The 50,920-nt window shown below is 63.5% G+C and carries 48 protein-coding genes; 28 read left to right on the forward strand and 20 right to left on the reverse strand.

Annotated elements, in window-relative coordinates:
* Both ACH2CW_RS13535 and ACH2CW_RS13540 read left to right on the forward strand, forming a co-directional pair.
* On the forward strand, positions 1-231 hold a 231-nt coding region (locus ACH2CW_RS13535; RefSeq protein ID WP_395058987.1), incomplete at its 5' end, for a hypothetical protein.
* A gap of 56 nt (positions 232-287) precedes the next feature.
* Positions 288-653 carry a hypothetical protein gene (locus tag ACH2CW_RS13540; protein ID WP_395058989.1) on the forward strand — a complete coding sequence of 122 codons (366 nt, stop codon included), beginning with the start codon at positions 288-290 and terminating at the stop codon, positions 651-653.
* A gap of 24 nt (positions 654-677) precedes the next feature.
* Here ACH2CW_RS13540 and ACH2CW_RS13545 read toward each other — a convergent pair whose 3' ends face one another.
* A complete protein-coding gene (locus ACH2CW_RS13545) occupies positions 678-1,823 on the reverse strand; it encodes an ABC transporter substrate-binding protein (RefSeq protein ID WP_395058991.1) in 1,146 nt (381 codons plus the stop codon).
* Positions 1,824-2,002: 179 nt separating this feature from the next.
* Between ACH2CW_RS13545 and ACH2CW_RS13550 the strand changes: the two genes are divergently transcribed.
* On the forward strand, positions 2,003-2,842 hold the full coding sequence (locus ACH2CW_RS13550; RefSeq protein WP_395058993.1) for an IclR family transcriptional regulator: 840 nt from the start codon (positions 2,003-2,005) through the stop codon (positions 2,840-2,842).
* A gap of 11 nt (positions 2,843-2,853) precedes the next feature.
* On the opposite strand, the gene ACH2CW_RS13555 is transcribed toward ACH2CW_RS13550, so the two are convergent.
* From ACH2CW_RS13555 to ACH2CW_RS13570, 4 genes are all read right to left on the reverse strand, one after another.
* On the reverse strand, positions 2,854-3,576 hold the full coding sequence (locus tag ACH2CW_RS13555) for an iron dicitrate transport regulator FecR (RefSeq protein ID WP_395058995.1): 723 nt from the start codon (positions 3,574-3,576) through the stop codon (positions 2,854-2,856).
* Positions 3,573-4,343, reverse strand: a complete 771-nt coding sequence (locus tag ACH2CW_RS13560; protein ID WP_395058997.1) for a BPSS1780 family membrane protein — start codon at positions 4,341-4,343, stop codon at positions 3,573-3,575. Before ACH2CW_RS13560 ends, ACH2CW_RS13555 begins: the two co-directional genes overlap by 4 nt.
* A 154-nt stretch (positions 4,344-4,497) precedes the next feature.
* Positions 4,498-5,484 carry a homoserine kinase gene (locus ACH2CW_RS13565; RefSeq protein ID WP_395058999.1) on the reverse strand — a complete coding sequence of 329 codons (987 nt, stop codon included), beginning with the start codon at positions 5,482-5,484 and terminating at the stop codon, positions 4,498-4,500.
* 36 nt (positions 5,485-5,520) lie between these two features.
* Positions 5,521-5,871 carry a hypothetical protein gene (locus ACH2CW_RS13570; protein ID WP_395059000.1) on the reverse strand — a complete coding sequence of 117 codons (351 nt, stop codon included), beginning with the start codon at positions 5,869-5,871 and terminating at the stop codon, positions 5,521-5,523.
* A gap of 53 nt (positions 5,872-5,924) precedes the next feature.
* Between ACH2CW_RS13570 and polA the strand changes: the two genes are divergently transcribed.
* The 6 genes from polA to ACH2CW_RS13600 all read left to right on the forward strand — a co-directional run bounded on the left by polA (position 5,925) and on the right by ACH2CW_RS13600 (position 13,075).
* The gene (gene polA / locus ACH2CW_RS13575) at positions 5,925-8,753 is read left to right on the forward strand and encodes a DNA polymerase I (protein WP_395059001.1); all 2,829 of its coding nucleotides are present in this window, start codon (positions 5,925-5,927) and stop codon (positions 8,751-8,753) included.
* Between the two features lie 22 nt (positions 8,754-8,775).
* A complete protein-coding gene (locus tag ACH2CW_RS13580) occupies positions 8,776-10,476 on the forward strand; it encodes a tetratricopeptide repeat protein (RefSeq protein ID WP_395059003.1) in 1,701 nt (566 codons plus the stop codon).
* 101 nt (positions 10,477-10,577) lie between these two features.
* Positions 10,578-11,477, forward strand: coding sequence for a dienelactone hydrolase family protein (locus ACH2CW_RS13585; protein WP_395059005.1), 900 nt, complete (start codon positions 10,578-10,580; stop codon positions 11,475-11,477).
* A 124-nt stretch (positions 11,478-11,601) separates the two neighbouring features.
* On the forward strand, positions 11,602-12,483 hold the full coding sequence (locus ACH2CW_RS13590; RefSeq protein ID WP_395059007.1) for a ZIP family metal transporter: 882 nt from the start codon (positions 11,602-11,604) through the stop codon (positions 12,481-12,483).
* 125 nt (positions 12,484-12,608) lie between these two features.
* Positions 12,609-12,770 carry a hypothetical protein gene (locus ACH2CW_RS13595; RefSeq protein ID WP_395059009.1) on the forward strand — a complete coding sequence of 54 codons (162 nt, stop codon included), beginning with the start codon at positions 12,609-12,611 and terminating at the stop codon, positions 12,768-12,770.
* A gap of 2 nt (positions 12,771-12,772) precedes the next feature.
* Positions 12,773-13,075: a hypothetical protein gene (locus tag ACH2CW_RS13600; RefSeq protein ID WP_395059011.1), complete on the forward strand. Its 303-nt coding sequence runs from the start codon at positions 12,773-12,775 to the stop codon at positions 13,073-13,075.
* A 200-nt stretch (positions 13,076-13,275) separates the two neighbouring features.
* Here ACH2CW_RS13600 and ACH2CW_RS13605 read toward each other — a convergent pair whose 3' ends face one another.
* Positions 13,276-14,220, reverse strand: a complete 945-nt coding sequence (locus ACH2CW_RS13605) for a sugar kinase (protein WP_395059013.1) — start codon at positions 14,218-14,220, stop codon at positions 13,276-13,278.
* Between the two features lie 334 nt (positions 14,221-14,554).
* On the opposite strand from ACH2CW_RS13605, the gene ACH2CW_RS13610 reads away from it, so the two are divergent.
* The gene (locus ACH2CW_RS13610; protein WP_395059015.1) at positions 14,555-15,037 is read left to right on the forward strand and encodes a hemerythrin domain-containing protein; all 483 of its coding nucleotides are present in this window, start codon (positions 14,555-14,557) and stop codon (positions 15,035-15,037) included.
* Between the two features lie 107 nt (positions 15,038-15,144).
* Complete coding sequence (locus tag ACH2CW_RS13615; RefSeq protein ID WP_395059017.1) at positions 15,145-15,636, forward strand: DUF1003 domain-containing protein; 492 nt, start codon at positions 15,145-15,147, stop codon at positions 15,634-15,636.
* Positions 15,637-15,672: 36 nt separating this feature from the next.
* On the opposite strand, the gene ACH2CW_RS13620 is transcribed toward ACH2CW_RS13615, so the two are convergent.
* The 5 genes from ACH2CW_RS13620 to ACH2CW_RS13640 all read right to left on the reverse strand — a co-directional run bounded on the left by ACH2CW_RS13620 (position 15,673) and on the right by ACH2CW_RS13640 (position 21,474).
* The gene (locus ACH2CW_RS13620; protein ID WP_395059074.1) at positions 15,673-15,855 is read right to left on the reverse strand and encodes an ATP-binding protein; all 183 of its coding nucleotides are present in this window, start codon (positions 15,853-15,855) and stop codon (positions 15,673-15,675) included.
* Positions 15,856-15,864: 9 nt separating this feature from the next.
* The gene (locus ACH2CW_RS13625; protein WP_395059019.1) at positions 15,865-18,246 is read right to left on the reverse strand and encodes a PAS domain S-box protein; all 2,382 of its coding nucleotides are present in this window, start codon (positions 18,244-18,246) and stop codon (positions 15,865-15,867) included.
* 75 nt (positions 18,247-18,321) lie between these two features.
* Positions 18,322-19,218 carry a sulfurtransferase gene (locus ACH2CW_RS13630; protein WP_395059021.1) on the reverse strand — a complete coding sequence of 299 codons (897 nt, stop codon included), beginning with the start codon at positions 19,216-19,218 and terminating at the stop codon, positions 18,322-18,324.
* Positions 19,219-19,319: 101 nt separating this feature from the next.
* Positions 19,320-20,243: a DMT family transporter gene (locus tag ACH2CW_RS13635; RefSeq protein ID WP_395059023.1), complete on the reverse strand. Its 924-nt coding sequence runs from the start codon at positions 20,241-20,243 to the stop codon at positions 19,320-19,322.
* Between the two features lie 100 nt (positions 20,244-20,343).
* Positions 20,344-21,474 (reverse strand): aromatic ring-hydroxylating dioxygenase subunit alpha, encoded by a 1,131-nt coding sequence (locus ACH2CW_RS13640; RefSeq protein ID WP_395059025.1) that lies wholly within the window; start codon positions 21,472-21,474, stop codon positions 20,344-20,346.
* A gap of 210 nt (positions 21,475-21,684) precedes the next feature.
* On the opposite strand from ACH2CW_RS13640, the gene ACH2CW_RS13645 reads away from it, so the two are divergent.
* The 5 genes from ACH2CW_RS13645 (at position 21,685) to ACH2CW_RS13665 (ending at position 27,290) form a co-directional block, all read left to right on the forward strand.
* The gene (locus ACH2CW_RS13645) at positions 21,685-21,924 is read left to right on the forward strand and encodes an exodeoxyribonuclease VII small subunit (RefSeq protein WP_395059027.1); all 240 of its coding nucleotides are present in this window, start codon (positions 21,685-21,687) and stop codon (positions 21,922-21,924) included.
* A gap of 7 nt (positions 21,925-21,931) precedes the next feature.
* Entirely contained in the window at positions 21,932-22,846 is a 915-nt protein-coding gene (locus ACH2CW_RS13650; protein WP_395059029.1) for a polyprenyl synthetase family protein, read from the forward strand.
* A gap of 58 nt (positions 22,847-22,904) precedes the next feature.
* A complete protein-coding gene (gene dxs, locus ACH2CW_RS13655; protein ID WP_395059031.1) occupies positions 22,905-24,800 on the forward strand; it encodes a 1-deoxy-D-xylulose-5-phosphate synthase in 1,896 nt (631 codons plus the stop codon).
* Between the two features lie 160 nt (positions 24,801-24,960).
* Entirely contained in the window at positions 24,961-26,040 is a 1,080-nt protein-coding gene (locus tag ACH2CW_RS13660; RefSeq protein ID WP_395059033.1) for a TRAP transporter substrate-binding protein, read from the forward strand.
* 167 nt (positions 26,041-26,207) lie between these two features.
* Positions 26,208-27,290: a TRAP transporter substrate-binding protein gene (locus tag ACH2CW_RS13665; protein ID WP_395059035.1), complete on the forward strand. Its 1,083-nt coding sequence runs from the start codon at positions 26,208-26,210 to the stop codon at positions 27,288-27,290.
* 221 nt (positions 27,291-27,511) lie between these two features.
* Here ACH2CW_RS13665 and ACH2CW_RS13670 read toward each other — a convergent pair whose 3' ends face one another.
* The 3 genes from ACH2CW_RS13670 to ACH2CW_RS13680 all read right to left on the reverse strand — a co-directional run bounded on the left by ACH2CW_RS13670 (position 27,512) and on the right by ACH2CW_RS13680 (position 31,942).
* A complete protein-coding gene (locus ACH2CW_RS13670) occupies positions 27,512-29,320 on the reverse strand; it encodes a TRAP transporter large permease subunit (RefSeq protein WP_395059037.1) in 1,809 nt (602 codons plus the stop codon).
* Between the two features lies 1 nt (position 29,321).
* Positions 29,322-29,924, reverse strand: coding sequence for a TRAP transporter small permease subunit (locus ACH2CW_RS13675; RefSeq protein WP_395059039.1), 603 nt, complete (start codon positions 29,922-29,924; stop codon positions 29,322-29,324).
* A 236-nt stretch (positions 29,925-30,160) separates the two neighbouring features.
* Positions 30,161-31,942: a hypothetical protein gene (locus ACH2CW_RS13680; protein ID WP_395059041.1), complete on the reverse strand. Its 1,782-nt coding sequence runs from the start codon at positions 31,940-31,942 to the stop codon at positions 30,161-30,163.
* 380 nt (positions 31,943-32,322) lie between these two features.
* Between ACH2CW_RS13680 and senA the strand changes: the two genes are divergently transcribed.
* Positions 32,323-33,552, forward strand: coding sequence for a selenoneine synthase SenA (senA, locus tag ACH2CW_RS13685; RefSeq protein WP_395059076.1), 1,230 nt, complete (start codon positions 32,323-32,325; stop codon positions 33,550-33,552).
* Positions 33,553-33,824: 272 nt separating this feature from the next.
* Positions 33,825-34,715 (forward strand): ion transporter, encoded by an 891-nt coding sequence (locus ACH2CW_RS13690; protein ID WP_395059043.1) that lies wholly within the window; start codon positions 33,825-33,827, stop codon positions 34,713-34,715.
* On the opposite strand, the gene ACH2CW_RS13695 is transcribed toward ACH2CW_RS13690, so the two are convergent.
* Positions 34,712-35,269 (reverse strand): YaeQ family protein, encoded by a 558-nt coding sequence (locus tag ACH2CW_RS13695; protein ID WP_395059045.1) that lies wholly within the window; start codon positions 35,267-35,269, stop codon positions 34,712-34,714. The two genes, ACH2CW_RS13690 and ACH2CW_RS13695, sit on opposite strands and share 4 nt — an antisense overlap.
* An 85-nt stretch (positions 35,270-35,354) precedes the next feature.
* Here ACH2CW_RS13695 and ACH2CW_RS13700 point away from each other — a divergent pair, with 85 nt between their 5' ends.
* The 7 genes from ACH2CW_RS13700 to ACH2CW_RS13730 all read left to right on the forward strand — a co-directional run bounded on the left by ACH2CW_RS13700 (position 35,355) and on the right by ACH2CW_RS13730 (position 40,930).
* Positions 35,355-36,380, forward strand: a complete 1,026-nt coding sequence (locus tag ACH2CW_RS13700; RefSeq protein WP_395059078.1) for an LLM class flavin-dependent oxidoreductase — start codon at positions 35,355-35,357, stop codon at positions 36,378-36,380.
* 23 nt (positions 36,381-36,403) lie between these two features.
* Positions 36,404-37,438: a methionine synthase gene (locus ACH2CW_RS13705; protein WP_395059046.1), complete on the forward strand. Its 1,035-nt coding sequence runs from the start codon at positions 36,404-36,406 to the stop codon at positions 37,436-37,438.
* Positions 37,439-37,446: 8 nt separating this feature from the next.
* Positions 37,447-38,628: a serine hydrolase domain-containing protein gene (locus ACH2CW_RS13710; RefSeq protein ID WP_395059048.1), complete on the forward strand. Its 1,182-nt coding sequence runs from the start codon at positions 37,447-37,449 to the stop codon at positions 38,626-38,628.
* Between the two features lie 19 nt (positions 38,629-38,647).
* Positions 38,648-39,169: a cupin domain-containing protein gene (locus ACH2CW_RS13715; RefSeq protein WP_395059050.1), complete on the forward strand. Its 522-nt coding sequence runs from the start codon at positions 38,648-38,650 to the stop codon at positions 39,167-39,169.
* A gap of 167 nt (positions 39,170-39,336) precedes the next feature.
* A complete protein-coding gene (locus ACH2CW_RS13720) occupies positions 39,337-40,005 on the forward strand; it encodes a glycine zipper 2TM domain-containing protein (protein ID WP_395059052.1) in 669 nt (222 codons plus the stop codon).
* A gap of 184 nt (positions 40,006-40,189) precedes the next feature.
* The gene (locus ACH2CW_RS13725) at positions 40,190-40,471 is read left to right on the forward strand and encodes a DUF427 domain-containing protein (protein ID WP_395059054.1); all 282 of its coding nucleotides are present in this window, start codon (positions 40,190-40,192) and stop codon (positions 40,469-40,471) included.
* Between the two features lie 21 nt (positions 40,472-40,492).
* Positions 40,493-40,930, forward strand: coding sequence for a universal stress protein (locus tag ACH2CW_RS13730; RefSeq protein WP_395059056.1), 438 nt, complete (start codon positions 40,493-40,495; stop codon positions 40,928-40,930).
* Positions 40,931-41,031: 101 nt separating this feature from the next.
* Here ACH2CW_RS13730 and ACH2CW_RS13735 read toward each other — a convergent pair whose 3' ends face one another.
* Both ACH2CW_RS13735 and ACH2CW_RS13740 read right to left on the reverse strand, forming a co-directional pair.
* On the reverse strand, positions 41,032-41,514 hold the full coding sequence (locus ACH2CW_RS13735; protein ID WP_395059058.1) for a DUF1854 domain-containing protein: 483 nt from the start codon (positions 41,512-41,514) through the stop codon (positions 41,032-41,034).
* Positions 41,507-43,855 carry an ABC transporter ATP-binding protein gene (locus ACH2CW_RS13740; protein ID WP_395059060.1) on the reverse strand — a complete coding sequence of 783 codons (2,349 nt, stop codon included), beginning with the start codon at positions 43,853-43,855 and terminating at the stop codon, positions 41,507-41,509. Before ACH2CW_RS13740 ends, ACH2CW_RS13735 begins: the two co-directional genes overlap by 8 nt.
* Position 43,856: 1 nt before the next feature.
* Between ACH2CW_RS13740 and ACH2CW_RS13745 the strand changes: the two genes are divergently transcribed.
* Genes ACH2CW_RS13745 through cphA (ACH2CW_RS13755) form a run of 3 tightly spaced genes read left to right on the forward strand, consistent with a single transcriptional unit; the run spans position 43,857 to position 48,887 of the window.
* On the forward strand, positions 43,857-44,045 hold the full coding sequence (locus ACH2CW_RS13745) for a hypothetical protein (RefSeq protein WP_395059062.1): 189 nt from the start codon (positions 43,857-43,859) through the stop codon (positions 44,043-44,045).
* A gap of 16 nt (positions 44,046-44,061) precedes the next feature.
* Complete coding sequence (gene cphA / locus ACH2CW_RS13750) at positions 44,062-46,287, forward strand: cyanophycin synthetase (protein WP_395059064.1); 2,226 nt, start codon at positions 44,062-44,064, stop codon at positions 46,285-46,287.
* Positions 46,284-48,887, forward strand: a complete 2,604-nt coding sequence (gene cphA / locus ACH2CW_RS13755) for a cyanophycin synthetase (RefSeq protein ID WP_395059066.1) — start codon at positions 46,284-46,286, stop codon at positions 48,885-48,887. The genes cphA (ACH2CW_RS13750) and cphA (ACH2CW_RS13755) overlap by 4 nt, the downstream gene beginning before the upstream one ends.
* Before the next feature lie 121 nt (positions 48,888-49,008).
* Here cphA (ACH2CW_RS13755) and ACH2CW_RS13760 read toward each other — a convergent pair whose 3' ends face one another.
* From ACH2CW_RS13760 to ACH2CW_RS13770, 3 genes are all read right to left on the reverse strand, one after another.
* The gene (locus ACH2CW_RS13760; RefSeq protein WP_395059068.1) at positions 49,009-49,764 is read right to left on the reverse strand and encodes an SDR family NAD(P)-dependent oxidoreductase; all 756 of its coding nucleotides are present in this window, start codon (positions 49,762-49,764) and stop codon (positions 49,009-49,011) included.
* A 50-nt stretch (positions 49,765-49,814) separates the two neighbouring features.
* Positions 49,815-50,447: an intradiol ring-cleavage dioxygenase gene (locus tag ACH2CW_RS13765; protein WP_395059070.1), complete on the reverse strand. Its 633-nt coding sequence runs from the start codon at positions 50,445-50,447 to the stop codon at positions 49,815-49,817.
* Between the two features lie 68 nt (positions 50,448-50,515).
* The coding region (locus tag ACH2CW_RS13770; RefSeq protein ID WP_395059072.1) for a pseudouridine synthase at positions 50,516-50,920 on the reverse strand (405 nt) is incomplete at its 5' end.

A 50,920-nucleotide genomic window follows, 5' to 3' on the forward strand; every position in this document is an offset into this window, starting at 1 on the left:
GCCTCAAGAAAATCGGGTGGCGAGACGTTTGCCAACCCGGTGGTGCCGCCGCAGCGCAATGCGCCGGCGCACGGCCTGAAGACCGGTATGGAGGTGTTCCATGCCAAGTTCGGCGAAGGCCGGGTGATGATGCTCGAAGGCAGCGGCGATGACGCGCGGGCCCAGATCAACTTCACGCGCCATGGCGTCAAATGGCTGGCACTGAGCGTGGCCAAACTCACCGTGGTGTAACCCGGATTCGCCTTGGGTAAGATGGCGCAGACCGATCAACCGTCCCCGGAACAACAATGAACGAGACAGAGACAAGCCCATCGGCCGACGACAACACTGTCGAGGTGAGCCACCAGGAATTCAAGACCGGACTGCCCATGGGGCGCTTCCGCCTGATCGTCAACCCCGAGCGTGCACAAAAATATGTCAAGCACCGCCTGTTTGTTATCGGCATCTCGCTGCCGCTGCTGGGCATAGGCGCCGCGCTGGCGCTGTCTGGCTATTTCTGGTGGGGGCTGCCGATGGTGTTGGTCGGCGCCCTGTTGGGCCGCGTCGTCAAGGCCCATGCGGCCAGGATATTGCTGCATCTGGCCTTGAGCGACCCCAAGGTTTACCGCGAAGCCATCGACTTTGAAATCCTCGAGGTCCGGCGCGCCGCCTGAGCGGGCGGCATCGGACGGCCCGGCTTAGCGCAGCAGTTTGCCGTCGCGGCCTATCACCGTCACTTCGACAAACTTCGAGCCCACATGGTTGTCGGGTGAAAAACTCACCTTGAAACCGCCCACGTCGTAGCTGTTCATCTTGTCGAGTTGCGTGATGATTTTCTGGCGCGTCGGGTCGGCGCCCGAGCGCTGGATCGCTTCAACCAGAATCTTGGCGGCGATAAAGGACTCCATGCTCGCGTAGGACACCACTTTTTCAGGCTGGTACTTCTTCATCAGCGTCTGAAACTCGCGCGCGACCGGCACCAGTGTCGAGTAGGGGTAGGGCATGACCTGGGAAATGCCGATGCCGCGTGCGTTTTCCTCGCCTGCGTTTTTCAGCAACTCCTTGAAGTTGACCACCGAGATGCTGAACAGGCGCGCCTTGCTGCCCTGGGCCCGCATCTTTTTGATGAAGGCGGCCGAGGCGCGGTTGACCGCGACCATGATGATGGCGTCCGGATTGGCCGGGGCGATGGCCGCCACTGCGGCGTCAATGTCCTCGGGTTTGGTCCGGTCGTAGCCGCCTCGGGCGACTGGCTGCAGGCCGAGCTTCTGCATGGCGGACTCGGCGCCGGCCAGCCCGCTCTTGCCGAAGGGGTCGTCCTGGTACATCACCGCGAAGCGGCGCAGACCGATGGTGTGCAGATGCTCCACCATGCGCGCGGTTTCGTCGGTGTAGCTGGCGCGAATGTGGAAGATGTTCGGGTTCATCGGTTCGCGCAAATCCTGGGCGCCGGTGTAAGGCGCGAGCAGCGCGATGCCGGCATCCGACAGCACCTTGTTTTTGTTCAGGGCCAGCACGTTGCCGGTGCCCACAAAACCGAACAGCGCCAGCGGTTTGTCCTCGGCCAGCAATTGCCGTGTCTGCGCCAGGGTCTGGTCGGGCTTGTAGCTGTCGTCCTTGAGCACGACGCGAATCTTGCGGCCGTAGATGCCGCCATTGGCGTTGACATGCGCAAAGTAGGCCGCGCCACCGGCCACGTATTCGTCGCCGGTGCCGGCGATGACGCCGGTCAGCGGAGCCACCTGGCCGATCACGATGTCCTCGCGCCCAGGTGCTGCTTGCGCCAGCCCAGCCGTCATGGCCATGGCGATCATCGCCAACCAGTGCTTGTTCTTCAATCGCATGTCATCTCCTCGTTATATTTATAAATTCTGCATTGCAGAATACGAAGCCACAAATGTAGCCTGCGCATTCTGTAAGAGTATTTCATTGATATAGCTAAGGAATTCCCGGAGTCCGAGGCGCGTAGGTGACAGTGATTTCCGCTTACTGTAGAATTTTGATTCCGCAATGCAGAATCATTATGGCCGCCCAGCAACCACTTTCCCCCTCTGTCCCCAAACCGCCGGCCCGGCCGGTCCAGGCCAAGCCAGACCGGCATTTCGTGACCGCCCTTGCGCGCGGGCTCGATGTGCTCAGTGCGTTTCGCTCGCGCGACCGCATGCTCGGCAACCAGGAACTGGCTCGCCGCTGCGGCTTGCCCAAGTCCACGATTTCCAGGCTGACCTACACGTTGACGCGCCAGGGCTACCTGGTCCCGGCGACCGATGGCAAAGGTGCGACCGGTTACCGCCTGGGCAGCGCGGTGCTGGCTTTGGGCGGTGCCATGCTGGCCCGCATGGACATGCGCCAGATGGCCCGGCCCTTGATGCAGGATCTGGCCGACAGTTCGCAGGCCATGGTGTCGTTGGGTGTGCGCGACCGGTTCAGCATGATTTATGTCGAAAACTGCCGCAGCGAGTCGGCGTTGACCCTGAGCCTGGATGTCGGCTCACGCATCCCGCTGGCGCAGACCGCCATGGGGCGTGCTTACCTGGCTGGCTGCAGCGACAGCGAACGCAGCGACCTGATGGAGCGGATTCGTACGCATGACGAGAAAGCCTGGCCGGTCACGCGCGCCGGCATTGAACTGGCGCTGGCCCATTACCGCGAGCACGGCTGCTGCGCGTCTTTCGGTGACTGGCAGAAAGATGTCAACGCCATCGCCGCAGCTTTTCGCCCCGAGGGGGGGCGCGCGGTGATGGTGGTCAGTTGCGGCGGGCCAGGCTTCAAGCTGTCGCCGCAATTTTTGATGACCGAGGTGCGCCCGCAACTGGTCGGGCTGGTCAGGAAACTGCAAAACGCCTCGGGGGAGGCGTACTGACAGTCAAGGCCCTAGTAGGTCATTGACCCGCTGCCGTCCCGGCTGCCTTTTCGGCCGGCCACTTGCCATGTGGTTCGCTGCCCAAGCAGGCCAGCCAGGAATTCCATCTCTTCATCGCTGTGGTTCAGCGCCCCGGCAGGAGTCAGAAATTTGCCTTCAGGGTTGGGGGTGGCATCTGCCCAGAAGGCCTGGTGGTAGTCGGCTTGCGAGATCCGTTTTTCAGTGCCCGCGCCCACGTCGACGGTGCCGTAACAATTACAGAAGTAGTTGCGGTCTCCCCGGTCGGCAAAGATTTCCGCGTAGACACCGGTGCCGCGTATGCCGGCGGTCAGCGTGGGCAGCACGATGCTGCGGTCCACGCCCTTACCCCAGACGCTGGCGACCGCACCGGTCAGCAATCGCAGCAGGCTGACCGCGTTGAGTGTGGCGCCGCGTTCGACCGACAGCCGGGAGTTCTGCCGGACCTGGAACGAGGCATTGCCAATCACAAAGATCAGGTTGGAGCCCGGCCCGGTCTGGATCGCGTCACCGGTCTGAATCGATTGTTGCGGGCTCAGGGGGGCGCCGTTGATCGTCGCGTCTCCCGTCAGTTGCACGATGTTGCTGCGCTGCTGCGCCATCGCCGCCGGCAGTCCGCCCAGGGCCACCCAGGCGGCTGCCGCCTTGATCACATCGCGCCGCTGGTACCACAGGATTTCGTTGTCTTGCCGGCCTTGCAGCAGGTGCTGGGTCATGGTGTGTCTCCAGGAGCGATGGGTTCGTCGGTGGGCGTGGCTTCAAAGCTACCCTCGAAAGTGAAATAAATCGAGGTCGAAAACATGGCTGCCATCAGCAAGGCCACCGGCATGATCAGGGCGGCAGCGGCCTCGGGGCTGGCCAGCAGGCCGACCAGCAAGGTGACGACAAGGCCGATCAGCATCAGCACCACCATCCAGGCGATACCGAACACGGTGTAGGCGCCGGCATTCCTGAAACACACCACAGCGCTGAAAAACAGGCTCTTGACCGGTGTCACACCATGCCAATGGACCAAGGCCGGCGCGTGCCAGAACAGCACAGACACCGGCAGGTACAGCACCATCACCAGCAGCATCACGCCCTGCATCTCGGGTGAAAGCGCGCTTTCGCGGCTGACCGGCGCATCCACAAAAAGCGGCACGATGGAGACAATCAGCAGGCAGGCGGCTGCATACAGAAAGCCCAGAACCATCATGGCGCGCGCACGTTGCTGGCCGGCCCGAAAGGCGCTGATCAGGATGGCCGGCATCGGAAATCGGCCCTTGGTGGCCTCCCGCGTGGCGGCCATCAGACCCAGTGTGGCGGCCGGCACGATGGCCAGTGCCAGCACCACCCCCACCAGGGGAATCAGCGATGCCAGCGTGGCCGCCGCCATGTACATGAAAAACAGCCCAGCCAGCGCCAGCGGCTGTTTGAAGAACGTGCGGATGCCGAGCTTGACCCATGTGATACCGGTGCGTGCAGGAACGATGTTGAGTTTCATTGCGAGGATGGCTTATTGAGAGATTCAGGGCAAAAGGGTTTCACTTGTGCCGTGAAAAAAGGCGATAGGGTGAACAATTTAACGCCAGCGTTGAAGTTTGCTTGAAAAGATGGCGAGCCGGCAACATTTCTCAAGCGCCGCAAACAAGGCGGCGTCAGTCAGATACGCCGTGGGGATGGTGCACCCGTTCGCGCAGCACGCGCTCGAAATGGCCGGGGTCATGGGCCTGCAGCAGCGCGGCTTCGCGCGGCAAGTGAAAGTCCCACAGCCGCGAGATCCAGAAGCGCAACGCGCCAGCGCGTTGCATCGCCGGCAGCAGCGTACGCTCCTGCGGGGTCAGGCGGCGGACCGTCTGGTAGGCCGCCAGGAAGGCATCGGCCCGCGCCGCATCATGCGCGCCGCTGTCCAGATGGATACACCAGTCGTTCAGGCTGACGCCGATGTCAAACAGAAAGCTGTCGCAGCCCGCGAAATAAAAATCGAAAAACCCGGTCAGCTCGGGCGCGCCACCTTCGCTGTCAAACATCACGTTGTCCCTGAACAGGTCGGCATGGATGGGCCCGCGCGGCAAGGCCTGCCAGCCGGACGAGGCCGCGATGTGGTTCTGGTAAGCCAGTTCAGAGCGGATCAAGCGGCTTTGCGACGCGTCCAGGTGCGGCAGCACCACCGGCACGGTCTCGTTCCACCAGGCCAGGCCGCGCAGGTTGGGCTGGCTGCGCGCAAAGTCGCGGCCGGCCAGGTGCATGCGCGCCAGGGTTTCGCCGACTGCGGCGCAATGCGCGGGCGTGGGCGCCAGTTCGCTTCGGCCGCGCAAGCGGTTCACCACGGCGGCGGGCTTGTCCTTCAGACGCAGCAGGATCTCGCCCGGTGGTCCATCGCCGCCGGCTACGATGGCCTGCGGCTCAGGCACCGGAATGCCGTGCTGCGCCAGGTGTTTCATCAGGTGCAGATAGAACGGCAACTGCTCGAAGCTCAGGCGCTCGAACAGGGTCAGCACATAGCGGCCCTGGTCGGTGTCCACGAAATAGTTGGTGTTTTCGATGCCGCCGGCGCAGGCGGTGATGGTTTGCAACTGCCCCAGTCCGAGCGACTCAAAAAGGGGGGCTGCCTCGTCAAGCGAGACTTCGGTGTAGACGGCCATGCCTGGAACTGGAAACCGGAAGCGGGGAACGAAAGGCTAGAACTTCAGCACGTTCCAGACACGGCTGCCGGTGGCACCGGGACCCGATTTGGACGGGCCTGTGCCGCCGCCCTTGGTGGCTTCGGAAGGCAGAACTTCATAAGCCGGCATGTCGGCCTTGGGTTGCACCGTGATGCTCTGGGTTTCGCCGCCGACACGCAGTTCGTCGATGCGCGAACCGGCGTCTTCGGTACGAATGCGCTGGATCGCCGGCTCCGGCCGGGTGCTGCTTGGGTTGGTGCCAGGTTGCAGGGCAGGGGCGGGTGCCACCGTCTGGGCCAGGGCCGGGGCGCCGGCCAACGTGGCAGCGGCGCCAGCGAGCAGAAGGGAGCAAATTGGGTGGTGCATGGATGCATTGTAGGGTGGCGGCGCGCCCATGGATATAGCTGACAATCAGGTTCATGAGCACCGATAAAAAAACCTTGCTGCTGGTGGACGGCTCCAGCTACCTGTACCGCGCTTTTCATGCCATGCCCGACCTGCGCGCCGACCCCGCTGATCCGGCCAGCCCGGCCACCGGCGCGATACGCGGCATGGTCAACATGATGCAGAAACTGCGCAAGGACGTGCGGGCTGACTACGCGGTCTGTGTGTTCGACGCCAAGGGCCCGACCTTCCGCGACGCGCTTTATCCCGACTACAAGGCCCAGCGTTCGCCCATGCCCGACGACCTGCGCAGCCAGGTCGCGCCCATCCATGAGGTGGTTCGGCTGCTTGGCTGGAAGGTGCTGGACGTGCCGGGCGTCGAGGCCGACGACGTGATCGGCACGCTGGCCTGCATGGCCTCGAAGCAGGCCATTGAAGTCATCATCTCCAGTGGCGACAAGGATTTGAGTCAGCTCGTCGATGAACACATCACGGTGATCGACACCATGAACGACAGACGCCGTGACCTGGCCGGCGTCGAAGCCGAGTTCGGCGTGCCGCCGCGCCTGATGGTCGATTACCAGACCCTGGTCGGCGACGCGGTGGACAACGTGCCGGGTGTGCCCAAGGTCGGTCCGAAGACCGCCGTCAAGTGGCTGCTCGAATACGGTTCGCTCGATGCGCTGGTGGCGCGCGCCGACGAGATCAAGGGCGTGGTCGGCGAGAACCTGCGTCAGACCCTGGATTGGCTGCCCAGGGGCCGCGAGCTCCTGACCATCAAGAAAGACTGCGAGCTGGGGGATTACATCGCCGGTCTGCCTGGCATGGACGCCATCGCCATGGGGCCTCAGCAGACGGAGGCGCTCAAGGACTTTTATGAGAAATACGGCTTCAAGGGCCTGGTCCGGCAGATCACGACTGAAAACACACCGCCGGAGCTGATCAGCGCGCCCGAGGGGCGCCAGGCCCAGCCCAAAGCCAGGGCCGTCGATGCCGCGTCGCCCGGCTTGTTTGATGAACCGGCCCCGGTGGACTCGCCGCCGCTGGCCGAACGCACGACCAACCTGCATTACGACACCGTGCTGAGCTGGGAGCTGTTCGACACCTGGCTCGCGAAAATCGAAGCGGGGGACCTGGTGGCGCTGGACACCGAGACCACCTCACTCGACGAAATGCTGGCGCAAATCGTTGGTCTGAGCTTCAGCGTCAAGCCCGGCGAAGCCGCCTACATTCCGCTGACCCACGACTACCCGGATGTGCCTGCGCAGTTGCCGCGTGACGAGGTGCTGGCGCGGCTCAAACCCTGGCTGGAGAACCCGGCCAAAGCCAAGCTCGGGCAACACGTCAAATACGACAGGCATGTGTTTGCCAACCACGGCATCGAGGTGCAGGGTTATGCCCACGACACCATGCTGCAGAGTTATGTGCTGGAAGTGACCAAGCCGCACGGCCTGGCCAGCCTGGCCGAGCGCCATGTGGGACGCAGCGGCATCAACTACGAAGACCTGTGCGGCAAGGGCGCGCACCAGATCAAGTTCAACCAGGTCGACATTGCCAAGGCTGCCGAATATTCGTGCGAAGACTCGGACCAGACGCTGGATGTGCACCGTGTGCTCTGGCCACAACTGCAGGTCAACGACAAGCTGCGGTTTATTTATGAGCTGGAGATGCAAAGCAGCGAAGCGCTGTACCGCATCGAGCGCAACGGCGTGCTGATCGACGCGCCCATGCTGGCCACCCAGAGCCACGAACTCGGTCAGCGCATCCTGCAGCTTGAAGCCGAAGCCTATGAGATCGCCGGCCAGCCCTTCAACCTGGGCAGCCCCAAGCAGCTCGGCGAAATATTCTTCGACAAGCTGGGCATGCCGGTGATCAAGAAAACCCCGAGCGGCGCGCGCAGCACCGACGAGGAAGTGCTGGAAAAACTCGCCGAGGACTACCCGCTGCCGGCCAAGCTGCTGGAACACCGCTCGCTGTCCAAGCTCAAGGGCACCTACACCGACAAGCTGGCGCAGCTTGCGCACCCGCGAACCGGCCGCGTGCACACACACTACGCACAGGCGGTTGCCGTGACCGGGCGCCTGTCGAGCAACGATCCCAATCTGCAAAACATACCGGTGCGCACGCCTGAAGGCCGGCGTGTGCGCGAGGCCTTTGTGGCGCCAGCGGGCAGTGTGATCGCCAGTGCCGACTACTCGCAGATCGAGCTGCGCATCATGGCTCACCTCAGCGGTGACGAGGCCTTGCTGCGCGCCTTCACCGACGGCCTGGACGTGCACAAGGCCACGGCCGCCGAGGTGTTCAGCGTGGACCTGGCCCAGGTCAGCAGCGAACAGCGGCGTTATGCCAAGGTCATCAACTTCGGGCTGATCTACGGCATGAGCAGCTTCGGCCTGGCGCGCAACCTCGGGATTGAAACCAAGGCCGCGGCGGCCTATATCGACAAGTATTTTCAGCGTTATCCAGGTGTCAAGAACTACATGGAGCAAACCGTGGTGTTCGCGCAGGACAACCACTTTGTCGAAACCGTCTTCGGCCGGCGGCTGTATCTGGCCGAGATCAACGGTGGCAACGGCCCGCGCAAGAAAGCCGCCGAAAGGCAGGCCATCAACGCGCCCATGCAGGGCACGGCGGCCGACCTGATCAAGCTCAGCATGGTCAAGGTGCAGCAGGTACTCGATGCCGAAAAACGCGCGACAAAAATGATCATGCAGGTCCACGATGAACTGGTGTTCGAGGTGCCCGAAGCCGAGGTCGACTGGGTGCGCACACAAATCCCGCGCCTGATGGCCGGTGTTGCCGATCTCAAGGTGCCGCTGCTGGCCGAAATCGGCATCGGCCCGAACTGGGAACAGGCGCACTAGGGCCTGTGTGAACAGGCGCCAGATGACTCCCGCCGACGGACAGGCCGCACAGGTCCGACAACTCTTCGCGCAAGGTTGGGCCCTGCACCAGCAGCAGCAATTGCCCCAAGCGCTGGCGCTGTATGCGCAGGTGCTGCAATTGCAGCCCTCACACTTTGATGCGCTGCACCTGTCGGGCATTGTGGCGGCCCAGTTCCGCGACCTGCCGCGTGCGCGCGAACTGATGACGCAGGCCATCCACGCGCAGCCCCAGCATGCCGTGGCCTATGTCAACCGGGGTGCGGTGCTGCAAGACCTGGGGGACTGGCAAGCGGCGCTGGACGACTATGACAACGCGTTGGCCCGGCAGCTGGGCCAGCCGGGCGAGGCCGACAGCCACCACCACCGCGGCAATGTTCTCAAGGCGCTTGATCGGTATCCCGAAGCGCTGGAAAGTTTTGACAGGGCGATCAGGCTTGAGCCGGGCCGTTCAGCCTTCCACAACCACCGTGGCATCGTGCTGCGCCTGCTGGGCCACTATCCGCAGGCCCTGGCCGCTTTTGACCAGGCGCTGGCGCTGCAACCTGCCTATCCGCAGGCGTTCAACAACCGCGCCAACACCCTGAACAACCTGGGCCGTCACCAGGAAGCGCTCGAAAGTTACGACCGGGCCATCGCCTTGCAACCGGATTTCGCTACTTTTCACACCAACCGCGGCAACATCCTGCAGACCCTGCAACGGTCGCAGGCTGCGCTGCAAAGTTACCGGCAGGCCTCGCTGCTGGACCCCGCCGATGCCCATGCGCATTGGAGCCTGTCACTGTGCCTGCTGCAGCTCGGCCAGTGTGAGGAGGGCTGGTCCGCGTACGAATACCGGTGGGAACGCGCGGAATACCGTCATCGCAAAAGTGCGCATTTCCTGCAGCCGCGCTGGCGCGGTGAGGGGGACCTACGCGGCAAAACCATCCTGCTCCATGCCGAACAGGGTTTTGGCGACACCTTGCAGTTTTGCCGTTATGCCGCCGAGGTGGCGCGGCTGGGCGGCCGGGTTGTTCTTGAAGTGCAGAAGCCGCTGCGCAGCCTGCTGCAGGGGCTGGCAGGTGTGCATCAAGTGATCGCAGCCGGTGACGCGGTGCCGGCCTATGACCTGCAATGCCCGTTGCTGAGCCTGCCGCTGGCTTTCAACACACGGCTGGACACAATCCCCGCCGTCGTGCCCTACCTGCGTGCCGACCCGGAAAAAATGGCGCAATGGCAGGGCAGGCTGGGACCGCGCAGCCGGCCTCGCGTTGGCCTGGTCTGGAGCGGCAGCAGCGGTCACCAGAACGACCGGCAACGCAGCATCGCGCTGGCGGAGTTTCTGACGCTGTTGCCCGACAGCGTGCAACCGGTGAGCCTGCAAAAAGACGTGCGAGAGGCGGACCTGCCGGTGCTGCAAAGCCGGCCGGACCTGCTTCACCTTGGCGATGCGCTGGTCGATTTCAGCGACACCGCCGCGCTGTGTGCGCTGCTGGATGGGATGGTGTGTGTGGACACCAGCGTCGCGCACCTGGCCGGTGCGCTTGGCCGGCCGGTATGGCTGCTGCTGCCCACCAACCCGGACTGGCGCTGGCTGCTGGACCGGCCTGACAGCCCCTGGTATCCGAGTATCCGTCTGTTTCGGCAGGCTGTGCCGGGGCAGTGGGGCGATGTCTTGCTGGGCGTCAGACAGGCCTTGATTGGCTTGTCCAGCCCCGCGCGCTGACCGCCGCTGCGTTGGTCGGTGTATGTCCCGGTGCCGGCAAGAACTTTGGCGGCGGCATAGACTCCGACCGTCTGTTTCATCCACCCTTCGAGGACACCGTCATGCTCAACAGCGACCAGAAATCCGAATTTGATTCCCTGCTCCCCGGCCAAAGTACCGACAACGGTGCCACCCGCCGCACCGCACTGAAAGCGGCGCTGGGCGTCGGTTATGCCGCGACGGCCTTGCCCATCATGGCGCAAACCGCGATCAAGACTTCGGCCGACGGCCTGAAAGCTGGCGAGACCACGTTTGAGGTCAACGGCTTCAAGGTACCGGCCTATTTCGCCGCGCCTGCCGGCAAGACCAATCTGCCGGTGATCCTGGTGATCCAGGAAATCTTCGGCGTGCATGAATACATTGCCGACACCGCGCGCCGATTTGCCAAGGCCGGGTACCTGGCGATTGCGCCCGAGCTGTATGCGCGCCAGGGCGACCCGACCCAGTACGGCGAGATGGCCAAGCTGATGGCCGAGGTGGTGTCCAAAGTGCCTGACGCGCAAGTCATGGCCGACCTCGACGGCGCGGTGAAATGGGCTGGCGCCAACGGCGGCGACACCGGCAAGGTCGGTATCACGGGCTTTTGCTGGGGCGGCCGCGTGACCTGGCTCTACGCCGCGCACAATCCTTCGGTCAAGGCTGGCGTCGCCTGGTACGGCCGCCTGGTCGGCGCCAGCACAGCGCTGACGCCGAAACATCCGGTGGAGATTGCGCCCATCCTGAACGCGCCGGTGCTCGGCCTGTACGGCGGCCAGGATGCCGGCATCCCGCTTGACACGGTTGATAAGATGAAAGCAGCCCTCGCCACCGGCAGCCCGGCGGCGAAAGCCTCGCAGTTTGTGGTGTACCCTGATGCCCCGCATGCGTTCCACGCCGACTACCGCCCGAGTTTCCGCAAGGAGCCGGCCGAAGACGGCTGGAAACGCGCTCTGGCGTGGTTCAAGGCCAACGGCGTCGCTTGATGTAATCAGCGGCGCTTGAGTTCGGGGTCGCCCCACAGCGATGTGCGGCGGCCCTTTATCATCCTGGGTCGGGATTTTTACAAGTTTTCGGGCTCCAGCCCCTACAGATCGGGCGCAAGCAGCTATGACATTGATAGCAATTTTGACCGGAACCCTGGCCGCCGGCATCGGCAGTGTGTGGCTGGCCGCGCTGCTGAGTTTTGGCGTGCTGGCGCGCTACACCACCCACATGCTGAGCCTGGCGGCTGGCGCGCTGCTGGCGACGGCCTTCATGCATCTGCTGCCTGAGGCTTTTGAAAGCCAGGCCGGCGCGCAGGAGCTATTTGCCACCTTGCTGGTCGGGTTGATTTTCTTTTTTCTGCTCGACAAGGCCGAGCTCTACCATCACGGCCATGAGCACCACGACCCGCGGACCGACGAGTCGGAACTCGGCGAGTTGCTGACGCCGGTGCGCACCAGCAACTCCCTGCGCGCCGAACGTGTGCACACCTCGCCCAGCCCGCTGGAGCACGGCCATGGGGGGCACCCTCACCATCACCACAAGCACCCGGTCCAATCCGGTAGCTGGGCCGTGCTCACCGGCGACAGCGTGCATGCGTTTGGCGACGGTATTTTGATCGCCTCTGCCTTTGTGGCCGACATGCGCCTGGGCGTGATCACCGCGCTGGCGGTGCTGGCGCACGAGATCCCGCACCACATGGGTGACCTGGTGGTGCTGCGGCAGACCTCCAGCAACCAGCGCGCCGCGCTGGTCAAGGTGTCGCTGGCTGGCGCCGTGACGGCGCTGGGCGGCCTGGTCGGTTACGCGCTGGTGGACATGCTGCAGGACTGGCTGCCTTATTTCCTGGTCGTCGCGTCCAGCAGTTTTGTCTATGTGGCGCTGGCCGACCTGATCCCGCAACTGCAAAAACGCCTGAGCGCCCGCGAAACCTTTGCCCAGATCGCCTGGCTGGTGGTGGGTATTGCGCTGGTCACGGTGGTCAGTGGGCTGGCGCATTCCCATTGAGCCGGCGGCGCCGCCTGCGGGCTGATAGCCGTGTCAGCCGGACACTGACAAGCACAGGGCATCGCAACCTATAAAGCCACTGCCAAGGCGCAGTGATCATGGAGGCATTCAACCAAGGATGCGCCATGAAACTGCTCACCCCCCAGCATCGCCCCGCCAAACCCCGCCGTACACGCCGACTGATGGCGGCCTGGATCGCCTACTTCACCACCGTGTGTGCCAGCATGGCAGCCGCTGCTGCGGTGGTCACCGAGACAGCGCCTATCCTGCTGGCCGCGGGCCTGTGAGCATGCACGCCGAACCGAACCCTTCGCCGGAGCAAGACACGGTTCCTCCCGGTGACGACAGCAACACCGACCCGACACCGCCGCTGCCGGCTGACCCCGGCCGCAACGGCTACGAGCGCCATGCCTCCGCCGCTGCCGGTCAGAAGAAGCATCCGCCCATGGACGAAGAACCTGAACTCAACACCGGTGAACGTGACATTCCTTCCGATGGCCCCGACCCCGAGGGTGAAGGCATGATCCGCGACCTTGGCAAGCCGACCGAGCCTGCTGGCGACAAACCCACAGGACAAGCCCATGGCCACTGACCCCAACGTGCCGCCGCCCGAGCCAGTGCAACCGCTGGCCACACCGCCCAACCCCGGACAGGTGCAGCCCACACCGCAGCCGATGTAGTTGCCGGGAGTACGCTGAGGTCGGATGCACGGCGCTCGCCCGCCGCTTGCAAATGCTCACTTTTTCATAGCTACCTGCGCCCGCTCGGTAAGGGCTGGAGGTGGATTTGGCCTCAAACTTCGGCAGCTTCCAGTTCCGTGCGTGTCGGCAGGCCTTCGCTGTCGCCCAGCACCTGCACCGCACGCGCGCCTATCCAGGCGCCGCGCCTGACGGCGGCCGCAAGGTCCAGCCCGGCCAACAGGGCGCTGATCACACCGACCGCAAATCCATCACCGGCGCCCACCGTGTCAATGACCTTTTCTACCGGGAAACCAGGGACCCGGCCGCTCCCGTGTTCGCCATCGAAGTACGCGCCTTCGCTGCCGAGCTTGACCACCACCAGCTTGGCGCCGCGTTTTCGGTAAAAGTGGGCAATGCCTTCTGCGGTGTTCTCACCGGTCAGCAGCCGGCCTTCTTCCAGCCCTGGGAGCACCCAGTCGGCGCGCGCCGCCAGGTCATTGATGGCCGCCACCATGATCTGCGGCGAGGCCCACAGCGTGGGCCGCAGATTCGGGTCGAACGACACGCTGCGTCCTGCGGCGCGCATGCGGTCCATGCTGTCGCGCGCCAACAGCAATGTGCTCGCCGAAACCGCCGCAAACACGCCGGTGGCATGCAGATGGCGCGCCGACAGCAGCCAGGCCGTGTTGATGTCCTCCGGGCCCATGTGGCTGGCGGCCGAGCCTTGGCGGTGGTATTCAACGGGCGGGTCGCTGCCGTCGCTGACGCTGCCCTTGATCATGAAGCCGGTGGCTTGCGCGTCGCAGAGTGCCACCTGTGAGCAGTCGATGCCTTCGGCGGCCATCGCGCGGATCAGGTAACGCCCCATCATGTCGGTGCCCAGGCGGCTGGCCCAGCCGACCTTCAGGCCGAGGCGGGCCAGACCAATGGCGACATTGGTTTCCGCGCCGGCCGTGCGTTTGTAATAAGAGGCCGCATCCTCCAGCGCGCCGGGCCGGTCCGCCACCAGCAGCATCATGGCTTCACCAAAAGTTACAACGTCCATGGCGCTTGTCATCAAAAGTTCCAGTGGGAGTGCAGGGTGCGCAGATCGTAGCATTCGCCAAACGCTACAAAATCAATAGCTGCTGGCGCTTGCCAGACAAGGGCTGGCGGCTGGTTTGATGCATAACAAGCCGGGCAAACGTGGAGATGAAAACGCACAAGCTGCGGCGCCCCGGCCGGGGCGGGGCCGACGCCTGCCGTCCTACAACAAGATCAACAGCGTCTGACACAAGCCTCTGCGGGCGCTGCCTAGAGTGCTTTTGTGTGTTGGCCACTGCCAGCCACACCGCAGCACCGGTGCTGTGAATGACAAACAAATCCATAACCACCCACAAGGAAATTTCACCATGAGCAAAGCACCCGCCAAGATGAACGACGCCGTTGACCTGCTTGATGCCGACCACATTGCCGTCAAGAAACTGTTCACCCAGTTCAAGAAACTCAGCGAAGCCAGAGCGCCCGGCGACGAGCGCAAAGCGATTGCCGACAAGATCTGCAAGGAGTTGAGCGTCCACGCGGAGCTTGAAGAGCAGATCTTCTACCCCGCAGCGCGTGAGGCCATCCATGACGACGACCTGCTCAACGAAGCCGAAGTGGAGCACGCCAGCGCCAAGGACCTGATCGCGCAAATTTCGGGCATGGACGCTGACGAAGAACTGTTCGATGCCAAGGTTATCGTGCTTGGTGAGTACATTGACCACCATGTGGAGGAAGAGCGCACCGAGATGTTCCCGAAAGCGCGAAAAAGCGACATGGACCTCAAGGGCATGGTTGCGGACCTGAAGACGCTCAAGGAAGAGTTGTTGGCCAGCCATGACGTGCCGGCCTGATGCCTGCCGCTGGCGCCGCTGACGCGGCAGTTTTTTCCGGCAGGCCAGGAGGGCGTGCGCAGAGAACTGCCGCGCCCTCTGCGCCAGCAGGGGAGAGCATTGAGCAGTTGACCCGCAGCAACATCGAGGTCATCCTGCGGCTGGAGCGTGAGCGCCAGGCCCGCCGTCCCTGGGCCTACCGCATGGCTGCGCGCATTGCGGGTTTCTGCGGCACGGCGCCGGTGCTGTGGCTACATGCGATTTTTTTCGCCAGCTGGCTGGGATTCAATGCCAGCTCCCTGGCCTTTGACCCCTATCCGTTCACTTTTCTGACCATGGTGGTGTCGCTGGAAGCGATTTTTCTGTCCTTTTTCATCATGATCGGGCAGAACATTGCGAGCCGCGAAAATGAAAGACGCCACCAACTCGATTTGCAAATCAATTTGCTCAACGAGCGCGAAATGACGGCGATGCTGCGTCTGATGGGTACGATTGCCGACAAGCTGGAGATCAGTGAAGCCGATCAGGCCGAAGCCCGAACGTTCGCGCACAACACCGACCCGCGCGCCCTGCTGGAGCAGATCGTCTCGGCTGAACGCGCGGCCAGGCACACCTCCTGAGCATGGCTGGCCGCCACCTCCGCCACTTCCTGTTTTTCAGCCGCGATCTGCCCCAAACCGGGGGTCAAACGAAAAATAGAAACAGGCACCGGCGCCTTCGGCCGACTCCGCCCGTACGGTGCCGCCATGCCGCTCCAGGATGCGGTGAACCGTGGCCAGGCCAATACCGCTGCCTTCAAACTCGGTCTCATGGTGCAGGCGGTGGAAGGGCTTGAACAGGCTGTCCGCCTAGGCCATGTCAAAACCGGCGCCGTTGTCGCGCACGAACAGCATCCTGCGCCCGCCTTCGCGGGTGGGCAGGGCGCCGAATTGGATGGTTGCGTCGACCGTGTTGCGCGAGTATTTCCAGGCATTGCCGAGCAGGTTTTCCAGGATGATGCGGGCGAACTTGCTGTCACAGCGTACGTTGAGGCCGCTCTGAATCTCTACCTTGACCTGGCGCGCGGGCTCACGCTGGCGCAGTTGTGCGACGACCTGTTCTGCCAGAGCGCTGAGGTCGACCTGCTCCAGTTCCAGCTTGCCCTTGCTGGCGCGGGCCAGCGCAAGCAGATCGTTGATCAGCTCATGCATGCGCACGACATTGATGCGGACCCGCTCAAACAGGCGTTCTTCCTCGACGTTGAGGCGTCCCTTGAGCCGGCGCGCCAGCAGCACACTGAAGCCTTCAATGCTGCGCAGCGGCGACTGCAGATCGTGCGAGACCGAATAACCGAAAGACTCCAGCTCGGCATTGGTCGCGCGCAACTGGTCGGTGCGTTCGTTGACGCGTTGTTCCAGGGTGTCGTGCAGGCGCTGGATCTCGCGGTCGCGGCGCAGCCGCACCAGCTCGGCGGTGATGCGGCTGGAAAAAATTTTCATCAGCGCATTGCGGTCGGTTGAGGCAGCTTGCGGCTGGCGCCAGAATGCGTTGACGATGCCGATGGTGCTGCCGTCTGCATCGCGCAGTGCAACACCTGCATATGCGTGGAAATCGCCGTCCACCAGGAAAGTATCCTGCGGAAACAACTCCTGGATACCGTCGCCGTAGATGCACACATCGTCATTTTCGAGGGCCAGATCGCAAGGGGTACCGGCCAGGCTGTAGGTGATGTTGGGTTGATGCACGCCGTCCCGCAGCACGGCCAGCGAAGTCACGCTGCCGTCGGGGCCGGTTTCACCAACCGTCACCATGTCGGCGGCAATCGCGTGGCCCAGGTGCTGCACCACCAAGCGGAAAAATGCTGCACCGGTTTCGGCCGACAGGCCCCTGGCCATGTCGATCAGCAGGGCTTCACGGCGTTTTTCGTCAGTGATGTTGACGGCGGAACTGAGGACGCAGGGTTCACCGCCGATGTCCACGATCACCGCCCACATGCGGCAATCAACGAGACTGCCGTTCTTGTGGCGGATCTTCGTTTCCAGACCTTCGACCCGGCCGTGCGTACGCATGGTTTCGATAAATTTCTGACGCTCCGCCTCGTCCTGCCAGACGCGCGCCTCCACCGAAGTGCGACCCACCAATTCCGAGGCCTTGTAGCCATTGAGCCGGCCTTCGACGGCATTGAGCGCAAGGTAAGTGCCATCGGAGACGCGGGTGATGGCCATGTCGATGGGACTGGAATCAAAGGCTTTGGAAAACAGCTCGGCCGACTGGCGCGCCGCTTGCCGGGCCTGATGTTCGGCGGTGGCGTCGGTGATGGTGGACACCACAATACGCCCGTGTCCCATGCCTTCGATTTCAGTCGACAGCAAAACGTGCAGTTGCCTGCCGTCTTTGGTACGCGCCTCCACCGGCAGGTTGACGGCACGGCCGGCCGCAGCCATCTGGCGCTGGACGGCCTTGCGCTCCGCCGGGTCACCCCACAGGGGCGCGTCGGTACCACCTATGATTTCCTCCCGCGTGTAGCCGTACATGCGTTCAAAGGCCGGGTTGACATCCAGCACTGTCTTGTCTTCGAGCGCCTGAACGATGATGGCGGCCGGGCTGTTTCGGAAGATGCGGCTGAAGCGGTCTTCACTCAGGCGCAGAAGGTCCTCGGCTTCTTCGCGGCGCTTGAGTTCTGCATGCTGTTCGCGCAGCGCCCCCAGCACCACCTGGCGGCTGCTGTACACGCTGACGGCAATGCCGGTCAGCAGCAACACGTTGACCGCCCAGAAACGCAGATTGACCTTGAAGTCCGGCGTGGTCAGCAGGCCCGACAGCTCGGCCCAGCACAGCAGTCCGAGTGACAGGGAACTCAGGCTGACCGCCACCCACAGTGACCTTTTCCCCTGGATCATCCCCGCAGCAACCACGGCCCCGACAAAACCGAGCAGAAGCGCGCTGCGTGTCGAGCCGTAGGCCACGATGCCGGCAGATGACATGCCGATCAGCGAAAAAACCAGCAGGTGGCTGGTCCACTGGTAGTGGCCCTTGTGCAACAGCCAGTAGCCCAGACCGGTGAGCGTCAGGGCGGCGCCCACAACGGTGAGTTGCACCGGGCCGGTGCCCTGGGCCAGCGACAGCAGCATGACCAAGGGCAAACCGGCCAGCAGCATCAGCAGCAGCGAGCGCAGGCCGCGCGAGTAACGCTTTTCGATCAGCTCAGCGGCGAGCAGCCGGGTAGATTCGGGCGAGGAGGTGTCGGACATGGCAGTGAGGGCTCAGCCGATACTAAGCCAAGGCATGGTGCCCGGCTGAATTTTTCTACCTGAAACTGTGCAGGTCTAACCCTTAGCCACTGGCCGCTCGGCCTGGCTGACCCAATCACTCCAGCTGCCGGCGTAGAGGCCGCTGCGTCCCAGACCGGCGATTTCCATGGCGACCAGGTTGGGCAAGGCGCTGACGCCACTGCCGCAGTGGTGCACCACGCCGGCCGGATCGCGCCCACCCAGCAGCGCATCAAACTCGGCCCGCAGTTCCGCGGCGGCCTTGAACTTTCCGTTGGCAGCGATGTTCTGGCTGAACGGGCGGTTGAGGGCGCCGGGGATATGACCGGCCACCGGGTCCAGTGGCTCGACCTCGCCGCGAAAGCGCGCCGGGGCGCGGGCGTCGATCAGGGTTTGCGTTGGCCGCCCGAGCTGGCGCGATACTTGGCCGGCATCAACCAGTGTGGCGCGCTCGGGGCCGAGCTCGAAGTTGGACTGGAAGTGCGAGGGCTCCTCGCCGCTGGCGACGGCACCGCCGGCCGCCTGCCAGGCCTGCAGCCCGCCGTCGAGGATGGCCACACCTTCATGACCCGCCCACTTGAGCATCCACCACAGGCGCCCGCAGTAGTTGGCGCTGTTGCGGTCATAGACGACCGCCTGCGTGGTGTTGGCAAAACCGACGCTGGACAGCCAGGTGGCAAATTTTTCGCGGTTCGGCAGCGGATGCCGCCCGCCCGAGGCCGGCTGGTCGGCCCCGCCGGCGGTGACCACGCCGTGGGCGCCGGGCACGCCATGTTTGGCGCTCAGGTCTGTGTCCAGGTTGGCATACACCGCGCCCGGCAGGTGGGCCTGCAGGTAGTGCTCTTTGCCGGCATGCGGCTGCATCAGGTCAAAGCTGCAGTCAAAAATCCGCAGGGGCTTGGCCTCGGCTATCAGCGCCTGCAGTTGTTCGGCAGAAATCAGGGTGGTGTACATGGTGAAACCTTCAAAGAAAGGGCTGCAGAGTCTTCAAGTATGGCGCGCCGCAGCCCCGGCGGGCAAGGGCTTAGGGATGCGCTGAATAAGTCCTTGCTTCCCTAGTGTTCCTCGGCCGGGGAGTCGGGTGCGGCGCGGGCGCGCAGCACGGTGGCGGCAATGCCGCTGGCCATGATCAGGGCCATGCCGGCCCAGCCGATCAGCGGCAGGCTTTCGCCGAACAGCAGCAGGCTGTAGATTGCGCCGAAGATGATGCCCGAATACTGCAGGTTGGCTACCACCAGGGTGGCGCTGCGGGTTTTGGCGCGGGTGTATGCCCGGGTCATGCAGAGCTGCCCCAAGGAAGCCAGCACGCCCAGCGGGATCAGCCAGAGCGCGGGTTTCCAGTGCCATTCGGAAACGCCCGTTATCCCCATGGCCAGCGCGCCGGCCACCGCAGAACCGACGGCGAAGTAAAACACCGTCCGCGTCTCGGGCTCGCCGACCCGCGCCAGTGCCATCACCTGCATGTAGGCAAAAGCCGCCAGCAGGCCGGACATCAGGCCGACCAGGCCGGCGAAAGCCTGGTTTTGTTCGATGGTGGGCCTCAGCATCATGATGACGCCGATGAAACCGGCGATCACGGTCAGCACCAGCGGGCCCTGGGATTGCAGGGTGCCGGGCAAGACTTTGCCGCCGGCTGGCAGCAAGCCCATCAGCAAGGCGCCACCGACCAGAAAGGCGGCGATCCAGACGCTGCTCATGTAGTTCAGTGTCATGGCGGTGGCCAGCGGCAGGTGGGCAATCGCGTAAAACCAGGCGCCCAGCGAAATCACGCCGACCAGGCTGCGCCACATGTGCATGCCCGGAAAACGTGTGGCGAGGGAGATGCCACGCGAGCGGGCCAGCGCCCACATGAAAAACATGCCCAGCAGGCCGCGGTAGAAAACCAGCTCGGCACTGTTGAAATACTCGGAGGCAAACTTGACACAGACGGCCATGGTCGCAAAGAAAAAGGCGGCGGCCAGCATCCAGAGGGCTTGCATCGTTATCCCGGGTTTACAGATAAAAAGTGGCATCAGCCCATGCGGGGTGGGCGTGAATAGCTATCAAATCAGTAGCATTGCAGGGCGCAAGCGTGCCGTCTCACAACATCTGCGTGGTCTTGCTGGCGCCCATTTCGCGCCGGTACCACTCGTGAAAATGCTGCATGCCGTCTTCCATCGGGCTCTGGTAAGGGCCAAACTCGTTGTCGCCGCGCTGCATCAGCGCCTTGCGGCCGGCGTCCATGCTGAGCGCAATCTCGTCGTCCTCGACACAGGTCTCCATGTAAGCGGCCTGCTGCGCCTCGATGAACTCGCGCTCGAAGGCGCAGATTTCTTCGGGGTAATAAAACTCGACGACGTTGAGCGTCTTGTCCGGCCCCTGCGGGTGCAGGGTGCTGACCACCAGCACATGCGGGTACCACTCGACCATCACGTTGGGGTAATAGGTCAGCCAGATCGCGCCATGTTTGGGCGGCACGCCATTGCGGTACTGCAGCACCACGTCGTGCCATTTTTTGTAGGTGTCGGTGCCAGGCTTGCCGAGTTTGTCGGAAACGCCGACCGTCTGCACCGAATAGTGGGGCGTCAGTTCCCAGCGCAGGTCGTCGGTCGTGACAAAGGCGCCCAGGCCGGGGTGGTAGGGCCCGACATGGTAGTCCTCCAGATACACCTCGATGAAGGTTTTCCAGTTGTAGTTGCACTCGTGCAGGTGGATCTTGTCGAGCTGGAAGCCTGAAAAATCGAGGTCGGCCATGGGGCCCAGTGGTGCCATCTCGGCAGCGATGTCGCGGCCATTGTTTTCAAACACCAGGCCGTTCCAGACGCTGGTTGTGTAGCGGTTCAGGTTCAGGCAGGGATCGACCTGAAAATGCGGCGCACCGATCAGCTCGCCGCTGGTGTTGTAGGTCCAGCGGTGCAGCGGGCAGACGATGTTGCTGTCGGCGCCGTTGCCCAGCGAACCCCGGCCCTGCAGCATGGTGGATTGGCGGTGCCGGCAGACGTTGGAGATCAGCTCCACGCCAGTGGCGTTGCGCACCAGCGCGCGGCCGCCGAGCTCCTGCGGCAGCGCGTAGTAGTCGCCCAGATGCGGCACCGCCAACTCGTGCCCCACATAACGCGGGCCGCGGGCAAACAGCTTTTGCTGCTCCCGCTGGTACAGGCCGGCATCAAAGTAGCTGGAGATGGGGAGCTGGCTGGTGGCCTGCAGGAGGCGAAGGCTGAGATCAGACATGCATTGGCCGGAACCGGCGATCAAGTGCAACACTGCACTGTGGGTAGAGGGACAGGCTGGCCGCCTGCCACGAGGACCAGGCTGCGCGAACGAAACCCGGTTTTGATTGTAGCCTGCCCTCTTGTGGGGCGGCCTGCGCTCCGCGGGCGGGGCAGGGCTTGAACAGGGGGGCTTTGGAACGGCCTAAAATCAGTGCACCCCCGAAATACCATGGCCAAAACATCTTCCGCGTCCCTCCCACCCAGCCCAGCCAGTTATGAAGCTGCCCTCGAAGAGCTTGAAGCCCTGGTGGCCCAGCTCGAATCGGGTCAACTGCCGCTGGACCAGTTGCTCACCGGTTACCAGCGCGGCGCCGAACTGCTCAAGTTCTGCCGCGGCAAGCTGGAGGCCGTCGAAGGCCAGATCAAGGTGCTGGAAGGCACAGAGCTCAAGCCCTGGAACCAAGAGTAAGCATCCCTTGACCGACCATCAACCCTCTTTTGCCCTGGGCGCGTGGAGCGCCCGCCAACTTGCCGACGTAGAGCGCGCCTTGAAGCGCTGGGTGGCTCCGCCGGAGCCGGTGCCGGCGCCGGCCGGGCTCGGCGACGCCATGCGTTACGCCGTACTCGACGGCGGCAAGCGCCTGCGGCCGCTGCTGGTCATGGCTGCCTGCGAAGCGGTCGACGGTAACCCGGCGGCGGCCCTGCGCGTGGCCTGCGCGGTCGAACTGATCCACGCCTATTCGCTGGTTCACGACGACATGCCCTGCATGGACAACGACATCCTGCGGCGCGGCAAACCGACCGTGCATGTCAAATTCGGAGAGGCCCAGGCGCTGCTGGCGGGCGATGCGCTGCAGGCGTTGGCCTTCGAGTTGTTGACGCCGGACGACGGCTCGGTCGATGCCGCAACCCAGGCAGTGCTCTGCCGCATGCTGGCGCAGGCCGCTGGTTACCAGGGCATGGCTGGCGGCCAGGCAATCGACCTTGCGAGCGTCGGCAAGGCACTGTCCTCAGAGCAACTGCATGACATGCACCGCCTGAAAACGGGTGCGCTGTTGCAGGCCAGCGTGATGATGGGCGCGGCCTGCGGCAAGATCACCCCGACAACGCAAGATGCGCTGCGCGACTATGGCGCGGCAGTGGGTCTGGCGTTTCAGGTGGTGGACGACATCCTTGACGTGACGGCAGACTCTGCCACGCTGGGCAAAACGGCCGGCAAGGATGCGGCCCAGGACAAGCCCACTTTTGTGTCGCTGATGGGGCTGCCGGCCTCACGCAACTATGCGCAGGAGCTGCTTTCGCAGGCACTCCACAGCCTCAAGGCCAGTGAGCTCAGGCACACCGACGCGCTCAGCGCGCTGGCCGACATGCTGGTCAATCGCAGGACATGACACGCGCCAGGAATCCAGGGACGAGGCGCGCAGCGCCCGCAATAACAAGGTCACCACGATGTACCCATTGCTAGAAACCATCACCAGCCCCGCCGACCTGCGGCTGCTGCCGCGTGCCCAGCTCAGGACGCTGGCTGACGAGCTGCGCAACTATGTGCTGCACAGCGTGTCGCAAACCGGCGGGCATTTGAGCTCCAACCTGGGCACGGTCGAACTCACTGTGGCGCTGCATTACGTCTTCAACACGCCCGACGACCGGCTGGTCTGGGACGTGGGTCACCAGACCTACCCGCACAAGATACTGACCGGACGGCGTGAACGCATGGGCAGCCTGCGTCAGCTCGGCGGGCTCAGTGGTTTTCCGCGCCGCGATGAAAGCGAATACGACACCTTCGGCACCGCACATTCATCGACCTCGATTTCTGCGGCGCTGGGCATGGCCATGGCGGCCAAACAAAAAGGCGAGAACCGCCATGCGGTGGCCATCATTGGGGATGGCGCCATGAGCGCGGGTATGGCCTTCGAGGCGCTCAACAACGCCGGTGTGTGTGACTGCAACTTGCTGGTGGTGCTCAACGACAACGACATGAGCATCAGCCCGCCTGTGGGCGCGTTGAACCGCTACCTGGCGCAACTCATGAGTGGGCAGTTTTACGCCTCGGCCAAAAACGTCGGCAAGCAGGTGCTCAAGGTCGCGCCGCCGCTGTTCGAGCTGGCCAAGCGGCTGGAAACCCATGCCAAGGGCATGGTGGTGCCAGCGACGCTGTTCGAGAATTTCGGCTTCAACTACATCGGACCGATTGACGGCCACGACCTCGAGTCGCTGATTCCGACGCTGGAAAACATCAAGCACCTGCAGGGGCCGCAGTTCCTGCATGTGGTGACCAAAAAAGGCCAGGGCTACAAGCTGGCCGAGGCCGACCCGGTGGCCTACCACGGACCCGGCAAGTTCGACCCGGCCATGGGGCTGCAGAAGTCCAGCGCGCCGGCCAAACAGACGTTCACCCAGGTGTTTGGCCACTGGCTGTGCGACATGGCTGAAAAAGACAGTCGGCTGGTCGGCATCACGCCAGCCATGCGCGAGGGCTCCGGCATGGTCGAGTTTCACCAGCGTTTTCCGGACCGTTATTACGACGTCGGCATTGCCGAGCAGCATGCGGTGACGTTTGCGGCTGGCATGGCCTGCGAAGGCCTCAAACCGGTGGTGGCGATTTACTCGACTTTTCTGCAGCGGGGGTATGACCAGCTGATCCACGACGTGGCGCTGCAGAACCTGCCGGTGGTGTTTGCGCTGGACCGCGCCGGCCTGGTCGGTGCCGATGGGGCCACCCACGCCGGTGCGTATGACATCCCCTTTCTGCGCTGTATTCCCAACATGAGTGTGGCGTGTCCGGCTGATGAGAACGAATGTCGCATGTTGCTGAGCAGCGCCTATGCGCAAAACCATCCGGTGGCCGTGCGTTACCCGCGCGGCGCCGGTGCGGGTGTCGCGACGCAGGCCCACCTTGATGCCTTGCCTTTTGGCAAGGGCGAAATTCGCCGCCAGGGCAAGCGCACGGCCATCCTGGCTTTTGGCACGCTGCTGCACCCGGCGCTGCAGGCGGCGGAAAAACTGGACGCGACAGTGGTCAATATGCGCTGGGCCAAACCGCTCGATCGGGACCTGCTGCTGCAGATCGCGGCCAGTCATGAGGCGCTGGTGACCATCGAGGAGGGCGCTGTCATGGGCGGTGCCGGCAGCGCAGTGGCCGAGGCGCTGGCGCTGGCCGGTGTCTGCATGCCCCTGCTGCAACTGGGCCTGCGCGACGAGTTCACCGAACACGGCGATCCCGCCACTTTGCTGGCACAGCAAGGGCTCGATGCCACCGGCATCGAACGCGCGGTCACTGCGCGTTTTGCTGCCGTACCGGCATCGGGCAAGCTGGCAAAACCAGCGCTGAAGTCGGTGGGCTGAACCCGGTCACCGCTGAGGGGCGCTGCGCGAGCCAGCCCTGAACGCACGGGAAAACCCGTGAAAGTACGGGCCCCCGGTTTTTTACAATCATGTCAAGGCGTTGTCGTGCGCCGATGGTGGCTTGCTCTCTCAGGTCGTGTGTCCTTATTCGGAGTGTTCCATGAAACGTCGCGCCCTGATCCGACATGCCGGCATCTCCGGCGTGCTTGCGGCCGGCGTGGCGCCCGCTGTGCATGCACAGGTGGCGATCCGATGGCGTCTGGCGTCGAGTTTCCCCCAGTCGCTTGACACGATATATGGCGCCGCAGAAAGTTTTGCCCAGCATGTGCGCGCGGTATCGGGCGGCAAGTTCGAGATAGCGGTGCATGCGGCCGGTGAGTTGATGCCGGCCTTCGACGTGGTGGACAACGTGCGCCGGGGCTCGATTGAGGCGGCCCATACCGCACCCTATTATTTCGCAGACAAGGATGAAACCTTTGCCATCGGCGGCGCGATTCCCTTTGGCCTGAACAGCCGGCAGATGAGTGCCTGGACCTTCGAGGGCAACGGCCTGAAGCTGATGCGCGAGTTTTACGCAGACTACAACATCATCAACTTTGCCTGCGGCAACACCGGCGCGCAGATGGGCGGCTGGTTTCGCAAGGAGATCCGGTCCCTCGCCGACATGAAAGGCCTGAAATTCCGGGTGGGCGGTTTTACCAACAAGGTCATCGAGCGCCTGGGCGCCGTGCCCCAGACCATTGCTGGCGGCGACATCTACCAGGCGCTGGAGCAGCGCGCCATCGACGCTGCCGAATGGATTGGCCCCTACGACGACCAGAAGCTGGGTTTCAACAAGGTGGCGCCCAATTACTACTACCCCGGCTGGTGGGAAGGCGGCCTGCAACTGGACCTGTACATCAACCAGAAGGCCTACGAAGCCTTGAGCAGCGTCAACAAGGCCATTGTGAAAATTGCCAGTGCTGCGGCCCATGTGGAGATGCAGGCCAAATACGATGCCCGCAATCCGACGGCGCTCAAGCAACTGGTCGGTGCCGGTGCCCGGCTCAGGCCCTTTCCTGCCGACGTGATGAACGCGGCGTTCAAGGAATCCATGGCGCTGTATGCGGAGTTGGCGGTGAGCAATCCCAACTGGCGCAGGGTCTATGCGGACTATGCCCGCTTTCGGGGTGACCAGAACCTCTGGTTTCGTTTCACCGAGTCGACGTTTGACCGCTTCATGCAAAGTCAAAAGCTGTGAATGGGGGCGGTCCTGACAACTGGCTGACTGTGAAGCCGACGCATGATTTTGCGCAGGGAAAACCCGCCCTTGAGCCGCGAAAACCGAGTTTTACAATCGGGCACAACTTTCAAAGTTGAAGGCCCGGCCATAAGCCGGGTTTCCCAAAATCACCTGGAGATCAATTCATGGATCGTCGTTCCCTTATCAAAAATGCCGGTATTGCCGGTGTGCTGGCCGCTGGCGTGGCACCAGCCGTGCACGCCCAGGAAGCCATTCGCTGGCGCCTGGCATCGAGCTTTCCAAAAGCCCTCGACACGATTTACGGCGCTGCAGAAACCTTCGCCAAAAAAGTCGGCGAGATGTCTGGCGGCAAGTTCCAGATCTCTGTGCATCCCGGTGGCGAGCTGATGCCTCCCATCGCCGGCATGGTCGACAACGTCCAGAAGGGCACGACCGAAATGGTCCACACCGCGCCTTACTACTTCTTCGGCGTGAATGATGTTTTTGCCCTTGGATGTGCCATTCCGTTCGGTCTCAACAGCCGTCAGATGACGGCATGGATGTACCAGGGCAACGGCCTGAAACTCATGCGTGAGTTCTACGGCAAGTACAACATTGTCAACTTCCCCATGGGTAACACGGGCGCACAGATGGGCGGCTGGTACCGCAAGGAAATCAAGAGTGTTGCCGACATCAAGGGCCTGAAATTCCGGGTTGGCGGCTTCGCCGGCAAGGTGCTCACCCGCATGGGTGCCGTGCCGCAAAACATTCCTGGCGGCGAGATCTACCAGGCGTTGGAGAAGGGAACCATTGACGCCGCTGAATGGGTCGGACCGTATGACGACCAGAAGCTGGGCTTCAACAAGGTCGCGCCGTTTTATTACTACCCCGGCTGGTGGGAAGGCGGTCCGCAGCTGGACGCTTTCGTGAACAAGACCGCTTATGACAAACTGTCGCCCGAGAACAAGGCCATCCTGGAGTCTGCCGCTGCTTATGCGCACACCGACATGCAGGCCAAGTACGACGCCAGGAACCCCGAAGCGCTCAAGCAGCTCGTGGCGGCCAAAACCAAGGTGCTGCCTTTCCCCAAGCCCGTGATGGATGCAGCCTTCAAGGAGTCCATGGCTCTTTACGCCGAGATGAGTGCCAGCAATCCCGACTGGAAGAAAATCTACGCCGACTACTCTGCTTTCCGCAAGGACCAGAACCTGTGGTTCCGTTTCACCGAAATGCGCTTCGACCAGTTCATGCAGTCGCAAAAGCTGTAAGCTCTGTCAGCCTGACCCAACCCCGCTTCGGCGGGGTTTTTTTATGGGCGGCTCCTGCACGTCGCAGGGCGTACGGCTGATGTTGTTTCGGACTGGTGTAACCGGCTGGAAAAGGAAAGTGCCTTGAGCGTATGGCATGACTCCGCAGTGGAAAAGTACAGCGAAAGAAGAAAAGGCTCGCGGTGCGCGAGCCTTTTCAGGATGTCGGGTGAGGGATTCGGTTAAGGCTTTTTGCCATCCTTCGACCGTGTCGCTTCCTCCAGCGCTTTCATGGGATCTTCTTCCTTGCTGTTTGCCTCGGAAGCCGCTGAGGCCGCAGCCTCTTCGGCCTCTTCCTTGATCTCTTCTTCCGATTTCGGCATTTGCAGTTGCTCGAGCACCTGCTCGGCATTGAGCTTGTCTACTTTTTCAATGCCGCCCGTCACCAGGTTTGGAAACAGCATGATGGCTGCAACCATCACGAGCTGAAGGATGATGAAGGCAATCGAACCCTTGTAAATCTGCGCTGTGGTCACCGCCGGAATCGTGGCGCCAGTGACACGGTCGCGGTAGTCAAATTTTGCCGCCACGCTGCGCAGGTAAAACAGGGCAAAACCGAAGGGCGGCGTCAGGAACGAGGTCTGCAGGTTCATGGCGATGATCACGCCGAACCAGATCATCGCGTCATCGGCGGTCATTCCGGGCACCAGCCCAGGCAGGATTTTTTCAGCCACGGGCGCCAGCAGCGGGATCACGATAAACGCGATCTCGAAGAAATCGATGAACATGCCCAGAATGAATACCAGAATGTTGACCACAATCAGGAAGCCCCAGGCACCCCCTGGAACGCCCTTGAACAGGTGCTCCACCCAGATGTGACCATCGGCGGCATTGAAGGTAAAACTGAAGACCGTGGAGCCAATCAGAATGAACATCACGAACGAGGCGAGTTTGGCGGTGTTTTCCAGCGCCTGTTTGAGCAGCGACATGTTCATGCGGCGTTTGCCCATGGCCAGGATCAGCGCCCCCAAAGCCCCCATGGCGCCGCCCTCGGTGGGTGTCGCCACGCCCAGAAAGATGGTGCCCAGCACCAGAAAAATCAGGATCAGCGGAGGCATCAGCACAAAGGTCACGCGCTCTGCCAGCTTGGACAGCAGGCCCATGCCCGTGGTGCGGTTGAAAATGGCCAGTGCCAGGCCCAGCAAGGAGGCCAGCGTCATCGACAAAATAATGATCTCATCCCCGGCAGCAGGCAAAGGACGCTTCAGCCAGGCGGTCAACAGCGTGTTGTGGACCTGGGCCCAGGCCACACCGGCCGCAGCGCACAAAATCACCAGGAACAGCAAAGACTTGTGGCCGGAGGCGCCGTTGCCCTCTTTGTAAATGCGCGCCTCGGGCGGCAGTGGCGGCACCAGGGCAGGTTTGACCATGGCAACGACCACAATAAACACGATGTACAGGGCCACCAGCAGCAGGCCTGGGATCAGCGCACCCGCATACATGTCGCCCACCGAGCGGCCCAGCTGGTCGGCCAGCACGATCAACACCAGAGACGGTGGAATGGCCTGAGCCAGCGTGCCCGAGGCCGTGATGACGCCGGTGGCAATCACCCGGCTGTAGCCGTAACGCAGCATGATGGGCAACGAGATCAGGCCCATCGAGATCACTGCGGCGGCAACCACCCCCGTGGTTGCCGCCAGCAGCGCCCCCACCAGAATCACGGCAATCGCCAGCCCGCCGCGCAGCGGGCCAAACACCTGGCCCACGGTTTCCAGCAGGTCCTCGGCCATACCCGAACGCTCGAGAATGATGCCCATGAAAGTGAAGAAGGGAATGGCCAGCAGCGTGTCGTTCTGCATGATGCCGAAAATGCGCGAGGGCAGCGCCTGGAACAGGGTGGCGGGGAAGAGGCCAGCCTCCATGCCGATAAAACCGAAAGCCAGGCCGGTGGCGGCCAGCCCAAAGGCTACAGGAAAGCCGGTCAGCAGCAAAAGGAACAGCCCCGCGAACATGAGCGGCACAAAGTTCTGTGCCAGAAAGGTGGTTTCCATTTTATTTTTCTCCGGCCAGGCGAGCGGCGGCAACCCGCTCCAATTCTTCAAGATGCTTTTGCTCGTCCGATTTGGCGGATTCGCCGCCAATCGGGTCGTTGATCATCCCGCGCAGGAAAGCCACACGTTTGATCAGTTCTGACAGCCCCTGCAACACCAGCAGCATGAAACCCACAGGCACCAGCAGGTACACCGGCCAGCGGATCAGACCCCCTGCGTTTTGCGACATTTCACCGTTGTTGTAGGCGTTCACGAAGAAGGGCCAGCTCAGGGAGATCAGCAGGATGCAGAAAGGGATCAGCACGAACACGATGCCGAACACATCGACCCAGTTGCGCGTGCGGTCGGACAGCCGCGCCGACACGAAGTCGATGCGGACATGCGAATTGCACAGAAACCCGTAGCCCGCGCCAAGCATGAATACGGCGGCAAACAGGTACCACTGGATTTCCAGCAGGCTGTTGGAGCTCATGTCAAAAGCCTTGCGCACAATGGCATTGCCAGCGCTGATCAGGGTCGTGGCCAGAATCAGCCACATGGTGAATTTGCCAATCACCGTGCTGATGTTGTCAATCAGACGGGACAGGGAGAGGAGATGCTTCATGGTGTTCCCAGGAAAAAGTGCCCGCGCATAAAAATGATCCGGCAGACCCTCCACGGAAGGACTGCCGGATGCAGGTGGACGCGGTTCGGATTCTATAGAGGACTATAGAAGGCAAGCTGACAGCTTTGTGACGGTGTTATCCCGTAGCGGACCCGCGCATCCTGCCGGCGTCGCTGGCCGTTGGCCGGTGCTGTCGTCGCATCGACCTCGCGTCCGCGAACGACGGGTAAGCGGCATCAGGGCAAGGGCTCACCCTCGCGAATTCGCGCCTGCAACTCTCCTTTTGCGGCGTTGTAGCTGAAATTTTTTCTGGCCAGCGCGGGCTGGTAGTTGAGCATGTTGATCAAAAAGCTCAAGGCGCCGAGGTTGTTGCCCAGGCGTTCAAAGTTGCCTGTCGCCCGTGCTTCCTGTTCGGTACTGCCGGTTTGCAGCATCTGCTCGACCAGCTCGCGCATATGGGCCAGGGCCAGTGCGGCCTGATCCAGATCGAGCACGGCCATCACTCCGCGCATCTGTTCAAGTTGCCCCGGCACCGCAGCCAGAATGCTTGTGTCTTCCGGCGTGCGGAAAAAATCGTCCAGGGCCACCTCCAGCTGGACCAGCAGCCTGCGCAGCTCGGTGACCACACTTTCCATGGTTTGTTTGTCGTTGACACGGCGGTACAGCGCTTCCATCCAGGCATCGGGCGGCTGGGCCCGACCGCTTCGGGCGCTGTCCAGCCTTTGCGCCAGGCGCCCTGTGCGGGCCGTGAGCTGCGGGTCCTTCGGGTCCAGATCGTCAAAGGCTGCTTCCAGGTACAGCAGCGCTGTTGCAACTTCGAGCCCGAGGTCAGGCGAGGGCGCTTGCCCGGAAGCCGCCGTGGCGCTGATGGCCAGCGTCAGCGCCTGGGCCAGCGGCGCGCTGGGCGGGTGCAGCTTCACCAGCGAGTCGGTCACCAGGCTGAACTGGTCGCTGACCATCTTGAAGCGGTTGAGGTCGCCGGCGGTCACCGCAGACCAGCTCTCCTTTGCCGAACTGATGCGTTTGCGGGCTTGCGCGATCAGGGCCGGCGCAAAGCGGTCGAACTGGACCGCCTCGTAGTCCACCGGCTGAAAACGCGCCAGGCCGTAGCTGGTCCGCACCGCCGACAGCACCGGCGCATCGCTGGTACGCGTGGCCACGGCCTGGGTACACAGAAAAAGCAGATCCTGCGCGAGACGGTCTGAGGCATGCGGCATGCCACGCGCCAGGTGGGCATACTGCAGCAGGATGCGCAAGATGGCCCGCTTGGCGTACACGTCCACCTTCAGCAGCCCCAGCGCCAGCGCTTCAAAAAAGCCAGCTGCAATTTTCCAGAATGTTTTCAGCTCGACCTCGGTGTCGGTCTGCGCCAGACCCAGGCACATGTCAGACAGACCTTGCGCGGCCTGGGTATCGCCGCTGCGCACCAGCCTGAGCGTGAGGCGGTCCAGCAACTGCCGCGATGTGTCGCTGTAGGCTGTGGCTTCGACGCTGACGGCGAGCTCGGGTTCCAGCCAGCGCCATTCAAAGGCCCAGAGGTCCGCCGGGTGAACCCGGTCCGCGCCGATCATGCCCTGGATATCGCGGTACTGCGGAAACAGCGAAACGGCCGAGACCGGCTTGCCCGCCAATACGTCTTCCAGGTAGACCGTCAGCGCGAGGCCCGCCAGCTCGACCTGGTTGCTGGCCTCTTCCGTGCAGTGGCTCGGCGACTGGATAAAACGCTGGACCACCGTCTCCATGGCACGCAGCAACAGCGCCGGCGCACTCATACCCACCATTTCCAGGGCGCCTGCGGCCTGATGCAACTGCTGGCGGGCCAGGCGCAACTGGCTGGCGTCCAGTGCCTGCAACTCCGCGTCCTTCGCCAGCGCGGTCTCGCGCACAAACCGCTTCAGGGCCTTGCTCGCGCCGTCCAGGGATTTGCGCAGTTCCTCCAGCACCCAGGCCAGCGGACTCAGGTCCATGATGCTCACGTCCAGGTCGTCAGGCGTCGGATTCAGCGCGTTGGAAGTCATACATGGCGTACCGGTTGAAAGGACAGGCGTTCCCGGCGCGGGACAGGCGGGACAGCCTGAGACGCTCGCTGCAGTCTATGCGCCGGCCTGCGGAATCAGGCACGAAAATCTGCGCCGGGTGACAGTCGGCACATGGCGCCCGCCGACAGGTCGTGCGGAGGGACGTTTGGACAGCCGTTGGGCCACAGGAAGCCAGACCGTTTTGGCGGCGAGGGTTGCAGCGGTCTGCTATTCTGGCCCGATCCGCCCGGCGTGCGGTTGCCGCTGCCGGTTTCCATATCCGGACTTACCAGGACCTTCCATTGGCTTCAGACGCTGCCCCCGATTCACCCCCGCAGTCCGCTTCGACCTCGGTCACCGGGCGCATTGATTCGCCGGCCATGCGCGGTGCCGACAAGGCCTTGCTGTCGCTGGCGCTGATGGATGCGCGCAACCACACGCTGCGTCTGTTTGGTCAGTACCAGCAGGCGCTGGAAGGCGTTGATTTTGTGGTTCCCCAGTTGCCCGTGCTCAACCCGCCGCTGTGGGAAATGGGCCATGTCGGCTGGTTCCAGGAATGGTGGATAGGGCGCAATATGCAGCGCTCGCGCGGCATGCGCTGCGAGCCGGCGCATGCGCGGCTGGCCTCGATCGAGCCGAACGCTGACCGCTGGTGGGATTCGGGCAAGGTGCCGCACAGCAGCCGCTGGACGCTGGACCTGCCGGGGGTGGCCAGCTGCCGGGCCTACCTGCTGGACACGCTGGAAAGCACGCTGGAGCTGCTGGAAAGGGCCGATGACAACGACGACGCGCTGTATTTTTACCGTCTGTGCCTGTTCCATGAGGACATGCATGCCGAAGCCCTGACCTACACCGCGCAGACCCTGGGCCTGTCGCTGGACAAGCCGCTGCTGCAGGCCTTCATGCCGCCGCCCATGACGCTGCGCGAGCCGCTGCTGGTCCCGGCCGTCGCCTGGAAGCTGGGGTCGCCCGCCACGGGTTTTGTTTTCGACAATGAACTGACGCAGCACGAGGTCAGCGTTCCCGAGTTCGAGATTGATGCGCAGCCCGTGAGCTGGGCGCAGTTTGTCGAATTTGTCGACGATGGCGGTTACGACCGGCCTGAACTCTGGCAGGGCGCCGGCTGGGACTGGCTGCAGGCCACGGCGACAAGTGAGGGCGCCTACCAGGGACGAAGAGGCCCGCGTTATGTCGAGCAGATCGGCGTGGCCAGCGGGGCGGTGATGCAAACCCGTTTTGGTCAACCGATGCGCATGCTGGGCAACCAGCCGGCCATGCACATGAGCTGGTGGGAAGCCGACGCCTGGTGCCGCTGGGCCGGCCGCCGCCTGCCGGCCGAAGTCGAGTGGGAGGTGGCGGCGCACACGGCGGCGCGGCGCGGTTTTATGTGGGGCGATGTCTGGGAGTGGACGGGCAGCAGCTTTCGGGCCTTTCCGGGCTTTGAGCCGCATCCCTATGCCGACTATTCACAGCCCTGGTTTGGCACCCACAAGGTGCTGCGCGGCGCGTCGATGGCGACGCGCTCGCGCATGAAACACCCGAAATACCGTAATTTTTATCTCCCGGAGCGGGATGACATCTTTTGTGGGTTTCGCTCCTGCGCCTTGTAAACGCTACTGATTTGATAGCTGACGAAGCAGCATGCATATGGGTTAAGAGCCCTTTAAATGCATGTCAGCATGACGCTGCGTAACACGAGAGGGCGTTTTTATGAATGAAATTGCCCTCCCACCCATAACCAGCACGCGCAAGCAGCTATAAAATAGATAGCAAGTTCACACGCAAGACGCCGCCCACATCGCTACGGCTTGCCCGCCGACTTGCCTTGGCGCGCAACCCGTTTATGGTTCAATTCCTGCATGAAAAGGCCTCACGCGTCAGCATGACTCCCCCCAAATCCGCAACATTTCCCTCCTCAGACGACAAACCGCTGGCCGGCTGGCGGCTGCGCTGGTACACGGTTATTTTTGAGGCCGACACGCGGGCCGGGCGCTGGTTTGACCAGGCGCTGATCGCCGTCATCCTGCTGAGCATTGCGGTGGTGATGGCTGACAGCGTGCAGACCATCCACCAGCGTTATGGCCGCGTCTTTGTAACCCTGGAGTGGATATTCACGCTGCTGTTCACTGCCGAGTACATCGCGCGCCTGCTCTGCGTGCGCCGTCCGATGCAATACGCCACCAGTTTTTTCGGCATCATCGACCTGGTGGCGGTGTTGCCGACCTATCTGGCGCTGTTCTTTCCGGAGTTGCATGCGCTGATCGACGTGCGTGTGTTGCGTCTGCTGCGTGTGTTCCGGGTCTTCAAGCTGGCAGCTTATGTGGCCGAATACCAGTTTCTCGGGCGTGCGATGGCGGCCAGTGGCCGCAAGATTCTGGTGTTCCTGACGGCGGTGCTGATGGTGGTGCTGGTCATGGGCACGGTGATGTATGTGGTGGAGGGTCAAACCAACGGCTTCACCAGCATCCCGACCTCGGTCTACTGGGCCATCAGCACGGTGACCACCGTGGGCTTCGGCGACATCGTGCCCAAGACCGACCTCGGACGCATGATCGCCTCCTTCATGATGCTGATGGGCTGGGGCATTCTGGCGGTGCCTACCGGCATCGTGACTGCCGAGATGGCGGCGCAGCGGCGCTTCCAGTTGTCGCAGGCGCCAACCACGCGCACCTGCCACGAGTGCCTGACCGAGGGTCATGCGGCCGAAGCCAACTTCTGCTTCAACTGCGGCGCGCGTTTGCCGCCTTATCAGCAGCAGCCGGCAAAGCCTTAGCCGCCAGCCGTCAAGCGGCGCGGTGTGATCTCCACCGAATCGGTGGTCGTGCTCATGAAAACCGTGCCGTCCTGCACAGACACCTGCAACTGCATGCTGCGTTCGGCGAGTTTGGCCAGCGCCTGGCTGTGGGCGGCGTCGATCTGCCAGACCACCAGGTTGGCAGCCCGCGTGAGCTTGCTTTCGATGGTTTTCCACCAGACCGGTGTGCTGCTGGCAAAGCTGTAGACGCTGACCCGCTCGGCGCGGCCGGCGGCGCGCATCAGGCGTTTGTCGTCGGGCTGGCCGACGTCGATCCAGTGCAGGATCTGGTCGGTGTAGTCCTTGTGCCAGAGCGCCGCCTCATCGACATCCCACAAGTCTTTGGCAAACTCGAGGTGGCCCTTTTTATCGTCGGCCGGCACGTTCAGCGCATAGGCCAGCAGTCGGATCATCATGCGTTCGTCGGCCTCGGAGGGGTGGCGGGCAATCGTCACGTTGTGGTCGCCGTAAATGCCGCGGTCCATGTCGGCAATCGCCAGTTGCGCTTTGTAGATGGTCGCCTTCAGTGCCATATTTTTTGCGATCGGTGCTTGTGGTTAAGCCTGTATTGGAACAGACCAGCAAGCGCAGAGCACTCTGGCTATAGTCGGTGCCATGATTCGCCTCTCTGTTCTTGACCAGTCGGTGGCCGTGACCGGCCGCAGTGCCGACGCGTCCATCCGCGAAACCCTGGCGCTGGCGCAACACAGCGAAGTGCTTGGTTATGAGCGTTTCTGGGTCAGCGAACACCACAGCCACCCGACCATTGTCGGCAGTGCGCCCGAGGTGTTGATGGCGGCGATTGCCGCGACCACGCAGCGCATACGCATCGGCAGCGCCGGTGTGATGCTGCCGCATTATTCCGCGCTCAAGGTGGCCGAGCAGTTTCGCGTTCTGGAAGCACTGGCGCCGGGCCGCATTGATCTCGGCGTCGGCCGCGCGCCGGGCTCGGATGGCCGCACCGCCCAATTGCTTAATCCGCAGGCACGCAGCGCCGCCGATCATTTTCCGCTGCAGGTGCGTGAGTTGCAGGCCTGGGTCGGCGGAAAAGAGCTGCCCGAAGGTCATCCGGGGCGCGGCGTGACGGCTGAGCCCGGCGGGCCGACCGCACCGACCTTGTGGATGCTGGGCAGCTCCAACTATGGCGCGCAACTCGCTGCGCATTACGGCCTGCCTTATGCGTTTGCGTATTTCATCACCGATGGCGAGGGTGCCGAAGAGGCGCTGGCCATGTATCGCGAGTTTTACCGGCCGAGTCCGCAGCATCCGCAGCCGCAGCCCGCGTTATGTGTCTGGGCGTTGGCCGCCGACACCGAAGATGAGGCCTGGCGCTATTTTTCAAGCCGTGAACGCTGGAAGCTGGACCGCAACCGCGGCGCGCTGGCGCCGCTGCAATCGCCGGCCGAAGTGGCGCTGCGGCCTTACAACCCCGCCGAGCAGATGCAGGCTGAGCAACTCAGGCGCACGGCGCTGGTGGGTAGCGGGCCGCAGGTCGCCGACAAGCTGCGGGCGCTGTCCGAAGCGCTTGGCGTCGAGGAACTGGTGGTCATCACCTGGGCCCATGATCCGGCAGTGCGCAGGCGCTCTTACGAATTGCTGGCGGCACAATTCCCGTCACCGGCCCGCGCGGACGGACCCAAATAACCCACCCACAAACAGGAGACACCATGACAAGAACACTTTTCAGCAGCACCATTGCCGGCAGCCTGCCCAAACCGGCGTGGCTGTCGGAAACCCAGAAACTCTGGCCGCAATGGAAGGCCGAAGGCGCTGAACTCGCGCAGGCCAAGGCCGACGCCACGTTGCTGTGGATCAAGGCGCAGGAGGATGCCGGGCTCGACGTGATTGGCGACGGTGAGCAGTCGCGCCAGCATTTTGTGCATGGCTTTCTGGAGCAGGTCGAAGGTATCGATTTCGAGCACAAGGTCAAGATGGGCATACGCGACAACCGCTATGACGCCATGGTGCCGCAGGTGGTGGCCGCGCTCAAACTCAAAGGCCGGGTCCACGCCGCTGAAGCGCAACTGCTGCGCGCGCACACGGACAAAAAAATCAAGTTCACCTTGCCCGGCCCAATGACCATTGTGGACACCGTGGCCGACCAGTTTTATGGCGACCGCATCAAGCTCGCCATGGCCTTTGCCGGGCTGCTGAATCAGGAGGCACTGGCGCTGCAGGCCGACGGTGTGGACATCATCCAGTTCGATGAGCCGGCTTTCAATGTCTACATGAAAGACGCCGCCGACTGGGGCGTGAAAGCGCTGGAGCGCGCCGCGCAGGGCCTGACCTGCACCACGGCCGTCCACATCTGTTATGGCTACGGCATCAAGGCCAATGACGACTGGAAGCAGACCCTGGGTGAGGAATGGCGGCAGTACGAGCAGGTGCTGCCGGCACTGGCCAAAAGCAGCATCCAGCAGGTCAGCCTGGAGTGTTACCACTCGCATGTGCCGCCGCACCTGATGGCGCTGCTCGAAGGCAAGGACGTGATGGTCGGCGTCATTGATGTGGCCAGCGACGAGATCGAGACGCCCGAGCAGATTGCCGACACCATCGGCAAAGCGCTGCAATACGTGCCGAAGAACCGCCTGCTGCCCTGCACCAACTGCGGACTGGCACCCATGAACCGCGAGGTGGCTTTGAAGAAATTGCAGGCGCTGGCACAAGGCGCTGCGCTGGCGCGCGAGCGTTACGCTGCTTGAGGGCTGGCATGACTGAATTGACGTTTGCTTCACCTGCCGAGCTTGGCCTGTGCCCTGATCGCCTGCAACGCCTGCTGGATGTGCTGCAGGCCGACGTGGATCGCGGCCGATTGCCTGGCGCGGTGGCGCTGGTTGCGCGCGGTGGCAAGGTGGCCCTGTTTGAAAGTTTGGGCCAGCTTGATCCGGCCGCCGGCACGGTGATGTCGCGCGACGCGATTTTTCGCATCTATTCGATGACCAAGCCGGTGGTCTCGGTCGCCGTGATGATGTTGATGGAGCAGGGCAAGCTGCTGCTCAGCGACCCGGTGGGCAAACACCTGCCTGAGTTTGCCAACCAGAAGGTGGCGGTCGAGCGTGACGGGCAGGTGACGCTGGAGGATCTGATACGGCCCGCCACGGTGCAGGACCTGCTGCGCCACACCGCCGGCCTGACTTATGAATTCCTCGGTTCGGCGGCGGTGCAGCAGCAATATGCGGAGATCAACATGGGTTCGCGCGAACGCAGCAATGCGGAATTTTCGCGCACGCTGGCGGGCCTGCCGTTGATGCACCAGCCCGGCAGTGTCTGGGAATACAGCCGGGCCACCGACGTGCTGGGCCGACTGGTCGAGGTTGTAAGCAGGCAGTCACTCGGCGATTACCTGCGGCAGGCTATTTTTATACCACTGGGCATGTTTGAGACCGGGTTTGCGGTGGACGCCGCGGACCAGCACCGCATTGCCGAACCTTTTGCGCACGACCCTGACGGCGGCGAGCCCATGCGGGTGCTGGACCCGCGCCGCCGCATGGCGATGGAAAGCGGTGGCGGCGGCCTGCTGTCCACCGCCATGGACTACGCGCGTTTCCTGCAGTTCATGCGTAACCGTGGCGAACTGGGTGGCAAGCGCCTGCTGGGCCCGCACACCGTGGATTTCATGACGGCCGACCACCTCGACGGCCTTCCGTCCACCGGCGATTTGCTGCCACCGGGCCATGGTTTCGGGCTGGGCTTTGCAGTGCGCACTGCGGCCGGTGTGTCCCCCGTTCCCGGTTCGGTCGGCCTGTACTACTGGGGCGGTATCGCCGGCACCACCTTTTTTGTGGACCCGGCCCAGGACCTGTATGCGCTGCTGATGATCCAGGCACCGAACCAGCGCGATCACTACCGGCCGCTGTTTCGCAGCCTGGTGTACGCTGCCTTGCTTGAGTAACACGTTTCCGGAGACAAGCATGAGTCACAACACCGGCCACACGCACAGCCATCCCGACGGGCACAGCCATGGGCACCAGGCCACGGACTGGAAACACGACGGCGTACGCGTGATTCCCGGCGGTCAGCTCGACGGCAATGTGCCCTCGACACCCGGTATGGACCGCAAGGCGGCCATCAATTTCGCGCGTGTTGGTGCGCAAAAGCTCTGGGCCGGCACCGTCACCATCCATGCCAACGCCAAGACCGGCGCGCACCACCATGGCCACCTGGAAAGCGTGATCTATGTGGTGCGGGGCCGGGCGCGCATGCGTTGGGGCGAGACGCTGGAGTTCACCGCAGAAGCCGGGCCCGGCGACTTCATCTATGTGCCCCCTTACGTTCCGCACCAGGAAATCAATGCCAGCCCAACCGAACTGCTGGAGTGTGTGCTCTGCCGCAGCGACGGTGAGGCCGTCGCCATCAACCTCGACATCGCGCCGGCCGAACAACCCGAGCAGGTGTTGTGGATTGACCCGACCCACCCCCACGGTGGCGTGTAAAGCGCGGGCAAAGCGCTCGTGAGGCGTCGGTGAAGCTGGCCTCAACTGCGAAAAATTACACGTTTTGAAGGGGGATGCGCATACCTTTACTTACGAATCTCACCGCGTCCTACATTGGCGTTGACATGAACTGGTTACAACAGAGGCTCTAACAAGGAGTACCCATCATGGATACAAACAATCAAGTTCCCGCCACGCCAGGCAGCCAGCCTGGTTTTCCGCAGCGCATGCAGCACAGCAAGGCGCTGGTCGCTATCGCGGCTGTTCTGGGGGTCACAGTGATGGCGCTTGCCGCCGCGCTGGTGGTCAACCGTTCTGACGCACAGCCCGGTGGAACCACCGCTATGGCGCCGACCACGCAGTCGAGCACGACCAGCAAGCTGGCCAGCAACACAACAACCCCTGCCAAGCCGGTGGTTCAGCAGCGCCCTGTTGTGGTGGCCCAGGCCCCGGCGCCGGCCCCGTCTCCCAAACCTGTGGTTTGTGCCGACTGCGGCACGGTTGAAGCCGTGACAGCCGTACAGCGCCAGGGCCAGGTCAACGGCGTGGCTGTCGGCAACACCACGGTGGGTCTTGGCACGGTTGCCGGGGGCGTGATTGGTGGCCTGCTGGGCAACCAGGTCGGCGGCGGTAGCGGCAAAACCGCGATGACCGTGCTCGGTGCCGCCGGTGGTGCTTTTGCCGGCAACAAGATCGAGGAAAACATGAAAAAGGTCACTGTTTATCAGGTGCGTGTGCGCATGAATGACGGTTCGACCCGCAATGTTGAGGTGTCCAGCTCGGTGCCCGTTGGCTCCAAAGTGATTGTTGAAGGCAACAACCTGCGCATGGCCTGAGCGCTGCCCGCCGCAAGGCAGGCATGAATGATGAATGAAAGAGGCGTGATGGCTTGCCATCACGCCTCTTTTTTTGGTTTTTGAAATGCCTGCGCCGCCACCCCAGCCGCTGCAGACTGTGCGAAGATTGTCTGCAACCCATCCCTGTCCCGACGGCGGACCTGCAACCGAAGAAAGAAGTGTTATGAAGGCCATCTGGAACGGCGCAGTCATTGCGCAAAGCGACGACATCGTGACCATCGAAGGTAACCATTATTTTCCGGACAGCACGCTTAACCGTGACTACGTGACGTTCAGCAACCACCACACCATGTGCGCATGGAAAGGGCAGGCCAGCTATTACTCGCTGCTCGTCAATGGCGAGATGAATACCGACGCCGCCTGGTATTACCCCGACCCCAAGTCTGAAGCTGAAGAGATCAAAGGCCGTGTGGCGTTCTGGAAAGGCGTGAAGATCGAAGCCTGATTTTTTGAGGAGATTGAAATCATGTTCAAGCACATCTTGTTGCCCGTCGATGGCTCACAGACTTCGCTGATGGCGGTCGAAAAGGCCAGGGGTCTGGCCCAGGCCTTCGGCAGCACGGTGACTGCGATTTACGTGATTGATCCTTATGCCTTCAGCGGTGTCGGCGCCGACTTTGCTTATGGCCAGGCGCAGTACCTGGGCGCGGCGACAGCAGAAGGCAAGGAGGCGCTGACCGGGGCAACCCTGGTGCTCGAGAGTGCGGGCATCACGGTGGCCTCGTCCATCGTGGAAAGCCATGCCATCTATCGCGGCATTGTGGAAACTGCCAACTCGGTGGGGGCCGACCTGATTGTCATGGGTTCTCACGGCCGACGCGGATTGGAAAAACTTGTACTCGGCAGTGTGGCGGCCCAGGTGCTGGCCCACGCCCACCTGCCCATCCTGATCGTGCGCGACTGAGCGGAGGCGCGATCTGCTGCCCAATACAGTCGGATCCGGCATTAGATTGGCTTGTAACCCATATCTGGCGGGCGCAAGCAGCTATCTAATTGATAGCGAATCTAAAGAAACCGTTCGAGCAGTCGCCGCGACGCCCGGTCCAGCGTCCCCATGTCCTTCACGCTGAAGTGCACGCCGTGGCCGGCCGCGATCAGCAGCGACTGGCGGCTCAGGCGGCGTATGTCTTCCTCACCCTTGAGCACAAACGTGGTGTTGCCGCGATCCGTCTCCACGGCCCAGGTGCTGGGTGTGCCAAAACTTGAAACACTGAGGATGCATGTGATCTCGGGCACGAAGTCGCGCAGGGCCAGCTCTTCTTCCAGCAGGCTGCGCAGCGCTGGCGGCAAGCCATCCAGCCGCTCCAGCCAGGCCAGCTCATGGCCCTCGCTGCCGACCAGCGAAATGCCTTCATCGGGCGCTGCGATCGGGAACGCACGTACCGGCACCACGCCCAGGTGTTGCTGGCCCTGGCTGTCGGTCAGCAACAGGCGGCCCGAGGTGTGGCGTTCAAGCTGAAAAGGAATCATCGATGGGGTTTCAGACATTGCCGCTCCGCTGCGCGGTATGCGCTACCTGCGAGGTCGCCAGCGCGATCCGGCCTTCTTCGGCGTCCTGGTTGCCTTCGCTGTCGACCTGGCGCGCCTGCGCTTCGTAGAGCCGCCAATACGCGCCCTGTTGGGCCATCAACGCGTCGTGCGGTCCGACCTCGACCACCTGGCCGCGATCCATCACCACCAGCCGGTTGGCCTTGCGCAGGGTGGACAGGCGGTGCGCGATGGCAATCGTGGTCCGGCCCTGCACCAGGTTGTCCAGGGCCTTCTGGATTTCCTGCTCGGTTTCGGTGTCCACCGATGACGTGGCTTCGTCCAGAATCAGAATGCGCGGGTCAATCAGCAAGGCGCGCGCAATCGAGATACGCTGGCGTTCGCCGCCCGACAGGCCCTGGCCGCGTTCGCCGACCAGTGAGTCATAACCCTGGGGCAGGCGCAGGATGAACTCGTGCGCATGCGCGGCGCGGGCGGCGGCCACAATCTCGGCACGGCTGGCGCCCGGTTTGCCATAGGCGATGTTTTCGGCAATCGTGCCGAAAAACAAAAACGGCTCCTGCAGCACCAGGCCAATGTTGCGCCGGTAGTCAGCCACGCCAAATCGCCGGATGTCGGTGCCATCAACACTGATGCTGCCGTCGGTCGCATCGTAAAAGCGGCAGATCAGGTTGACCAGCGTGCTTTTGCCGGAACCGCTGTGGCCCACCAGGCCGATCATTTCGCCCGGCTGAATCACCAGGTCCAGCCCGCGAATCACTGCGCGGTTGCCGTAGCGAAAGCCCAGGCCGCTCATCTCGATGCGGCCTTGCAGGGAGGTCATGGGCACCGGGTTGGCGGACTCGGGCACATTCGAGACATGGTCGAGGATGTCAAAAATGCGCTTTGCGCCGGACGCTGCTTTTTGCGTCACCGACACAATGCGGCTCATGGAGTCCAGCCGTGTGTAAAAGCGGCCGATATAGGCGATAAAGGCGGTCAGCACCCCGACCGTGATTTGCTGTTTCGACACCAGCCAGATGCCAAAAGCCCAGACCACCAGCAGGCCGATTTCGGTCAGCAGCGACACCGTGGGGGTGAACAGCGACCAGACCTTGTTGAGCTTGTCATTGACCATCAGGTTGTGGGCATTGGCATCGCGAAAACGCTGGGCTTCGCGCTTTTCCTGGGCAAAGGCCTTGACCACCCGGATGCCGGGAATGGTGTCAGCCAGCACATTGGTCACTTCCGACCAGACCCGGTCGATTTTTTCAAAGCCGGTGCGCAGGCGCTCACGTACCGCATGGATCATCCAGGCGATGAAAGGCAGCGGCAGCAGGGTCACCAGCGCCAGCCAGGGATTGATCGAAAACAGGATGGCGGCCGTCATCATGATCATCAGCACGTCGGTGGCGAAGTCCAGCGCATGCAGCGACAAAAACACGTTGATGCGGTCGGTTTCCGAGCCAATGCGCGCCATCAGATCACCGGTGCGCTTGCCGCCGAAGTAATCCAGTGAAAGCTCCAGCAGGTGGTCGAAAGTGGCGGTGCGCAGGTCGGCGCCTATGCGCTCGGACACCAGTGCCAGCAGGTAGGTGCGGGCCCAGTTCAGCGCCCAGCCCACCACCGCCGCTGCCAGCAGCGCGCCCAGGATGGTCAGCACCTTCCAGGATTCAATCCGCTGGCCGTTCTGGAACGGGATCAGGATGTCGTCGATCAGCGGGATGGTCAGGTAAGGCGGTACCAGGGTGGCTGCGGTGGAGGCCAGCGTCAGCAAAAAGCCGGCCAGCAACTGCCACCGGTACGGCCGGGCAAAGCGCCACAGGCGCAGTAGCACCCAGGTCGATGGCGGGGTGTGCAGCTCCCGCGCGCAGGTCGGGCAGTCCTCGCTGTCCGGCGGCAGCACCGTGTCGCACAGCGGGCACAGGGCGACATCATCGCTGAGCTCGTCGGCAGCCTCGGGTCCGGATGGTGCGGTTCGCTGCTCAAACAGCCGCAGCAGCCGCAGCGCCTGGACATTCCCAGCCAGGGTAAAGCGCCAACTGGCCCGCCGGGCCGTGCCCTCATGCAGCTCCAGCGTGGCAACGCCGGCGTGGTCAAAATGGCGCAGCGACAGGGCCGGAGCGTCGCCATGTGGGGTTTTTCCGGGCAACGCCCAGCTCGTCCACTGGCCGGTTTCCGTATCCTGAGCCAACAGCCGCTGGTCGGTCAGCGCCAGCAAACCGCGGGAAAAACGAAGTTGTCGGTTCAGGTCAACCAGCACCGTGCATAAGACGTTCTCATGGGCTGCGAGCTGTGCGCGCAATTCCGTTTGCGCCTGGCCGGCCTCGCTGGAGACAACAACCGGATGAGAATTTTGCATTGTGAGTTTGGAAGCCGTCAAAACCTGTGCCCTGGGGATTTCCAGGGCCGAAGCGGCGATTTTCGCCCAAGCCGGGGCAGCTGCTGATGTCTTATTCAGCAACCGTGCAGGAAAAACCGCATTTATTAACCAGAAACGCCCCTTCCGGAGCGCTTTTCAAAAAGAACGTCCGCCCGACCCGCGCGGTTGACCCAAGCGATAAAAACATGAGTAAAAAGGACGACATCCAGCTTCTGCGCATCAATTACCTGCGCGGCCCCAACATCTGGACTTACCGGCCGGTGCTGGAAACCTGGCTGGACCTGGGCCCCCTGGAAGACTTCCCCTCCAACCTGATTCCCGGCTTCAGCGACAGGCTGGTGGCCCTGCTGCCGGCCCTGGTCGAGCACCACTGCGGTGTTGGCGAGCGCGGCGGCTTCATCCAGCGCCTGATCGAAGGCACCTGGGCCGGCCATGTGCTTGAACACGTGGTGATCGAGCTGCTGAACCTGGCCGGCATGCCGACCGGTTTCGGCCAGACGCGCAGCACCTCGCAGCGCGGCGTCTACCGCATGGTCTTCCGCGCCCGTGATGAGCAGGTGGCCCGCAGCGCCCTGGCCGAGGGCCACCGCCTGCTGATGGCGGCCATCAACAACGGCGCCCATCACGAGCCTTATGGCGAGGCCGAACTGCAGGCTGCCGTCGGACGGGTCCGGGCCAAGGTCGACGAGTGTTATCTCGGCCCCAGCACCGCCGCCATCGTGGGGGCCGCGAGCGAGCGCCGTATCCCGCATATCCGGCTGAACGACGGTAACCTGGTGCAACTTGGCTATGGCGCCAGCCAGCGCCGCATCTGGACCGCCGAAAGCGAGTTCACCAGCGCGATTGCCGAAGGCATTGCCGGCGACAAGGACCTGACCAAAAGCCTGCTGGCCTCCTGCGGCGTGCCGGTGCCCGAAGGCCAGATCGTCGACAGCGCCGAAGCCGCCTGGGAGGCCGCGCAGGACATCGGCCTGCCGGTGGTGGTCAAGCCTTCCGACGGCAACCATGGCCGCGGCGTGTCCATGGACCTGAACACCCGCGAGGAAGTTGAAGCCGCCTTCCACGTCGCCGCGCCGCAGGGCAGCGAGGTGATGGTCGAGCGTTATGTGCGCGGGCACGAACACCGGCTGCTGGTGGTCGGCGGCCGGGTGGTCGCCGCAGCCCGCGGCGAAACCGCATCCATTCGCGGCGACGGGCGTTCGACCGTGGCCGAACTGATCGACAGCCAGCTCAACATCGATCCGCGGCGCGGCTACGAGGAAGATTTTCCGCTGAGTCTGATCAAGCTCGACGAGGAAGAGGCCATCGTGCTGGAACTGCAGCGCCAAGGCCTGGCGCCAGGCGACATTCCTGCCGCCGGTCGCGAGGTGCTGATCCAGCGCAACGGCAATGTCTCGATTGACTGCACCGACGATGTGCACCCCGACGTGGATTACATCGTGTCGCTGGCGGCCCGCGTGGTCGGCCTGGACATCGCCGGCATCGACCTGGTCGTGAAGGATATTTCCAAACCCTTGCAGGCCCAGGGCGGGGCGATTGTTGAAGTCAACGCCGGGCCTGGCCTGCTGATGCACCTCAAGCCGGCCGAGGGCGCGCCCCGCCCGGTGGGCCGCGCGATCTGCGACCACCTGTTTCCCGAAGCGCCGGAAGGTTCGCAGAGCGGCCGAATCCCGGTCGTCGGCGTGGCCGGGTCCTCCGGCACCCGCCATATCGCCCGGCTGGTTGCCTGGCTGCTGCAACTGTCGGGCAAACACACCGGCCTGGCCTGCCGCGACGGCCTTTTCGTGGACGGACGCTGTCTGGATAAAACCGACGGTACCTGCTGGGAGGCCGGCCAGCGCCTGCTGATCAACCGTGCTGTCCAGGCGGCGGTGTTTGAAAACAGCGCCGACACCATCCTGCGCACCGGCCTGGCCTATGACCGCTGTCAGGTCGGCCTGGTCACTGACCTGGGCGGCTGGGAAAAACTCGCCGAGTTCGACATCTTTGACGATGAACCGATGTTCAAGGTGATGCGCTCGCAGGTCGATGTGGTGTTGCCAGACGGTGTGGCCGTGCTCAACGCCGCCGACCCGGCGATTGTGAGCATGGCCGGACTGTGTGATGGCGAGGTCATTTTTTATGCGCTGGATCCGGCGCTGGACGCCATCTCGACTCACCTGGACAACGGCGGCCGCGCCGTGTTCATGCGCCAGGGCCAGGTGGTGCTGGCCACCGGCGGCAGCGAGGTCTTTTTGCCTGGCCTCGACAAACTCGCGGTCTGGCAAGACCGCCACGCGCCGACCGCCGAAGACAGCCTGCTCGCCGCCATCGCCGCGGCCTGGGCGCTCGGCATTCCCCTTAACCTGATAGGCGCGGGCATCGAAGCCTTCGAATCCGGCGCCGCCCAGTCCCGAAAGACTCTTCCATGATCGTCTCGCGCATCCGTGCCCTGCGCGGCCCCAACCTGTGGAGCCGCCACACGGCGCTTGAAGCCATTGTGACCTGCACCGAGGCGGAATGCGCCATCGACAAGCTGCCCGGCTTCGAGCCGCGCGTGCGCTCGCTCTTCCCCGCGATCGGTGCACTGCGTCCCGGCGGTTATGCCGGCCCGGTGTCGCTGGCCCATGTGCTGGAGTCGGCCGCGCTGGCCTTGCAGGCCAACGCCGGCTGCCCGGTCACTTTCAGCCAGACGGCCGCCACACTGGAGACCGGTGTCTACCAGACCGTGATCGAATACAGCGAAGAGGCGGTCGGCCGCTTGGCGCTTGAACTGGCCCAGGCGTTGGTGTTTGCCGCGCTCAATGAAACCGGTTTCGACGTGGACGTGGCGATCGCCCAACTGCGTGACCTGGACGAAGACGAACGCATCGGCCCCAGCACCGGCGCCATTGTGGACGCGGCGGTGGCACGCGGCATTCCCTACCGGCGCCTGACGCGCGGCAGCCTGGTGCAGTTCGGCTGGGGCTCGCGCCAGCGCCGCATTCAGGCCGCCGAACTCGACGCCACCAGCGCCGTGTCCGAGTCGATTGCCCAGGACAAGGACCTGACCAAAAAACTTCTGCTGGCCGCCGGCGTGCCGGTGCCCATCGGCCGGCCGGTCACCGATGCCGACGACGCCTGGGCCGCCGCCCTGCAGATTGGCCTGCCGGTCGTGGCCAAGCCGCTGGACGGCAACCAGGGCAAGGGCGTGACTGTCAACATCGCCACGCGCGACCATCTGGACATCGCTTTTCGCGCCGCCGCCGAATACGGCGAGGTGCTGGTCGAAAAGTTCCTGCCCGGCAATGACTTCCGCCTGCTGGTGGTCGGCAACAAGCTGGTGGCCGCCTCGCGCCGCGAGCCGCCCCAGGTGCTGGGTGACGGCCTGCACACCGTGCGCGAACTGGTTGACATCGTCAATCAGGACCCGCGCCGCGGCGAAGGCCACGCGACGTCCCTGACCAAGATCCGTTTTGACGAGATTGCGGTGGCGCGTCTGGCGGTCCAGGACCTGACGCCCGAGTCGATTCCCGCGCGCGGGCGCCGCGTGATCCTGCGCAACAACGCCAACCTGAGTACCGGTGGCACCGCCACCGACGTGACCGGCGACGTGCATCCCGAAGTGGCCGCGCGTGCCGTGGCGGCCGCACAAATGATCGGTCTGGACATCTGCGGCGTGGACGTGGTCTGCGAAAGCGTGCTGCGTCCGCTGGAAGCGCAAAACGGTGGCGTGGTCGAGGTCAATGCCGCGCCCGGCCTGCGCATGCACCTGTCGCCTTCCTATGGCAAGGGCCGCGCTGTCGGCGGCGCCATGATCAACGAGCTGTTTGCCCATGGTGACGACGGCCGCGTGCCAGTGGTGGCCGTGACCGGCACCAATGGCAAAACCACCGTGACCCGTCTGATCGCCCACCTGCTGACGGCCAGCGGCCTGCGCTGCGGCATGACCAACACCGACGGCGTGTACGTGGACGGGCGGCAAACCGACAGCGGCGACTGCAGCGGACCGAAAAGCGCGCGCAATGTGCTGATGCACCCCGACGTCGACGCTGCGGTGTTTGAAGTCGCGCGCGGCGGTGTGTTGCGCGAAGGCCTGGGCTTTGACCGCTGCCAGGTGGCCGTTGTCACCAACGTCGGCAGTGGCGACCACCTCGGCCTGAACTACATCACCACGGTCGAGGACCTGGCGGTGCTCAAGCGCGTGATCGTGCAGAACGTCGCGCCCACCGGTTATGCGGTGCTCAATGCCGCCGATCCCATCGTGGCGGCCATGGCGCCCACCTGTCCTGGCAAGGTGATCTTTTTTGCGGCCGACCGGCACCACCCGCTGATGGCCACCCACCGCGCGCAGGGCAAACGCACCGTGTACGTGGACGGCAATACCATCGTCGCCGCCGAGGGCGCCTGGCGCGAACGTGTGTCACTGCAACATGTACCGCTGACCCGTGGCGGCAGCATCGGCTTCCAGGTCGAGAACGTGATGGCGGCCATTGCGGCGGCCTGGGCCGTCGGCCTCCAGTGGGAGACCCTCAAGAGTGGCCTGGCCAGTTTTGTCAGCGACGCGCACAACGCACCGGGTCGCTTCAACGTGATGGACTACAAGGGCGCCACCGTGATCGCCGACTACGGCCACAACCCGGACGCCATGCGCGCGTTGGTGGCGGCGGTGGATACCATGCCGGCGAGCCAGGGACAGCGCCGCAGTGTCGTGATTTCGGGCGCCGGCGACCGCCGTGACAGCGACATCCGCGACCAGACCATCATCCTGGGCAAAGCCTTCGACGACGTACTGCTTTATCAGGACGCAGCCCAGCGCGGGCGCGCCGACGGCGAGGTCATGGCCCTGCTGCGTGAAGGCCTGGCCGGTGCATCACGCACCACCCGTATCGACGAAATTCGCGGTGAATTCGTTGCCATCGACACTGCCCTCGAACGCCTGCAGCCCGGCGACCTGTGCCTGGTGCTGGTCGATCAGGTGCAGGAGGCGCTGGCGCACCTGGCAGCGCGGGTCAAGGATGCGCGCGATGAGCGCCAGCCGGCCACTGCCTGAGCCTCAGCCCTACCGATGCGGGAAGGGCAGCGCCAGCTCCTTGCCCCGATTTATTCGCAAAATCGGCCTTCTGCCCATATTTATCATGGGTGAGTAGCTATCAAAATAGTAGCAATCCCGATCAATCCCGCACATCCGCCACCGGCTGGCTGCCGAAGTCCGGCCTGGCCAGGAAGGCCAGGATGCGTGCAGCGGCGTCCTCGGGCGAGGTCAGCAGGCCCTTGTCCTTGAGGTTGATGAAGTTGCCCTGGTCTGGAAACGCTGCTGCGTCCGCGCCGCGCAACTGGGTCTGCATGTCGGTGTCGATCACGCCTGGTGCCAGTGAGCAGACGGTGGCGCCGTTGGGCTTGAGGGCTTCTTCCAGCGCCACGCAGCGCGTGAAGTGGTCCATGCCGGCCTTGGCCGCGCAATAAATCGACTGCGAGGCCATGGCCTTGCGGCCCAGACCGGACGAGATATTGAGCACCTTGCGTTGGGCCCGCCAGCTCCCGGTGGCACGCAGGAAAGCGGCGGTCAGCTGCATGGGAGCTTCGAGCCCGACAGCCAGGCCCAGGTGCAGGTCGTCGGCGTCGGCGTCGCTCAGTGGCCCGATACGCGGAATCATGCCCGCGTTATTGATCAACACGGCCTCGGCGAAACCTTCCCCGGACTGCTCGCGCAGCCATTGCTCCAGCCGCGCGCTGAGGTCAACGCTGTGCGCCAGGTCCTGGGGCCACTGCAACAGCGTGGCGCCGGCCAGCTTGGCCTGTGCGGCCAGGGTGTCATTGGTCTTGCGCGAGATACACAGCAGCGTATGGCCGGGTTTGAGCAGTTGCCGGGCCATGGCCAGGCCCATGCCGCGCGAGGCGCCCGTCAGAATGAAAAGTGGGTGGGTCATGGGCACTGATGGTACTGACAAACCGTGGCAGGCGTGCCGGCGTGTGGCCGTCAGGCCGCCACAACGATAGGAAAGTTCGCCCGCAGGCCGTCACTGCCCGTCGCAAACGGAACGGTTAATGCCGCCCTGTCAGTCTCATCGAGCCGGCGCCAGAGAAAGTCGCGTGTATTTCCGGGGTCGTCGCTCACATAAAGCTGGGTGGTCAGCAATTCACGCTGGCCGAGTTTGACCTTCACATGGATGTGCGGTGTACGCCCGGCATAGGCCACCGGTTTGAGTGTGCGAAAGCGATAACGCCCGTCGGCGCCGACCGTGATACTGCCGAAGCCCTGAAAACGCCGGTCCGCCCGGTCGCCGTCGCCGGGGTGGTGGTAGTGGCCGGCATGGTCGCACTGCCAGATCTCGACGCGGGCGCCGGCCACTGGTTTGCCGGCCAGGTCACTGACCTGGCCTTCGACCCATGCCGGCTGGCCTTCGGCATAAACCAGCGTGCCGTTGCGCAGCAGGTCAGGGTCGCTGTCTTTGGGCAGGGCGACCGGGTAGAACGGGCCTTCGGTTTGCGAGGGCGTGGCCCGCCGGGCGGCGGTCGGCTGGGCGCGCAGGCCCAGCCACAGGGCGGGGGCGGCGACCAGCGCGGTGGCCACGGTGCGACGGCGTAGCAGGGAGGAGCGGTCAGTGGGCATGCAGGTCTCCGTTGAAGCTGTCAGATGCCGCCAGGCATGCCAAAGTTCCGTAACCGTCTGCCCGACCCTCAGAAGGGCGGCGCACTTTCGAAAGAAAGCATCTCGGCGCTGACAGGATGCACAAACTGCAAGCGGCTCGCATGCAGCAGCAGCCGGGGTGCGCGGGCCTGCACGGCGTCGCTGCCGTACAGCCGGTCGCCCAGGATCGGGTGGCCGATGGCCTGCAGATGCACGCGCAACTGGTGCGAGCGTCCGCTCAAGGGCGCCAGTTCCAGGCGTGTGTTGTGGGCCGCTGCATCGTGCGCCAGAACGCGCCAGCGGGTCTGGCTGGCCTTGCCGAGTTGCGCATCAATGATGCGCAACGGGCGGCGCGGCCAGTCCACCGCAATCGGCAGGTCGATCAGGCCCCAGCCACCAGCATCTGGCGCGTCTGCGAGCTTGCCGTCAACCACCGCGACGTAACGCTTGTTCAC

The sequence above is a fragment of the Polaromonas sp. genome (assembly GCF_043778355.1).
GTDB lineage: Bacteria > Pseudomonadota > Gammaproteobacteria > Burkholderiales > Burkholderiaceae_C > Polaromonas.

What these genes read in the sequence shown, in the direction of transcription:
- ACH2CW_RS13540 (WP_395058989.1), top strand. Translation starts at nt 288, where the DNA reads ATGAACGAGACAGAGACAAGCCCATCGGCCGACGACAACACTGTCGAG.
- ACH2CW_RS13545 (WP_395058991.1), bottom strand. Translation starts at nt 1,823, where the DNA reads ATGCGATTGAAGAACAAGCACTGGTTGGCGATGATCGCCATGGCCATG.
- ACH2CW_RS13550 (WP_395058993.1), top strand. Translation starts at nt 2,003, where the DNA reads ATGGCCGCCCAGCAACCACTTTCCCCCTCTGTCCCCAAACCGCCGGCC.
- ACH2CW_RS13555 (WP_395058995.1), bottom strand. Translation starts at nt 3,576, where the DNA reads ATGACCCAGCACCTGCTGCAAGGCCGGCAAGACAACGAAATCCTGTGG.
- ACH2CW_RS13560 (WP_395058997.1), bottom strand. Translation starts at nt 4,343, where the DNA reads ATGAAACTCAACATCGTTCCTGCACGCACCGGTATCACATGGGTCAAG.
- ACH2CW_RS13565 (WP_395058999.1), bottom strand. Translation starts at nt 5,484, where the DNA reads ATGGCCGTCTACACCGAAGTCTCGCTTGACGAGGCAGCCCCCCTTTTT.
- ACH2CW_RS13570 (WP_395059000.1), bottom strand. Translation starts at nt 5,871, where the DNA reads ATGCACCACCCAATTTGCTCCCTTCTGCTCGCTGGCGCCGCTGCCACG.
- polA (WP_395059001.1), top strand. Translation starts at nt 5,925, where the DNA reads ATGAGCACCGATAAAAAAACCTTGCTGCTGGTGGACGGCTCCAGCTAC.
- ACH2CW_RS13580 (WP_395059003.1), top strand. Translation starts at nt 8,776, where the DNA reads ATGACTCCCGCCGACGGACAGGCCGCACAGGTCCGACAACTCTTCGCG.
- ACH2CW_RS13585 (WP_395059005.1), top strand. Translation starts at nt 10,578, where the DNA reads ATGCTCAACAGCGACCAGAAATCCGAATTTGATTCCCTGCTCCCCGGC.
- ACH2CW_RS13590 (WP_395059007.1), top strand. Translation starts at nt 11,602, where the DNA reads ATGACATTGATAGCAATTTTGACCGGAACCCTGGCCGCCGGCATCGGC.
- ACH2CW_RS13595 (WP_395059009.1), top strand. Translation starts at nt 12,609, where the DNA reads ATGAAACTGCTCACCCCCCAGCATCGCCCCGCCAAACCCCGCCGTACA.
- ACH2CW_RS13600 (WP_395059011.1), top strand. Translation starts at nt 12,773, where the DNA reads ATGCACGCCGAACCGAACCCTTCGCCGGAGCAAGACACGGTTCCTCCC.
- ACH2CW_RS13605 (WP_395059013.1), bottom strand. Translation starts at nt 14,220, where the DNA reads ATGACAAGCGCCATGGACGTTGTAACTTTTGGTGAAGCCATGATGCTG.
- ACH2CW_RS13610 (WP_395059015.1), top strand. Translation starts at nt 14,555, where the DNA reads ATGAGCAAAGCACCCGCCAAGATGAACGACGCCGTTGACCTGCTTGAT.
- ACH2CW_RS13625 (WP_395059019.1), bottom strand. Translation starts at nt 18,246, where the DNA reads ATGTCCGACACCTCCTCGCCCGAATCTACCCGGCTGCTCGCCGCTGAG.
- ACH2CW_RS13630 (WP_395059021.1), bottom strand. Translation starts at nt 19,218, where the DNA reads ATGTACACCACCCTGATTTCTGCCGAACAACTGCAGGCGCTGATAGCC.
- ACH2CW_RS13635 (WP_395059023.1), bottom strand. Translation starts at nt 20,243, where the DNA reads ATGCAAGCCCTCTGGATGCTGGCCGCCGCCTTTTTCTTTGCGACCATG.
- ACH2CW_RS13640 (WP_395059025.1), bottom strand. Translation starts at nt 21,474, where the DNA reads ATGTCTGATCTCAGCCTTCGCCTCCTGCAGGCCACCAGCCAGCTCCCC.
- ACH2CW_RS13645 (WP_395059027.1), top strand. Translation starts at nt 21,685, where the DNA reads ATGGCCAAAACATCTTCCGCGTCCCTCCCACCCAGCCCAGCCAGTTAT.
- dxs (WP_395059031.1), top strand. Translation starts at nt 22,905, where the DNA reads ATGTACCCATTGCTAGAAACCATCACCAGCCCCGCCGACCTGCGGCTG.
- ACH2CW_RS13660 (WP_395059033.1), top strand. Translation starts at nt 24,961, where the DNA reads ATGAAACGTCGCGCCCTGATCCGACATGCCGGCATCTCCGGCGTGCTT.
- ACH2CW_RS13665 (WP_395059035.1), top strand. Translation starts at nt 26,208, where the DNA reads ATGGATCGTCGTTCCCTTATCAAAAATGCCGGTATTGCCGGTGTGCTG.
- ACH2CW_RS13670 (WP_395059037.1), bottom strand. Translation starts at nt 29,320, where the DNA reads ATGGAAACCACCTTTCTGGCACAGAACTTTGTGCCGCTCATGTTCGCG.
- ACH2CW_RS13675 (WP_395059039.1), bottom strand. Translation starts at nt 29,924, where the DNA reads ATGAAGCATCTCCTCTCCCTGTCCCGTCTGATTGACAACATCAGCACG.
- ACH2CW_RS13680 (WP_395059041.1), bottom strand. Translation starts at nt 31,942, where the DNA reads ATGACTTCCAACGCGCTGAATCCGACGCCTGACGACCTGGACGTGAGC.
- senA (WP_395059076.1), top strand. Translation starts at nt 32,323, where the DNA reads ATGCGCGGTGCCGACAAGGCCTTGCTGTCGCTGGCGCTGATGGATGCG.
- ACH2CW_RS13690 (WP_395059043.1), top strand. Translation starts at nt 33,825, where the DNA reads ATGACTCCCCCCAAATCCGCAACATTTCCCTCCTCAGACGACAAACCG.
- ACH2CW_RS13695 (WP_395059045.1), bottom strand. Translation starts at nt 35,269, where the DNA reads ATGGCACTGAAGGCGACCATCTACAAAGCGCAACTGGCGATTGCCGAC.
- ACH2CW_RS13705 (WP_395059046.1), top strand. Translation starts at nt 36,404, where the DNA reads ATGACAAGAACACTTTTCAGCAGCACCATTGCCGGCAGCCTGCCCAAA.
- ACH2CW_RS13710 (WP_395059048.1), top strand. Translation starts at nt 37,447, where the DNA reads ATGACTGAATTGACGTTTGCTTCACCTGCCGAGCTTGGCCTGTGCCCT.
- ACH2CW_RS13715 (WP_395059050.1), top strand. Translation starts at nt 38,648, where the DNA reads ATGAGTCACAACACCGGCCACACGCACAGCCATCCCGACGGGCACAGC.
- ACH2CW_RS13720 (WP_395059052.1), top strand. Translation starts at nt 39,337, where the DNA reads ATGGATACAAACAATCAAGTTCCCGCCACGCCAGGCAGCCAGCCTGGT.
- ACH2CW_RS13725 (WP_395059054.1), top strand. Translation starts at nt 40,190, where the DNA reads ATGAAGGCCATCTGGAACGGCGCAGTCATTGCGCAAAGCGACGACATC.
- ACH2CW_RS13730 (WP_395059056.1), top strand. Translation starts at nt 40,493, where the DNA reads ATGTTCAAGCACATCTTGTTGCCCGTCGATGGCTCACAGACTTCGCTG.
- ACH2CW_RS13735 (WP_395059058.1), bottom strand. Translation starts at nt 41,514, where the DNA reads ATGTCTGAAACCCCATCGATGATTCCTTTTCAGCTTGAACGCCACACC.
- ACH2CW_RS13740 (WP_395059060.1), bottom strand. Translation starts at nt 43,855, where the DNA reads ATGCAAAATTCTCATCCGGTTGTTGTCTCCAGCGAGGCCGGCCAGGCG.
- cphA (WP_395059064.1), top strand. Translation starts at nt 44,062, where the DNA reads ATGAGTAAAAAGGACGACATCCAGCTTCTGCGCATCAATTACCTGCGC.
- cphA (WP_395059066.1), top strand. Translation starts at nt 46,284, where the DNA reads ATGATCGTCTCGCGCATCCGTGCCCTGCGCGGCCCCAACCTGTGGAGC.
- ACH2CW_RS13760 (WP_395059068.1), bottom strand. Translation starts at nt 49,764, where the DNA reads ATGACCCACCCACTTTTCATTCTGACGGGCGCCTCGCGCGGCATGGGC.
- ACH2CW_RS13765 (WP_395059070.1), bottom strand. Translation starts at nt 50,447, where the DNA reads ATGCCCACTGACCGCTCCTCCCTGCTACGCCGTCGCACCGTGGCCACC.